53 protein-coding genes and 8 tRNA genes are annotated in these 55631 nt (G+C 71.8%); 44 read left to right on the top strand and 17 right to left on the bottom strand.

Features of this window, described 5'->3' with window-relative positions; translation table 11 throughout:
• The first annotated feature begins 109 nt into the window (after window positions 1–109).
• The 3 genes from ACFYX3_RS20960 (at window position 110) to ACFYX3_RS20950 (ending at window position 1792) form a co-directional block, all read left to right on the top strand.
• Complete coding sequence (locus ACFYX3_RS20960) at window positions 110–277, top strand: hypothetical protein (RefSeq protein WP_189804445.1); 168 nt, start codon at window positions 110–112, stop codon at window positions 275–277.
• Window positions 278–483: 206 nt separating this feature from the next.
• Window positions 484–1431: a phosphotransferase family protein gene (locus ACFYX3_RS20955; RefSeq protein ID WP_389015951.1), complete on the top strand. Its 948-nt coding sequence runs from the start codon at window positions 484–486 to the stop codon at window positions 1429–1431.
• A gap of 67 nt (window positions 1432–1498) precedes the next feature.
• The gene (locus ACFYX3_RS20950; RefSeq protein ID WP_116161966.1) at window positions 1499–1792 is read left to right on the top strand and encodes a zf-TFIIB domain-containing protein; all 294 of its coding nucleotides are present in this window, start codon (window positions 1499–1501) and stop codon (window positions 1790–1792) included.
• Between the two features lie 53 nt (window positions 1793–1845).
• On the opposite strand, the gene ACFYX3_RS20945 is transcribed toward ACFYX3_RS20950, so the two are convergent.
• The 6 genes from ACFYX3_RS20945 to ACFYX3_RS20920 all read right to left on the bottom strand — a co-directional run bounded on the left by ACFYX3_RS20945 (window position 1846) and on the right by ACFYX3_RS20920 (window position 2417).
• A tRNA-Val gene (locus ACFYX3_RS20945) sits at window positions 1846–1920 on the bottom strand.
• A gap of 29 nt (window positions 1921–1949) precedes the next feature.
• Window positions 1950–2021: transfer RNA gene (locus ACFYX3_RS20940), tRNA-Val, on the bottom strand.
• 27 nt (window positions 2022–2048) lie between these two features.
• Window positions 2049–2123, bottom strand: a tRNA-Val gene (locus ACFYX3_RS20935).
• A gap of 35 nt (window positions 2124–2158) precedes the next feature.
• Window positions 2159–2230, bottom strand: a tRNA-Val gene (locus tag ACFYX3_RS20930).
• A gap of 1 nt (window position 2231) precedes the next feature.
• Window positions 2232–2305 (bottom strand) — tRNA-Cys (locus tag ACFYX3_RS20925).
• 39 nt (window positions 2306–2344) lie between these two features.
• Window positions 2345–2417: transfer RNA gene (locus ACFYX3_RS20920), tRNA-Gly, on the bottom strand.
• A gap of 373 nt (window positions 2418–2790) precedes the next feature.
• Here ACFYX3_RS20920 and ACFYX3_RS20915 point away from each other — a divergent pair.
• The 3 genes from ACFYX3_RS20915 to ACFYX3_RS20905 are packed head-to-tail and all read left to right on the top strand — an operon-like array spanning window position 2791 to window position 5598.
• Window positions 2791–3873, top strand: a complete 1083-nt coding sequence (locus ACFYX3_RS20915; protein WP_389015398.1) for a chorismate-binding protein — start codon at window positions 2791–2793, stop codon at window positions 3871–3873.
• Window positions 3870–4700, top strand: coding sequence for an aminotransferase class IV (locus ACFYX3_RS20910; RefSeq protein WP_389015395.1), 831 nt, complete (start codon window positions 3870–3872; stop codon window positions 4698–4700). Before ACFYX3_RS20915 ends, ACFYX3_RS20910 begins: the two co-directional genes overlap by 4 nt.
• A gap of 58 nt (window positions 4701–4758) precedes the next feature.
• The gene (locus tag ACFYX3_RS20905) at window positions 4759–5598 is read left to right on the top strand and encodes a GNAT family N-acetyltransferase (protein ID WP_389015948.1); all 840 of its coding nucleotides are present in this window, start codon (window positions 4759–4761) and stop codon (window positions 5596–5598) included.
• Window positions 5599–5608: 10 nt separating this feature from the next.
• On the opposite strand, the gene ACFYX3_RS20900 is transcribed toward ACFYX3_RS20905, so the two are convergent.
• Window positions 5609–6124, bottom strand: coding sequence for a DsbA family protein (locus ACFYX3_RS20900; RefSeq protein WP_389015392.1), 516 nt, complete (start codon window positions 6122–6124; stop codon window positions 5609–5611).
• 149 nt (window positions 6125–6273) lie between these two features.
• Between ACFYX3_RS20900 and ACFYX3_RS20895 the strand changes: the two genes are divergently transcribed.
• Together ACFYX3_RS20895 and ACFYX3_RS20890 are read left to right on the top strand one after the other, a co-directional pair.
• Window positions 6274–6687 carry a hypothetical protein gene (locus tag ACFYX3_RS20895; RefSeq protein ID WP_389015389.1) on the top strand — a complete coding sequence of 138 codons (414 nt, stop codon included), beginning with the start codon at window positions 6274–6276 and terminating at the stop codon, window positions 6685–6687.
• Window positions 6688–6809: 122 nt separating this feature from the next.
• On the top strand, window positions 6810–6974 hold the full coding sequence (locus ACFYX3_RS20890) for a hypothetical protein (protein ID WP_177181792.1): 165 nt from the start codon (window positions 6810–6812) through the stop codon (window positions 6972–6974).
• A gap of 17 nt (window positions 6975–6991) precedes the next feature.
• Here ACFYX3_RS20890 and ACFYX3_RS20885 read toward each other — a convergent pair whose 3' ends face one another.
• A complete protein-coding gene (locus ACFYX3_RS20885; protein WP_376585990.1) occupies window positions 6992–7549 on the bottom strand; it encodes a CGNR zinc finger domain-containing protein in 558 nt (185 codons plus the stop codon).
• Window positions 7550–7740: 191 nt separating this feature from the next.
• Window positions 7741–8154: an SsgA family sporulation/cell division regulator gene (locus tag ACFYX3_RS20880; RefSeq protein ID WP_015032345.1), complete on the bottom strand. Its 414-nt coding sequence runs from the start codon at window positions 8152–8154 to the stop codon at window positions 7741–7743.
• Window positions 8155–8343: 189 nt separating this feature from the next.
• Here ACFYX3_RS20880 and ACFYX3_RS20875 point away from each other — a divergent pair, with 189 nt between their 5' ends.
• Both ACFYX3_RS20875 and ACFYX3_RS20870 read left to right on the top strand, forming a co-directional pair.
• Window positions 8344–8766, top strand: coding sequence for a TIGR02611 family protein (locus tag ACFYX3_RS20875; RefSeq protein WP_116161972.1), 423 nt, complete (start codon window positions 8344–8346; stop codon window positions 8764–8766).
• Window positions 8767–8820: 54 nt separating this feature from the next.
• Window positions 8821–8895, top strand: a tRNA-Val gene (locus tag ACFYX3_RS20870).
• A gap of 50 nt (window positions 8896–8945) precedes the next feature.
• Here ACFYX3_RS20870 and ACFYX3_RS20865 read toward each other — a convergent pair.
• On the bottom strand, window positions 8946–11564 hold the full coding sequence (locus ACFYX3_RS20865) for an SCO7613 C-terminal domain-containing membrane protein (protein WP_389015384.1): 2619 nt from the start codon (window positions 11562–11564) through the stop codon (window positions 8946–8948).
• A gap of 92 nt (window positions 11565–11656) precedes the next feature.
• Here ACFYX3_RS20865 and ACFYX3_RS20860 point away from each other — a divergent pair, with 92 nt between their 5' ends.
• Both ACFYX3_RS20860 and ACFYX3_RS20855 read left to right on the top strand, forming a co-directional pair.
• A complete protein-coding gene (locus ACFYX3_RS20860) occupies window positions 11657–12103 on the top strand; it encodes an SRPBCC family protein (RefSeq protein ID WP_389015381.1) in 447 nt (148 codons plus the stop codon).
• Between the two features lie 39 nt (window positions 12104–12142).
• Window positions 12143–12214, top strand: a tRNA-Val gene (locus ACFYX3_RS20855).
• Between the two features lie 56 nt (window positions 12215–12270).
• Here the strand turns inward: ACFYX3_RS20855 and ACFYX3_RS20850 are convergent.
• Window positions 12271–12999 (bottom strand): 3'-5' exonuclease, encoded by a 729-nt coding sequence (locus ACFYX3_RS20850; protein ID WP_359511725.1) that lies wholly within the window; start codon window positions 12997–12999, stop codon window positions 12271–12273.
• A 121-nt stretch (window positions 13000–13120) separates the two neighbouring features.
• Here ACFYX3_RS20850 and ACFYX3_RS20845 point away from each other — a divergent pair, with 121 nt between their 5' ends.
• From ACFYX3_RS20845 to thrS, 3 genes are all read left to right on the top strand, one after another.
• A complete protein-coding gene (locus ACFYX3_RS20845) occupies window positions 13121–13687 on the top strand; it encodes a DUF4365 domain-containing protein (protein WP_389015378.1) in 567 nt (188 codons plus the stop codon).
• A complete protein-coding gene (locus ACFYX3_RS20840; RefSeq protein ID WP_389015375.1) occupies window positions 13687–15003 on the top strand; it encodes a hypothetical protein in 1317 nt (438 codons plus the stop codon). Before ACFYX3_RS20845 ends, ACFYX3_RS20840 begins: the two co-directional genes overlap by 1 nt.
• Window positions 15004–15151: 148 nt before the next feature.
• Complete coding sequence (thrS, locus tag ACFYX3_RS20835) at window positions 15152–17128, top strand: threonine--tRNA ligase (protein ID WP_352024475.1); 1977 nt, start codon at window positions 15152–15154, stop codon at window positions 17126–17128.
• Window positions 17129–17194: 66 nt separating this feature from the next.
• On the opposite strand, the gene ACFYX3_RS20830 is transcribed toward thrS, so the two are convergent.
• Window positions 17195–17800 carry a potassium channel family protein gene (locus tag ACFYX3_RS20830; protein WP_376585976.1) on the bottom strand — a complete coding sequence of 202 codons (606 nt, stop codon included), beginning with the start codon at window positions 17798–17800 and terminating at the stop codon, window positions 17195–17197.
• Between the two features lie 116 nt (window positions 17801–17916).
• Here ACFYX3_RS20830 and ACFYX3_RS20825 point away from each other — a divergent pair, with 116 nt between their 5' ends.
• Window positions 17917–18480 (top strand): HIT domain-containing protein, encoded by a 564-nt coding sequence (locus ACFYX3_RS20825; RefSeq protein ID WP_030692008.1) that lies wholly within the window; start codon window positions 17917–17919, stop codon window positions 18478–18480.
• 29 nt (window positions 18481–18509) lie between these two features.
• Here ACFYX3_RS20825 and ACFYX3_RS20820 read toward each other — a convergent pair whose 3' ends face one another.
• Together ACFYX3_RS20820 and ACFYX3_RS20815 are read right to left on the bottom strand one after the other, a co-directional pair.
• Window positions 18510–20165 (bottom strand): hypothetical protein, encoded by a 1656-nt coding sequence (locus ACFYX3_RS20820; RefSeq protein ID WP_389015371.1) that lies wholly within the window; start codon window positions 20163–20165, stop codon window positions 18510–18512.
• A 176-nt stretch (window positions 20166–20341) separates the two neighbouring features.
• Window positions 20342–22555, bottom strand: a complete 2214-nt coding sequence (locus ACFYX3_RS20815; protein ID WP_382660173.1) for an elongation factor G-like protein EF-G2 — start codon at window positions 22553–22555, stop codon at window positions 20342–20344.
• A gap of 281 nt (window positions 22556–22836) precedes the next feature.
• Between ACFYX3_RS20815 and pgsA the strand changes: the two genes are divergently transcribed.
• From pgsA to ACFYX3_RS20735, 16 genes are all read left to right on the top strand, one after another.
• Complete coding sequence (gene pgsA, locus ACFYX3_RS20810) at window positions 22837–23499, top strand: phosphatidylinositol phosphate synthase (protein ID WP_116161981.1); 663 nt, start codon at window positions 22837–22839, stop codon at window positions 23497–23499.
• Complete coding sequence (locus tag ACFYX3_RS20805) at window positions 23496–24410, top strand: phosphatidylinositol mannoside acyltransferase (RefSeq protein ID WP_389015367.1); 915 nt, start codon at window positions 23496–23498, stop codon at window positions 24408–24410. Before pgsA ends, ACFYX3_RS20805 begins: the two co-directional genes overlap by 4 nt.
• Complete coding sequence (locus ACFYX3_RS20800) at window positions 24407–25561, top strand: glycosyltransferase family 4 protein (protein ID WP_389015364.1); 1155 nt, start codon at window positions 24407–24409, stop codon at window positions 25559–25561. Before ACFYX3_RS20805 ends, ACFYX3_RS20800 begins: the two co-directional genes overlap by 4 nt.
• Before the next feature lie 325 nt (window positions 25562–25886).
• Window positions 25887–26522 (top strand): MBL fold metallo-hydrolase, encoded by a 636-nt coding sequence (locus ACFYX3_RS20795; RefSeq protein WP_389015361.1) that lies wholly within the window; start codon window positions 25887–25889, stop codon window positions 26520–26522.
• A gap of 11 nt (window positions 26523–26533) precedes the next feature.
• Entirely contained in the window at window positions 26534–27076 is a 543-nt protein-coding gene (locus ACFYX3_RS20790) for a hypothetical protein (protein ID WP_116161985.1), read from the top strand.
• A gap of 114 nt (window positions 27077–27190) precedes the next feature.
• Window positions 27191–28105 (top strand): pyridoxal 5'-phosphate synthase lyase subunit PdxS, encoded by a 915-nt coding sequence (gene pdxS / locus ACFYX3_RS20785; RefSeq protein ID WP_184932491.1) that lies wholly within the window; start codon window positions 27191–27193, stop codon window positions 28103–28105.
• Between the two features lie 6 nt (window positions 28106–28111).
• Window positions 28112–28699 carry a pyridoxal 5'-phosphate synthase glutaminase subunit PdxT gene (pdxT, locus tag ACFYX3_RS20780; protein ID WP_376585956.1) on the top strand — a complete coding sequence of 196 codons (588 nt, stop codon included), beginning with the start codon at window positions 28112–28114 and terminating at the stop codon, window positions 28697–28699.
• A gap of 63 nt (window positions 28700–28762) precedes the next feature.
• Window positions 28763–29515, top strand: a complete 753-nt coding sequence (locus ACFYX3_RS20775) for a YebC/PmpR family DNA-binding transcriptional regulator (protein WP_055602342.1) — start codon at window positions 28763–28765, stop codon at window positions 29513–29515.
• Window positions 29516–29624: 109 nt separating this feature from the next.
• The gene (ruvC, locus tag ACFYX3_RS20770; RefSeq protein WP_382660167.1) at window positions 29625–30155 is read left to right on the top strand and encodes a crossover junction endodeoxyribonuclease RuvC; all 531 of its coding nucleotides are present in this window, start codon (window positions 29625–29627) and stop codon (window positions 30153–30155) included.
• On the top strand, window positions 30152–30784 hold the full coding sequence (gene ruvA / locus ACFYX3_RS20765) for a Holliday junction branch migration protein RuvA (protein WP_389015356.1): 633 nt from the start codon (window positions 30152–30154) through the stop codon (window positions 30782–30784). Before ruvC ends, ruvA begins: the two co-directional genes overlap by 4 nt.
• 52 nt (window positions 30785–30836) lie before the next feature.
• Window positions 30837–31925, top strand: coding sequence for a Holliday junction branch migration DNA helicase RuvB (gene ruvB / locus ACFYX3_RS20760; RefSeq protein WP_389015353.1), 1089 nt, complete (start codon window positions 30837–30839; stop codon window positions 31923–31925).
• Window positions 31926–32090: 165 nt separating this feature from the next.
• Window positions 32091–32570, top strand: a complete 480-nt coding sequence (yajC, locus tag ACFYX3_RS20755; protein ID WP_389015350.1) for a preprotein translocase subunit YajC — start codon at window positions 32091–32093, stop codon at window positions 32568–32570.
• A 144-nt stretch (window positions 32571–32714) separates the two neighbouring features.
• Window positions 32715–34466 (top strand): protein translocase subunit SecD, encoded by a 1752-nt coding sequence (secD, locus tag ACFYX3_RS20750; protein ID WP_389015347.1) that lies wholly within the window; start codon window positions 32715–32717, stop codon window positions 34464–34466.
• A 1-nt stretch (window position 34467) separates the two neighbouring features.
• Complete coding sequence (gene secF, locus ACFYX3_RS20745) at window positions 34468–35538, top strand: protein translocase subunit SecF (RefSeq protein ID WP_389015344.1); 1071 nt, start codon at window positions 34468–34470, stop codon at window positions 35536–35538.
• The gene (locus ACFYX3_RS20740; protein WP_376585936.1) at window positions 35535–36086 is read left to right on the top strand and encodes an adenine phosphoribosyltransferase; all 552 of its coding nucleotides are present in this window, start codon (window positions 35535–35537) and stop codon (window positions 36084–36086) included. Before secF ends, ACFYX3_RS20740 begins: the two co-directional genes overlap by 4 nt.
• A 227-nt stretch (window positions 36087–36313) precedes the next feature.
• Window positions 36314–38776, top strand: a complete 2463-nt coding sequence (locus ACFYX3_RS20735; RefSeq protein ID WP_359511753.1) for a bifunctional (p)ppGpp synthetase/guanosine-3',5'-bis(diphosphate) 3'-pyrophosphohydrolase — start codon at window positions 36314–36316, stop codon at window positions 38774–38776.
• A 69-nt stretch (window positions 38777–38845) separates the two neighbouring features.
• Here ACFYX3_RS20735 and ACFYX3_RS20730 read toward each other — a convergent pair whose 3' ends face one another.
• Window positions 38846–40075 carry a DUF349 domain-containing protein gene (locus tag ACFYX3_RS20730; protein WP_389015339.1) on the bottom strand — a complete coding sequence of 410 codons (1230 nt, stop codon included), beginning with the start codon at window positions 40073–40075 and terminating at the stop codon, window positions 38846–38848.
• Between the two features lie 225 nt (window positions 40076–40300).
• Window positions 40301–41098, bottom strand: a complete 798-nt coding sequence (locus tag ACFYX3_RS20725; RefSeq protein WP_389015336.1) for a peptidylprolyl isomerase — start codon at window positions 41096–41098, stop codon at window positions 40301–40303.
• Between the two features lie 153 nt (window positions 41099–41251).
• On the opposite strand from ACFYX3_RS20725, the gene ACFYX3_RS20720 reads away from it, so the two are divergent.
• The 5 genes from ACFYX3_RS20720 (at window position 41252) to rpsD (ending at window position 46346) form a co-directional block, all read left to right on the top strand.
• On the top strand, window positions 41252–41959 hold the full coding sequence (locus ACFYX3_RS20720) for an MBL fold metallo-hydrolase (protein ID WP_359511758.1): 708 nt from the start codon (window positions 41252–41254) through the stop codon (window positions 41957–41959).
• Window positions 41960–41969: 10 nt separating this feature from the next.
• Window positions 41970–43232, top strand: a complete 1263-nt coding sequence (hisS, locus tag ACFYX3_RS20715) for a histidine--tRNA ligase (protein ID WP_382660153.1) — start codon at window positions 41970–41972, stop codon at window positions 43230–43232.
• Between the two features lie 132 nt (window positions 43233–43364).
• Window positions 43365–43991 carry a vitamin K epoxide reductase family protein gene (locus ACFYX3_RS20710; protein ID WP_116162000.1) on the top strand — a complete coding sequence of 209 codons (627 nt, stop codon included), beginning with the start codon at window positions 43365–43367 and terminating at the stop codon, window positions 43989–43991.
• A 43-nt stretch (window positions 43992–44034) separates the two neighbouring features.
• Window positions 44035–45390 (top strand): replication-associated recombination protein A, encoded by a 1356-nt coding sequence (locus ACFYX3_RS20705; protein ID WP_116162001.1) that lies wholly within the window; start codon window positions 44035–44037, stop codon window positions 45388–45390.
• A gap of 341 nt (window positions 45391–45731) precedes the next feature.
• Complete coding sequence (gene rpsD / locus ACFYX3_RS20700; RefSeq protein ID WP_041128255.1) at window positions 45732–46346, top strand: 30S ribosomal protein S4; 615 nt, start codon at window positions 45732–45734, stop codon at window positions 46344–46346.
• Between the two features lie 34 nt (window positions 46347–46380).
• Here the strand turns inward: rpsD and ACFYX3_RS20695 are convergent, their stop codons facing one another.
• Window positions 46381–48591 (bottom strand): ATP-binding protein, encoded by a 2211-nt coding sequence (locus tag ACFYX3_RS20695; protein ID WP_389015330.1) that lies wholly within the window; start codon window positions 48589–48591, stop codon window positions 46381–46383.
• Window positions 48592–48749: 158 nt separating this feature from the next.
• Between ACFYX3_RS20695 and ACFYX3_RS20690 the strand changes: the two genes are divergently transcribed.
• The 7 genes from ACFYX3_RS20690 to ACFYX3_RS20660 form a co-directional block, all read left to right on the top strand.
• Entirely contained in the window at window positions 48750–49187 is a 438-nt protein-coding gene (locus ACFYX3_RS20690) for a DUF948 domain-containing protein (protein WP_116162003.1), read from the top strand.
• A gap of 6 nt (window positions 49188–49193) precedes the next feature.
• Window positions 49194–49547, top strand: coding sequence for a DUF6167 family protein (locus ACFYX3_RS20685; RefSeq protein ID WP_376585910.1), 354 nt, complete (start codon window positions 49194–49196; stop codon window positions 49545–49547).
• Window positions 49547–52216, top strand: coding sequence for an alanine--tRNA ligase (gene alaS, locus ACFYX3_RS20680; RefSeq protein ID WP_389015326.1), 2670 nt, complete (start codon window positions 49547–49549; stop codon window positions 52214–52216). The genes ACFYX3_RS20685 and alaS overlap by 1 nt, the downstream gene beginning before the upstream one ends.
• A 2-nt stretch (window positions 52217–52218) precedes the next feature.
• Window positions 52219–52683 (top strand): Holliday junction resolvase RuvX, encoded by a 465-nt coding sequence (gene ruvX, locus ACFYX3_RS20675; RefSeq protein WP_116162006.1) that lies wholly within the window; start codon window positions 52219–52221, stop codon window positions 52681–52683.
• A 101-nt stretch (window positions 52684–52784) separates the two neighbouring features.
• The gene (mltG, locus tag ACFYX3_RS20670; RefSeq protein ID WP_389015323.1) at window positions 52785–54572 is read left to right on the top strand and encodes an endolytic transglycosylase MltG; all 1788 of its coding nucleotides are present in this window, start codon (window positions 52785–52787) and stop codon (window positions 54570–54572) included.
• Window positions 54553–55395 carry a shikimate dehydrogenase gene (locus ACFYX3_RS20665; RefSeq protein ID WP_389015320.1) on the top strand — a complete coding sequence of 281 codons (843 nt, stop codon included), beginning with the start codon at window positions 54553–54555 and terminating at the stop codon, window positions 55393–55395. The genes mltG and ACFYX3_RS20665 overlap by 20 nt, the downstream gene beginning before the upstream one ends.
• Before the next feature lie 143 nt (window positions 55396–55538).
• On the top strand, window positions 55539–55631 hold a 93-nt coding region (locus ACFYX3_RS20660; protein WP_352102574.1), incomplete at its 3' end, for a chorismate synthase.

Below are 55631 nucleotides of genomic sequence, written 5' to 3'. Positions count from 1 at the left end.
TGACGTCCCGGACCTTCCGGCTCCCTAGTGTTGAGGTCAAGCGGTGGGTGCAGCACTCGTCCCCCGAGGTCAGGCACCCGCCGCTTGCAGACACGACAGGAGAGGAACCATGGCTTACACGGCACCGCGGACGACCACCCGGCCCTCCGGCCGCCGTCACCCCCTGGTGGCCACCGCCATGGTCCTCCCTCTCGCGGCCCTGCTCGTGGTCGTCTTCGGCGGCTGGGAAGCAGTGGTCACACAGGCGTCGTCCGTGGGCGTGATGCTGGGGCGCTGAGAGGCGCCCCGGACCCGGGAGAGCGGCCCGGGTCGGGACATCCGGCCATCAGCCCCGTGGGGACGGGGGTGCGGCGGACGGCAGCGTGGGGCCGGTCAGCTGGGGAGCTGACCGGCCCTCGCGCGTTCCCGGAAGGCGATCCGGCCGACGCGGCCGAGCACACCCCGTACGCTCCACGGGTGGCCCCAGCACCCCCGACACCCCCGATGCGTTCCCCCTCGCCCCTCCACCACCTCGCCGCCCTGGCCCGTACCGCCGCGCATCCGACGGACGAGCCCTGCGGCTGCGACGGCGGTGCCGTCGGCGTGCTGGCCGACCGGGACGACGGGACGGTCGTACGGCACGGGGATCTCGTCGCCAAGGCGCACGCGCCCGGGACCGACCCCGAGGCCCATCGCGTACGGCTCGCGCTGGCCGGCCACCAGGACGTCGCCGGCGTCTTCCTGCCGCCCCTGCGACTGCCCGCGCCGCGGACCGGCACCGAGGTGCTGGACGGCCGCCCGGTCACGGTCTGGCCGTACGGGCCGCCCGTCGACCCGGAGGACCCCGACGCCGCACCGTGGGAGGAGGCGGCACGGCTCCTCGCCCTGCTGCACCGCACCCCGCCCCCGCCCGGCTGCGCCGACCGGCTCCCGGACATGAGGGCCCCCGTGAAGGTGGCCCTCGCCGTGGAGCGGATGCGCCGCACGGCCGCGGACCATCCGGCGGCCGCCACCGTCCTGGACGCCTGGCGGACGGTCGCGGACGCCCCCGCGACGGCGCACCGGCTGCTGTGCCACGGCGACTTCCACCTGGGCCAGCTGGTCCGCGCCCCCCGCCGCGGCTCGGTGGAGGGGCCCTGGCGGCTCATCGACATCGACGACCTCGGCCTCGGCGACCCCGCCTGGGACCTGTCCCGGCCCGCCGCCTGGTTCGCCGCCGGCATCCTGCCGCCGGAGATCTGGACGCGGTTCCTCGGCGCGTACCAGGAGGCGGGCGGCCCGGCCGTGGACGGCGACCCGTGGGCCCGACTCGACGTCCCGGCACGGGCGCTGACGGTCCAGACCGCCGCGCTGGCCCTCGCGAAGTCCACGGCCGAGCGCCGGCCGCTCGACGAGGTCGAGGAAGTGATGATCGACACCTGCGCCCGCATCGCCGGACATCGAACCGGGTAGGCACTTTCGGCGTCCACGTAAGGTGAAGCCACCATTCGAACGGCAATGTCAGGGAGTTGAGCCGAGCATGCAGTGTCCCAAGTGCCATGCGGCCATGCACACGTACAACCGCAACGGTGTCCAGATCGAGCAGTGCAGCGGTTGCCGGGGCATATTCCTGGACTACGGCGAGCTGGAGGCCCTGACCCGCCTGGAGTCCCAGTGGGTCCAGCAGGCCCCGCCCGCCCCGCCGGCCTACCCGGCGCAGCCCGCCCCCGCCGCGCCCGCCTGGGGCGCCCCGCACCACGGCGGCCACCACGGTGGTCACCACGGCGGCCACTACCGCAAGGGCGGCTTCGGGCGGATGCTCTTCTCCTCCTGACCGGGGAACGAAGAAGCCCCCGGACGCGAGCTGCGGCCGGGGGCTTCTTCGTATGGTGCGCGATACTGGGATTGAACCAGTGACCTCTTCCGTGTCAGGGAAGCGCTCTCCCGCTGAGCTAATCGCGCGGGTACACCCGAGGGGTGCCTGTACTGCGTGCGCGATACTGGGATTGAACCAGTGACCTCTTCCGTGTCAGGGAAGCGCTCTCCCGCTGAGCTAATCGCGCGGGCGCACCCGAGGGGTGCGTGAAGTGTGGTGCGCGATACTGGGATTGAACCAGTGACCTCTTCCGTGTCAGGGAAGCGCTCTCCCGCTGAGCTAATCGCGCGGGGGATCCGGGGATCCGGGGATCCGAAGATCCAGTGGACGATACTGGGATTGAACCAGTGACCTCTTCCGTGTCAGGGAAGCGCTCTCCCGCTGAGCTAATCGTCCTTGGAGGTGGAGACGGGATTTGAACCCGTGTAGACGGCTTTGCAGGCCGTTGCCTCGCCTCTCGGCCACTCCACCAGGAGTGAATACGGGGGTTCGGGAAGATCCCCCACATCGAGCGGACGACGAGATTCGAACTCGCGACCCTCACCTTGGCAAGGTGATGCTCTACCAACTGAGCCACGTCCGCTTGTCGTTTCCGTTCCGCTTGCGCGTCCCGGCGACGTGTTGAACTCTAGCGGATTCCTGGGCCAGTACAAAAACGCGTTTCCGCAGCGTGCTGACCTGCGGGCCCTTCGCCGCGCCCGGCCGGGCCTCCCGGAGGGTTGGAACGCTGTTCACTCACCGTGCCCCCGGGACGACAGCAAGCCTTCCCCCAGGCACCACCCGTGCCCATCCCACGCTCCGCCCGCCCGCGCCCCTCCGCCCCACCAGGCGCGCCACCCCTGCGTGCCCAGCCGGACACGCGTCCCACGCCCCCCATGCGCCCCGCCTCGCACGTCTCCCGCGCCCCCATCCCGCGCGACCCCGTGCTCCCTCCCCACCCGACCTAGACTCGATGCGTGCACGACCTTGCTCCTCTGGCCCGCTTCGGCGGCCTCGTCGCGACCGACCTCCGGGACGTCACCCACGATCCCGAGGCACTGGACTCCGCAGGCTTCTGGGCCGTCTGCGCGGACTTCGAAGGGCGCCTCACCTGCGCGCGCTTCGGGGACGTCCGGCCCGACCCGGTCCCCGCGCCCGTCCCGGGCGCCTGGCGCGGACCTGCCGCCGGTGACTGGACGTCCTCGCTCGACCGCGCCGCGTACACCGCGGGCGTACGGCGCGTGCGCGAGCACATCGCGCGCGGCGAGGTCTACCAGGCGAACCTCTGCCGGGTGCTGACCGCGCCGCTGCCGGACCCGGCCGGCGCCGACGTCGACGCCCTCACCGCGCTGCTCGCCCGGGGCAACCCCGCCCCCTACGCCGGAACGATTCGCCTGCCCGCCCACGGCGTGGAGATCGCCACCGCGTCCCCCGAGCTGTACCTGCGCAGGGAAGGGGCCCTGATCTCCTCCGGCCCCATCAAGGGCACCGGCCGCACCGCCGCCGACCTCCTGCCCAAGGACCACGCGGAGAACGTGATGATCGTCGACCTGGTCCGCAACGACCTGGGCCGCGTCAGCGAGACCGGCAGCGTCGCCGTCCCCGAACTCTGCGCGATCGAGGAGCACCCCGGGCTGGTCCACCTGGTGTCCACGGTCACCGGACTGCTTCGCGAGGGCGCCGGCTGGCCCGAGCTGCTCGCCGCCACCTTCCCGCCCGGCTCCGTCACCGGCGCGCCCAAGTCGAGCGCGCTGCGGATCATCGAGTCCCTTGAGACCGCGCCCCGGGGGCCGTACTGCGGAGGCATCGGCTGGGTGGACGCCGACGCGGGCACCGGTGAGCTGGCCGTGGGTATCCGCACCTTCTGGATCGACCGCCCCGAGGGCGTGCTCCGCTTCGGCACGGGTGCCGGGATCACCTGGGGCTCCGACCCGGAGCGCGAGTGGGAGGAGACCGAGCTGAAGGCGGCCCGGCTCGTCGCGATAGCGTCGGGCGCCTATGAGTCAGGCGCCCCGGGCGCGGACGTCTCCGAGGCGAGCGGAAAGGCCACTTCTCGATGAAACTCTGGGTCAACGGCGGGCTGCACGACGCGGAGGCCGCCCGGGTCTCCGTACTGGACCACGGACTGACCGTCGGCGACGGCATCTTCGAGACGGTCAAGGCGGAGCGCGGCGAAACGTTTGCTCTCACCCTCCACCTGGAGCGCCTCACCCGCTCCGCCCGGGGCCTCGGCCTGCCCGACCCCGACCTCGACGAGGTCCGCCGCGCCTGTGCGGCCGTCCTGGAGGCGAACCCGATGGAGCTCGGCCGGCTCCGCATCACGTACACCGGCGGTCTCTCCCCGCTCGGCTCGGAGCGCGGCGACGCGGGTACGAGCCTGGTCGTCGCCCTCGGCGAGACCGGCCGCCGCCCCGACTCCACCGCCGTGATCACCGTCCCCTGGACGCGCAACGAGCGCGGCGCGCTCACCGGTCTCAAGACCACCTCGTACGCCGAGAACGTCGTCGCCCTCGCCAGGGCGCGCGAGGAGGGGGCCTCCGAGGCGCTCTTCGCCAACACCGTGGGGCAGCTCTGCGAGGGCACCGGCTCCAACGTCTTCGTCGTGGTCGACGGCCGGATCCTCACCCCGCCCGTCTCCTCCGGCTGCCTCGCGGGCATCACCCGGGCCCTGGCCGTGGAGTGGACCGGCGCCGAGGAGGCCGACCTGCCGTTCGAGGTCCTCGAGAGCGCCGACGAGATCTTCCTGACCTCGACCCTGCGCGACGTCCAGGCCGTGCACCGGGCCGACGGGCGTGAGCTCGCGGACGCGCCCGGCCCCGTCACCGCCAAGGCGATGCGGATCTTCGACGAGCGGGCGGCCGCGGACCGGGATCCGCGGCTCGCGTAGATCCGGACTCGCGTAAATCCGGATGACGGGCGGGGGCCGGATGGGTAGAACACCCATGATGACCACCACCCTGCGGCCGACCGAGCCGCTTCAGCAGTCCGCCGACGGCGGCCGTTCCCGCACCTTCGACATCTGCGTGAACAGCCGCCGGGTCGGCTCCGTCCACCTCGCCACCGATCAGGCCTTCGGCAAGGCCTCCGGCCTGATCGACCGCCTCCTGGTCGACGAGCCCGACCGGGGCCGGGGCCGGGGCACGGTGGCGGCGCTCGCCTCGGAGGAGGTGCTGCGCGGCTGGGGCTGCGGCGAGGTGCAGATCTCGGTGCCGGCGGAGGCGGGGGCCGCGCTGCGGATGGCCCGCTCGCTCGGGTACACCGAGCGCAGCCGGAACATGCTCAAGGAGCTTCCGGCCGAGCCGCCGCGGCTCCCGGAGGGCTTCGAGCACCGGCCGGCGACCCAGGAGGAGTTCGACGCGTGGTCGGCGAAGTCCCGGGCCGCCTTCGCGCAGAGCTGGATCGACCGGGGCGTCCCGGAGGAGCAGGCGCTCGCCAAGGCCGAGGACAGCAACCGCCGCTTCCTCCCGCAGGGCCTCGCGACCCCCGGCGTCACCATCAGCGTCGGCGTGCGCGACGGGCAGGTCGTCGGCTATCTGTGGGTGGGGCGTCTCGAGCGCGAGCCCGGGAAGGCGACGGGCTTCGTCTTCGAGGTCGAGGTCGTCGAGGGGGAGCGCGGCAAGGGCTACGGCCGGGCGCTGATGCTGCTCGCCGAGCAGAACGCCCTGGAGGCCGGGGAGCGCCTCATCGAACTGCACGTGTTCGCGGGCAACACCCCGGCGATCCGGCTCTACGAGTCGCTCGGCTACCGCACGGTCCTCGTCAACAGCGCCAAGCCGCTGCTCTGACCAGGCCTGACTAGGCGCCCAGGAGGCGGTCGGCGATCGTCTCGATCCGCTCCCGCAGGCCCTCCTGGCTCTGGCCGCCGTCGAGGCGCTCGCCGCCGATGACGTAGGTCGGGGTGCCGGTGACCTTGATCGCCTTGCCCTCGGCCTCGTCGGCGTCCACCGTCAGCAGGTGCCGGCCGTCGATGAGGGCGGTGTCGAACTCCTCGGCGTCCAGGCCGAGTTCGGTGGCCACCTCCAGGAGGACCGGCTCGCCGCGCTCGCCGAGCTCGGCGGTCCTGGCGAGCAGCGCCTCCGTGTACGGCCAGCCCTTGCCCTGCTCGAAGGCCTCCTCGGCGGCCTGGGCGGCGGCGTATGCGTGCTTGTGCTTGGCCAGCGGGAAGTGGCGCAGCTGTACGTCGAGCCGGTCGCCGTACTTGTCACGCAGCGCGCGGACGTCGTCGAGGGCCCGGAAGCAGTCGGGGCACTGGAGGTCGAACCACGCCTCCAGGACGACGGGGGAGGCGGGTGCGGTGGTGGACTCGTTCATGGCAGCAGTCTCCCTCACTGGTCCCTGGGGAGGAGATCCCGGCCGGGAGGACCCGGAGATCTCCCTGAGACCGGGCTCGGGACATGGCCCCGGGCGGGCCCTGCGGTGCAGGATGGAAGGGACGTATCGCCCGGCACCTGGAGGATCGCATGCTCGCCGAGACCATCTGTTCCGCGGTGTCCGCGGCGGGCCTGGGCATCGCCGCGATTACGGCGTACCGGAAGAAGTTCCTGTCCGCCGCCCGCATCGCGGCCTACTCCCTGGTGCCGCTCGGCCTGGTGATGACGGGCGCGGTCGAGTGGCTCGTCGACACGGCCTTCAGCCCGGTGGCCTGGGCCGGCTTCGGCGTGCTCGGCGTCGCCTGGCTGCTCTTCATGTCCACCCGGGCCGTGGAGCGACGCCGGGCCGGGCGTGAGGTGACCGCCGGGGGAGCCGAGCAGAGAGCGGTGGCCCCGGCCGCGTCGGCGCCCTCGCGGGCCGTGACGTCGAAGCCGAAGGCCGCCCAGCCCGCCGGCGAGGACTTCAGCGACATCGAGGCGATTCTGAAGAAGCACGGAATCTGATCACTTCTGGCGATTCCGGTGTCCGTCCCCGTTCCGTGATCCACGGGAAGGGGTGAACGGCCCCCGCGGTGGGGCGTGTTGCGGGATTCGCCGGGCGCGGGGTGCGCCATCATCCCCCCGAGATGCTGGATACCTCGCGGGAGCCCGTACCCGCCGCCACCGACGCCCCTGCCGAAGAGCCGCGCGGCTGCCTGTTCGCGCTCTCCCAGCCACCGCTGATGATCTTCCTCGGGGTGATCGGCTGTCTGCTCCTCATGGCCGCGGTGCACGACCTCTTCGTGCTCTGACCCCCGGGGCGGGCCCGTCAGCCCGCGGCCTCCTTGCGGCGCGCGCGGTACGCGGCCACGTGCAGACGGTTGCCGCAGGTGCGGCTGTCGCAGTACCGGCGTGAGCGGTTGCGCGAGAGGTCCACGAAGGCCCGGCCGCAGTCCGGCGCCTCGCAGCGCCGCAGCCGCTCCTGCTCGCCCGCCACGACGATGAAGGCGAGAGCCATGCCGCAGTCGGCCGCGAGGTGGTCCGCCACCGAGGCGCCCGGCGCGAAGTAGTGCACGTGCCAGTCGTAGCCGTCGTGGTCGGTGAGCTGCGGTGTGGTGCCCGCACCCGCCACCAGCTGGTTGATCAGGGGGGCCGCGATCCGGGCCTCGGGGGCGGAGAAGACCGCCGCGAACTTCTCGCGCACCTCGCGCACGGCGCGCAGGTCGTCGGGGCCGAGATCGCCCACGCCGCTGACCTTGTGCGCGCGCAGGAAGTCGTGGAGCTCCGGGAGGTCCGCGAGCTCGTCGGGGCGCTCGCCCTGGGGCGCGGTGTTCATCAGATCGACGACGGTGTCGAGGGCGATCCGGGTGTCGTGGGGGATCAGCACGATTCGCTCCCTTGCCGGCCGCGTGCGGGTGCCCGCGGAATGGCGGGTACTTTAGCGCGCCCCGGAAAACGACACCGGCGCCCTCCACCGCGCCGGCTGCGCGGTGGGAGCGCCGGATCTCGTGCCTATGTGACTGTCCGCGCGGCGCCGTCTCCCCGAGTCGGACGGCGCCGTGCGGCTCTCGGCCTGGCTCAGCTGTCGGCCAGGATGTGGGAGAGCTCCGTGTCGAGATCGAAGTGCCGGTGCTCGGTGCCCGGTGGCACGGCGGCGTCGGTCCTCTTCAGGAACGACTCCAGGGCCCTCGCCGGGGCCTCGAGCAGGGCTTCTCCCTCGGGGGAGCTCAACGCGATGCAGACGACTCCCTGGCCGTGGCTACGGGACGGCCAGACGCGGACGTCGCCCGTGCCGGTGGGCCGGTGCAGCCCCTCGGCGAGAAGGTCGCGGGCGAAAACCCACTCGACCGTCTCCTCGGCTCCGGTGTGGAAGGTGGCGTGCACGGCATACGGATCGGCCGTGTCATACCGCAGGCCCGCGGGTACAGGCAGTGAGGACTCGCTCGATACAACGAGGCGCAGGTGCAGCTCGCAGCTGACCGTGGTGTTCATAAGCGCCAGGGCCTTTCGCTCAGTGTGCGCTCGGGGATTCGCACGTCGGCGAAATCGACATGCCACCTCCGGTGCCGTTGTAAACCCCTCTGTCGGTTTTGTGATCGTTCAGGTAGCTCGAACGGGTGCGTGTGACCTGCGGTAATACCGCCATTCCGGTGGGGGCTCCCGGTCCGGTAGGTTGGGGGCATGAATGCGGAGAGTGACGAGCGCACCGGGGAATCCGCGGACGGCCAGGAAGCCGGACTGGGATCCCGCGCACCGGAGTTCATCAAGTCCCGGCGAGGCCTGCACCTGAGCTGGCAGGTCGGGGTCTTCATCGTGGGACTCGCCGTGGTCGGCGCCGGAGTGGTGATGCTGCCGCTCCCGGGGCCCGGCTGGCTGGTCATCTTCGGAGGCATGGCGATCTGGGCGACCGAGTTCGTCTGGGCGCAGCTCGTGCTCCGCTGGACCAAGCGCAAGGTCACGGAGGCCGCCCAGCGCGCCCTCGACCCCAAGGTCCGCCGCCGGAACATCATCCTCACCACCATCGGTCTGGTGATCGTCGCCGCGCTGCTCGCCGTCTACTTCTGGAAGTTCGGCTTCGTCATGCCGTGGAAGATCGACGAGTGACCTTCCGGTGGTTCGGAAGCACCGCTGACATGCGGTAATGTTTGCGGTGCGCCGGGGCGATTAGCTCAGCGGGAGAGCACTTCGTTCACACCGAAGGGGTCACTGGTTCGATCCCAGTATCGCCCACCACCCGGCCCGAAGGCCCGGAGACGGAACACCGTCTCCGGGCCTTCGGCGTCTCACCGCATCCGGGCGAGCCGCTCCCGCAGCCTCCGGGCGTCCCGCAGCCGCTGCTCGTACGTGGCACCCACCGCCAGCAGCACCAGCCCCGCCAGGGCCGGCGGCAGCCAGCGCGGCAGCGCGCCCACCACCTGCACCACGTACGGCGCCAGCTCGTGCAGCCCGTCCAGCGCGAGCACCGCACCGCCGAGCACCAGGAGCGCCTGGAGCCGGAAGCGGGCGCCGAGCAGCGTCACCGCGAGCGCCGCGACCCCCAGGGCCAGCGGGCGCGCCCACTCCGGGTCCGTCCAGGCCGCCGCCAGGCTCGGCAGCAGCGTCACCGCGAGCCCGGGGCCGTACGCCGTCCAGGAGGAGGCCTCCGGGTCCCGGCGCCGCCGCAGGAACCCGACGGCCAGCGCGGGCACGGTCACCGGGAGCGTGTACGCCTCCGGGGTCGTCACGTCCCAGACCGCGAGCCGCACCCACGTGGCGAGCAGGAACAGCACCGCCGCCGTCCACGAGGCGAACCGCCGCCGCTCGGGCCGGACGGCCGTCGCCGCCGCGATCACGCCGCCGAGGGCCAGCGCGAGCGCGAGGTACGCGGGGCGGGACGCGGCGATCCCCAGGGCGAGCAGCCCCACGGCCCCGCCCGTGACCTCGACCGCCAGGGCCACCGGGCGCGGCGCCCTGGCCCCGATCGCGGCGGTCGCCGCCGGGACGAGCAGCAGCGCGAGCGCCGTCCACCGGTCCTCGAACCCGCCGGCGGCCGCCACCGCGAACACGAGCCCCGTCGCCGCGAGCACCGCACCGGTGGCCGAGACCACCCGGCGCGCGTCCGTGCCGAGCACCGCGACGCCGGCGAGGAGCGCGAGGACCACGCCGAGCGCGGCGAAGGTGGCCGCCCGCACGTCCAGCGCGAGGGCGACCGCACTCGCGGCGGACGCGAGCCCACCGACGTACGCCGTCCACCCGAGAACGGTCCCGGGCTCCGCCGGCTGCACCCGGGGCGAGGGCGCCCACGCGGGCCAGGGGGTGGCGGGCCCGAAGCCCTGGGGTGCGGCGGCTCCCTCCGGGCCGGCTTCCCGGGGGCCCTCGGCCTTCGCCGTGGCCCGGGCGCCGGGGTGGCCGGGCGAAGCGTCGACGGCGCGAAGGCCGCGCGCCAGCGGGCCCGGGCGGACCGCGATCCACAGGGCGGCCGCCGTCGTCAGCAGCTGAAGGGCGAGCGTCGCCGCGTACGGAAGGCCGAGGGAGACGGGGAGCGCGGTGAGCAGCGCCCAGGCGAGGGCGAGCGCCCCGAACCGGGCCCAGAGGCGGGGGACGACCGCGAGTGCGGCGCCGGCCGCCACCAGGACCAGGGCCGCCGTCGCCGGGTAGGAGCCCAGCGCGTTCACGGCGTGCTCGCCGGACCAGACCTCCGTCGTCCGGGCCACCGGCCCGAGAAGCCCCACCACCGCGGGCGGCAGCGCCCACACGACCCCGAGCGCAGCGACCCCGGCACCCGCACCGGCAAGCCCGAGCCGGATCCCACGTGGCGGCCACCCACGGCCACCGGCCGACGCGACGGCGCCGGCCCCCGTGCCGGCCGCGCCGGACCGGGTGTCGGCCGTGGCCGCAGGCCCGGATCCCGTCCCCGACTCCCCGCCCGCCGATACCGGCGCCGCCGCGCCGCCCAGGCGCCACACCGACGTCAGGGCCAGGGCGCACAGGACGTAGCCCGGGACCGACCAGTCCGTGGGCAGAGCCGTGCGGAGGAGGCCGCCGGTCGCTGCCAGGAGGGCCAGGCCCGATATCGCCGAGGCCGCCGTCGCCACGGCGGGCGCGCGCCAGGACGCGTACAGGGTGATCGCCGCACCCGTGAGGAGGAGGGCGGCGCCGCTCCACGGGGAGACGAGGGAGAGCCAGCCGCCCGTCAGGAGGGACCAGCCGCCCAGGACCGTCGCCGCCACGCCCGCCGTGATCCGGATCCCCGCGGGACGGGTCCACAGCACGAGCGCCGCGTCCGCCGTCGCCGTCACGAGCGCCGCCCACGCGAGGGCCGTCGGACCGCCGCCGGCCGCAAGGACACCCAGCGGCAGCGGCAGCTGCGCCGCGACCACGGCCACCGGCCGCGGGATCCGCAGCCGGGACAGCACCGATCCGTACGCCGTCCACGCGCCCGCGAGGACCGCCGACGCCGCGGCCGTGTACCCCAGGCCGTCCGTCTCCGGCAGTGCCACCCGGTGCAGCGCGTACGCGTCGAGAACCGTCAGGACCAGCCCGAGCGCCGCCACCGACTCGGCCGTCGACAGCAGGCCCTTGCGCAGCAGCGCCACCGGCGCCGCGAGCGCCGCACCGGTCACCACGGCCAGCACCGCCGCACGGCCGCCGATCCCCATCGAGCCCCAGCTCACCAGGGTGAAGGCGACCGCCGCGATCGTCAGCAGCGTCCCGCCGAGCGTGAGCAGCACGTTCTGCGCGCTCCGCGGCGTCGAGTCCGCGAGCGGCGTGCGCGGGTGCAGCGGGGCCGCCGCCACCGGCGGGTACAGCACCTGGATCAGCCAGGCGCGGCGGGCCAGCAACTGGGAGCGGCGCGCGTCGAGTTGCGCCAGCTCGCGGTCGACGAGCACCAGCTCGTCCGCGGGCGGCAGGGAGTTGTCCATACCCGGAGTGTGGCTCCGGCCGCAGCCGGCGGGAATGCGTCCCGGTACTCAGATTCCCGCGGTTCCCGCCTGAGTACGTCCACACTGGGGGCATGGACTGGTGCCGGTACCGCTTCCGCTGTGTCTGGCGGCTCGCCGCCCCGCCCGACGCCGTCTACGCCGTCCTCGGACGCGCCGAGGAGTACCCGCGCTGGTGGCCCCAGGTCCGTGAGGTCGTCCCCCTCGACGAGACCACCGGGAGCGCCCGCTTCCGCTCCTTCCTCCCGTACGACCTCGTCGTCACCGTCCGGGCCGTGCGCCACGACCCGGCCGCCCGCGTCCTGGAGATCGGCCTCGGCGGGGACCTGGAGGGATGGGCCCGCTGGACCCTCACCGGCGAAGGGACCGGCACCCGCGTCCTGTACGAGCAGGAGGTCGAGGTCCGCGCCCGGCTCCTGAGGGCCCTGGCCGTCCCCGGGCGGCCCGTCTTCCGCGCCAATCACGCCCTGATGATGCGGGGCGGACGACGGGGACTGGCGGCTCACCTGCGCGCGGTTTGAATCAGCGGCACGAAGGGCTGTATGGTTCAACCCGTTCCCGGGCGATTAGCTCAGCGGGAGAGCACTTCGTTCACACCGAAGGGGTCACTGGTTCGATCCCAGTATCGCCCACCGGGAGAGGCCGGTCCGTCGAAAGACGGACCGGCCTCAGCCGTTTCCGGGGCCGGTCACGCCGCCGTCCCCAGCTCCGGCCGCAGCGGCCACGCCGGGTCCACCGTCTCCGGCGTCCCCTGCCGGGTGAACCAGGCCTGGAGCCCCCGCGCCTGCGCCGCGTGCCACACCGCCTGGAGCGTGTGGAGCTCGCCCGGTGTCAGCCGCTCGAGACGGGACGAGAAGCGCCGCGCCACCGCCCGTACGACATCCATCGCCGCCGTCGCGTCCGCCGCGGCGTCGTGCGCGCCCGTCAGCTCGACCTCGTAGTGGGCGCACAGGTCCGTCAGCGTCCTGCGGCCCTTCCGGTAGCGGTCCAGGTGCTTGTCCAGGACCCGCGGGTCCAGGACCGTCAGGGGGCTGCCCGCCGTGTAGTTCCCCAGCGACGAAGCCCGGTGCCGGCGCAGCTCGCGGTCCAGGATCGTCAGGTCGAACGGCGCGTTCATCACCACCAGCGGCCGCCCCGCCGCCGACTGCTCGGCCAGCGCCCGCGCCAGCTCCTCCATCACCGGCGCCGGCCAGCGGCCGTTCCGCTGGAGGTGATCGTCCGTCAGACCGTGGACGGCCGTCGCCCCCTCCGGCACCGGTATGCCGGGGTTGACCAGCCAACGCGTCACCCGCGGACGCGCCCCCATCGTGTCCTGGACGACGAGGGCGGCCGAGACGATCCGGTCCTCCTCGACGTCAACTCCTGTGGTCTCCGTGTCGAAAGCGGCCAGGGGCCCTTCGTACCAGTGCATCGACATCCCCGAACTCCCTGCACACGTGCGGCAGATGGCCAACCCCCTGCCCCGAAACGGTGATACCCGGACTGTTTGCGTCGTACGCGGACCGGTCACAACACAAGGGACGGGGAAGGAAGACGACATGGCGCTCGCCCAGCCCGAGTCGGGAGGGCTGCCGCCCCAGCGGGTGGCACCGACGCGCGGCTCACTCGCCACCACCGCCTGCATGGAGACCCTTCAGGTGGGATACCTGCACGCCGTCGCCGCCGCGGCCGGCTGCTCGCTGTCCCAGCCCTTTCCGGACAACGGCATCGACTGGCACGTGAGCCACAGTGCTCCCGGGCACACCGTCGACGACGAAGTGACCATCAAGGTGCAGCTCAAGTGCACCTACCAGATTCCGCCGCGCCCGCCGGGCGGCACGTTCTCGTTCACCCTCGACAACGACCACCTGGTGAAACTCGCCCGGACGCCGGTGTCCGTGCACAAGATCCTGGTCGTGATGCTCGTCCCGAGGTCGCCCGAGGACTGGCTGAGAGCGAGCCACGACCGGCTCGACCTGCGGCACTGCTGCTACTGGACCAACCTGGCCGGACACCCGGTCACGGGACGGCGCCGGACCACCGTGCGCATCCCGACGACGCGGATCTTCGACGACCGGGCGCTCTGCGAGATCATGACCCGGGTCGGCGTGGGAGGGAGACCTTGATGCACCGACCGATCGACGAACGCGGGTTCGGGGACGAGGGGGACGGGGCCGGGCGCGGCCCCGTCCCCCCGCCCTACCGGCCCCATCCGGCGCCCGGCGAGACCCCCGGACCCTGGACCGGCATCCCCGCCCCGCCCATCGGGCCCTGGGCCGACACCCAGGGCGCACCCGACCCGGGCAGGGTCGACCCGCGGGTCCTCGGCGCGCTCCTCGCCCGGCACGGCTGGCGGCGGCGCGGCGGTGCCGTCGGCCGCTACAGCCGCTGGACCCCGCCCGGCAGCGGCACCGGCACGAGCCTCCTCGTCCCGGAGAGCCGCGCCTTCCCGGACTGCGAGGACCTGCTCGGCGAGGCGCTCACCGCCCTCGCCCGCAGCGCCACGCCCTCCGCCCGCGAGGTCCTCACCGGCCTCTCCGTGCCCAGCGACGAGATCCGCTGGTGGCGCGACGTGCCCCCGGGCCCGGCCGGCACCGTCCCCTGGACCGTGCAGGAGCAGCTCAGATCCGCCGCCCGCCAGCTCCTCCTCGCCGGCGCCCTCGCCGTGCGCGGCCGGGCCGGCTACCACGGAGCCCGGCACCGCAGGGCCGCCCAGGCCTCCCTGGAGACCGTCGTCGTCGGCGCGGCGCCCGGCGGGCGCGGCCTGACCGCGTTCCTGCCGGTCGACCCCGGCCGCCCGATCGCCGTCCGGCTCTACCACGCGCTGTACGCGGCCCGCGAGGCCGTCGACTACCAGCGGGCCACCGGCGGCATGGAGGCCTTCGACGCCGCCGTCGAGGCGGGCGTCAGCCGCGAGCTCACGGAGGCGCTCGTCGCCCTCGTCCGCGGCACCGAGGGCGCCCGCGTCGCCCTGGAGTGGGCGCCGGCCGCCGGCGCGCCCGAGGGATGCGCGGCCCGGCCCGAACCGGTCGAGTTCTCGCCCGGGGACCTGCCCGCGCTGCGGGAGGCGAGTGCCCGCTACCTCACCGACGAGCCCTCCGTGCCGGTCCGGCTCACCGGCGCCGTCGTCCGCATGCGCCGCTCCGGGCCGCGCGGCGAGGGGATCGTACGGCTCCGGGTGCTCGGCGGCGCGGAGGTGCCGCACGTCCGGGTCGCCCTCGACGAGGAGGCGTACCGCACGGCAGGCCACGCCCACCTCGTCGGCCTCCCGATCCGGGTCGTGGGCCGCCTGGAGAGCCGCGGCGGCTTCCGGCGGCTCACCGACGCCTCCGGGGTCGTCCCCGTCCAGGTCGACGAGACGGAACGGGACCGGCTCCTCAAGGCGCTGCACGAGAACCTCGACTTCTTCGAGGAGGCGTGCGGGCCGGACGACGAGGAGTGAGGACGGGGCACCCGCGTGCCGGGGAAACCCTTTCGCGGGCGGCGCCGACCGCTCGGTAAGATCGGTGACGACGCGGCACCTCGTCTCTGCCGCGCGTCGCCGGCGCCGGCACCTCGTGTCTGCCTGCGCCCTTATGTATGGAGTACCCGTGTCTGATGTCCGTGTGACCGTCCAGTCCGCCTCGGAGGCAGAGGAGAGGGCGGTGAGCGCGGGCACCACCGCCGGCGCCCTGTTCGCCGACGACCGCACCGTCATCGCCGCCCGCGTGGGCGGCGAGCTGAAGGACCTGTCGTACGAGCTCCGCGACGGCGATGTCGTCGAGGGCGTCGAGATCTCCTCCCCGGACGGTCTCGACATCCTCCGCCACTCGACCGCGCACGTCATGGCCCAGGCCGTGCAGGAGCTCTTCCCCGAGGCCAAGCTGGGCATCGGCCCGCCGGTCCGGGACGGCTTCTACTACGACTTCGACGTCGAGAAGCCCTTCACTCCCGAGGACCTCAAGGTCATCGAGAAGAAGATGCAGGAGATCCAGAAGCGCGGCCAGCGCTTCGCCCGCCGCGTGGTGACCGACGAGGCCGCCCGCGAGGAGCTGGCGGACGAGCCGTACAAGCTGGAGCTCATCGGCATCAAGGGTTCCGCGTCGACCGACGACGGCGCGAACGTCGAGGTGGGCGGCGGCGAGCTGACCATCTACGACAACCTCGACGCCAAGACCGGCGAGCTGTGCTGGAAGGACCTCTGCCGTGGTCCGCACCTGCCCACCACCCGGAACATCCCGGCGTTCAAGCTGATGCGCAACGCGGCCGCCTACTGGCGCGGCAGCGAGAAGAACCCGATGCTCCAGCGCATCTACGGCACCGCCTGGCCGTCGAAGGACGAGCTGAAGGCGCACCTCGACTTCCTCGCCGAGGCCGAGAAGCGCGACCACCGCAAGCTGGGCAACGAGCTCGACCTCTTCTCCATCCCGGACGAGATCGGCTCCGGCCTCGCGGTCTTCCACCCCAAGGGCGGCATCATCCGCCGGGTCATGGAGGACTACTCGCGCAAGCGCCACGAGGAGGAGGGCTACGAGTTCGTCTACTCGCCGCACGCCACCAAGGGCAAGCTGTTCGAGAAGTCCGGCCACCTGGACTGGTACGCCGAGGGCATGTACCCCCCCATGCAGCTCGACGAGGGCGTGGACTACTACCTCAAGCCCATGAACTGCCCGATGCACAACCTGATCTTCGACGCGCGCGGGCGCTCCTACCGTGAGCTGCCGCTGCGCCTGTTCGAGTTCGGCACCGTGTACCGGTACGAGAAGTCGGGCGTCGTCCACGGCCTGACCCGCGCCCGTGGCTTCACCCAGGACGACGCGCACATCTACTGCACCCGCGAGCAGATGGCGGAGGAGCTCGACAAGACCCTCACCTTCGTCCTGAACCTGCTCCGCGACTACGGTCTGAACGACTTCTACCTGGAGCTGTCGACCAAGGACCCGGAGAAGTTCGTCGGCTCCGACGAGGTGTGGGAGGAGGCCACCGCGGTCCTCCAGCAGGTCGCCGAGAAGCAGGGTCTCCCGCTGACCCCCGACCCGGGCGGCGCCGCGTTCTACGGCCCGAAGATCTCGGTGCAGGCGCGGGACGCCATCGGCCGCACCTGGCAGATGTCGACCGTCCAGCTCGACTTCAACCTGCCGGAGCGCTTCGACCTGGAGTACACCGCGCCGGACGGCACCAAGCAGCGCCCGGTCATGATCCACCGCGCGCTGTTCGGCTCGATCGAGCGGTTCTTCGCCGTGCTCCTCGAGCACTACGCGGGCGCGATGCCGCCGTGGCTGGCCCCGGTCCAGGCGACCGGCATCCCGATCGGTGACGCGCACGTCGACTACCTGCACGAGTTCGCCGCGAAGGCGAAGAAGCAGGGCCTGCGGGTGGAGGTCGACTCCTCCTCGGACCGGATGCAGAAGAAGATCCGGAACGCGCAGAAGCAGAAGGTCCCGTTCATGATCATCGCGGGTGACGAGGACATGGCCGCCGGTGCCGTCTCCTTCCGCTACCGCGACGGTTCGCAGGAGAACGGCATCCCCGTCGACGAGGCGATCGCCAAGCTCGCCAAGGTCGTCGAGGACCGCGTCCAGGTCTGACGCACGCATCTCGCGGTCAGGAGGCCCCCGGGGATCCCCCGGGGGCCTCTCCGTACGTCGGTCCTGTCAGCCCTCGCCCTCCCGGCGGAAGACCTGGATCAGCCAGGACGAGAACGAGCCCGTCACCGCGCCGAGCAGGGCCAGGCCGCAGGCCATCATGCCCACCGCGACCAGTCGGCCCACCGGCGTCACGGGCACCACGTCCCCGTAGCCCACGGTCGCCAGCGTCGCGCAGGCCCACCACACCGCGTCGCCGAAGGTGACGATGGACGCGCCCGGGGCGCCGTACTCGACGTCGTAGACGGTGAGCGCGCCGGCGAAGCCGAGCAGCGTCGCGGAGAGCCCCGCGTACGCCATGACGCGGGCGTAGAGCGTGAGCCGGGGCTCCTGATGCCGACGCTGGGCCCGGTCGTACGCGGTCACCACCCGCAGCGGCCGCAGCAGCGGCAGGATCAGCACCACCGTGTCCAGGAAGTGGTGGCGCACGAAGCGCAGCGGGCCGAGACCGCTGAGCTTGAGGCGCACCGCGTAGTCGACGACGAAAACGGCCCAGGAGGAGAACAGGAGGGCGAGACAGAAGTCGCGCCAGCCGGGAGGCAGGTCGCGGCCGAGGATCCGCATCGCGTAGCTGCCGAGGAAGACGAGGGAGGCCACCGTCAGCGGGATCTCCATCCGACGGTCCCAGCGCTCCTGCCTCGGAGGAATGGGCGGCCTGTCTCTCATCGGATCAGCATGGCCCGTGCATGGATCTTCCGCCCCGGCGACACGTTCCGAACGGGCGACGCAATATGCTGCTGAGCATGACGACTGAGCCGGAGCAGCAGATCGGAGTGGGGACGCAGGACGCGTTCCAGCGCCTGTGGACGCCTCACCGGATGGCGTACATCCAGGGCGAGAACAAGCCGACCGGGCCGGGGTCCGAGGACGGTTGTCCGTTCTGCGTGATTCCGTCGAAGTCGGACGAGGACGGTCTGGTGATCGCACGCGGCCAGGGTGTGTACGCGGTGCTCAACCTCTACCCGTACAACGGCGGTCACCTGATGGTCGTCCCGTACCGGCACGTCGCCGACTACACCGACCTCGACGAGGCGGAGACGGTCGAGCTCGCCGCCTTCACCAAGCGGGCGATGGTCGCGCTGCGGGCGGCGTCCGGGGCGCACGGCTTCAACATCGGCATGAACCAGGGCGCCGTCGCGGGCGCCGGCATCGCCGCGCACCTGCACCAGCACGTGGTGCCCCGCTGGGGCGGGGACACCAACTTCATGCCGGTCGTCGGGCACACCAAGGTGCTGCCGCAGCTGCTGGCCGACACCCGGAAGATGCTGGCCGACGCCTGGCCGGCCACCCTCTGACCGGCTGACGCGTCCGTGGGAGACCCGGGTCAGGCGTCGTAGACGTCGGCCTTCTTCGGGCCCGGGTCCTGGATGCCGCCGCTGAGGACGAGCGAGCGGTTGGTGAAGCGCTCCGTGTCCACGTTGTGCTCGTCGAGCACCCTTATGGTCGCGGCATGGACGGCGCGGAGCACCGGCGTCGCCATGCGGATGGCGTCGTCGGCCATGAAGCGGTTCTTCCAGGGCGGCCCGGCCCAGACGTGCCGCAGACCGAACGGCTCGGGCAGCGTCATCTTGCCGCCGAGGAAGTCCAGGACCGGCGGGTACCAGGTGAGCGGGGCGCGCACCGCGAGCCGGACGATGTCGTTGGTCCCGAGGAGGGGCTGCTGGATCTCCTTCGTCTCCCAGAAGCGGACGGTCTTGGCGACCTCCTTGGTCTTCGCCTTCGGCTTCGTGGTGAAGAGGCCGTGGATGGGGCCGAGCGCGTGGCCGGTGACCTCGATCCGGAGCGTGTCGTGCAGCGAGGTGACGGTGACCATCATCGTGAGGACCAGGTTGCCGTCGTAGAGGGTGAACTGGACGCCGAGGTAGTAGCGGTTGCCCGAGTCGAACTGCTGCTCGTTGCAGATGCGCTGTATCTCGTGCGGCTTGACCTGGTAGTGGACGATGTTGTCGCTCTCGGGGCGGGTGACCTCGTCCGCGCCCTCGCCGACCGAGGAGACGATCCAGTGCTTGACGGTCGGCTTGGGGAAGCCGGTCTTGAGCGCGCCGCGATCGAGCAGCGCCAGCTCGTCGTGGATCTTGCGGGCGATGTCCCAGGCGCGGAACGCGTGCATCTCCCGGCCGGGCAGGGGGACGAGGTTCTCGGCGAGCGACCAGCTGCCCCAGCGGGGGCCCAGGCCGAGGACGCCCTTGCCTCCGGCGTAGAAGACGATGTTGGACTGCTGCTCCGCCGAGAGCTTCTCCAGGTTGAGCCGGAGCGCCTCCGCCGACTTCTCGCCCGGGTCCTGGGGGACGGACTTGGGGACGTGGGGGCCGACGCCGCCGCCGCCGAGCAGGCCCGACCAGCGCTCGCGCAGGTCGATGGCGGTGTTCAGGCAGATCCGGCCCGCGAGGTACCAGCCGACGACCGGGGCGACGACCATCGCGCGCAGGTAGTTCGGCAGGATCCCGTCGAAGGGCAGCTTGATCAGGACGAGCACCGCGAAGATGCCGGCGACCCACAGCAGGCCGGTGCCGATGGCGCTGTGGCGCTTGTTGTCGGCGCCGGCGACGAGACGGCGGAGCTGGATGACGCCGAGCCAGAGCAGCAGGCCGGGCAGGAAGAGGACGCCGCAGAAGAAGGTGACCAGGGTCAGCTTGATGTCGCGCTGCCTGCGCAGATGGGTGGCGGCCAGGCAGTGCTCGACGACCGGCTGCGGCTCGGCCCCGAAGGACTGGATCAGGGCCTTGCGGGCGCCGCCGAGCATCCGGGCCTGGACCGCGCGGGAGAAGGCCTCGCCGAGGTCGGGGCTGAACAGCCCCCACTTCCCCTCCTTGACCGTGGTCTTGTAGAGGTCGTTGTCGGCTTCCTGGATCGTCTTCAGGGGACTGTCCCGGTACGCGGCGGACGCGAGCGCGTTCGTCGCGCCCGTACCGCCTCCCGAGAACTGGAGGGGGATCTGAGCCCCCGGTCCGAAACCGTCGATCGCCACTGCCGCCCCCATCGCGCGCGAGTACCTGTGCGGGCTGTTCCCAACTGCCGTGCCCCGCACACCTTCTGAGCTGGGCACCACAGCGTAACCGGGTACGGCCGGATGCGTCACGGCCTGTGGATGTCGTCGGCCGAATGACGTCCGCCCGGCAGCCGCCGGGCGGACGTGGTCCCTTGTCGCTCCGTCGACTAGGAGCCTTTTTCGGCCTGTTCGCGGACCTTCTCCGCCAGGTGCGGCGGCATCGGCTCGTGCCGGGCGTACGTGCGGTCGAACCGGCCGGTGCCGTGCGAGATCGCCCGCAGGTCGATCGCGTACCGCCCGATCTCGATCTCCGGAACCTCGGCCCTGACCACGGTCCGGCCCGGACCGGCCTGGTCGGTGCCGACGACCCGGCCGCGCCGCCCCGACAGGTCGCTCATGACCGGGCCGACGTACTCGTCGGGGACGAGGACCTCGACCTGGGCGACCGGTTCGAGGAGGTGGACGGGCACCTCGGCGGCCGCCTCGCGCAGCGCGAGCGCCCCGGCGGTCTGGAAGGCGGCGTCGGAGGAGTCCACCGAGTGGGCCTTGCCGTCCCGCAGCGTGACCCGGATGTCGACCAGCGGATGGCCGGTGGACAGCCCCCGCGCAGCCTGCGCCCGTACGCCCTTCTCGACGGACGGGACGAACTGGCGCGGGACGGCCCCGCCGACCACCTTGTCGACGAACTCGATGCCGCTGCCCGGCGGCAGCGGCTCCACATCGATCTCGCAGATGGCGTACTGGCCGTGCCCGCCGGACTGCTTGACGTGCCGGCCCCGGCCCGAGGAGGCGCCTCCGAAGGTCTCGCGCAGCGCCACCTTGTACGGCACGGCGTCGACCTGCACGCCGTACCGGCCGCGCAGCCGGTCCAGGGCGACCTCCTGATGGGCCTCGCCCAGGCACCACAGCACCACCTGCCGGGTGTCCTGGTTCTGTTCGAGCCGCAGCGTCGGGTCCTCGGCGACGAGCCGGGCGAGGCCCTGCGAGAGCCGGTCCTCGTCGGCCTTGCCGTGGGCCTGGACGGCCAGCGGCAGCAGCGGCTCCGGCATCGTCCACGGCTCCATCAGGAGCGGATCGTCCTTGGCGGAGACGGTGTCCCCGGTCTCCGCGTGGCCGAGCCGGGCGACACAGGCCAGGTCCCCGGCGATGCACTCCGCGAGCGGGCGCTGCTGCCTGCCGAACGGGGAGGTGAGCCCACCGACCCGCTCGTCCGCCTCGTGCAGCTCATGGCCGTCGCGGGACCCGTCCAGGCCGTGACCGGAGACGTGCACGGTCTCGTCGGGGCGCAGGGTGCCGGAGAAGACCCGGACCAGGGAGATCCGGCCCACATAGGGGTCGGCGGCCGTCTTGACGACCTCGGCGACCAGCGGCCCCTCCGGGTCGCAGGTGAGCGGGGGCCGGGAGCGCCCGTCGGGGGTGGTCACGGTGGGCGCCTCGTGCTCCAGGGGGGAGGGGAAGCCGCCGGTGATCAGCTCCAGGAGTTCGAGGGTGCCGAGCCCCTGCGTCCCGCCGTCGGCGGCGGGGGCGGCCGCGAGCACCGGATGGAAGGTGCCCCGGGCGACGGCCTTCTCCAGGTCGTCGACGAGGGTCTTCACGTCGATCTCCTCGCCGCCGAGGTACCGGTCCATCAGGGTCTCGTCCTCGCTCTCGGCGATGATCCCCTCGATGAGCCGGGCGCGGGCCTCCGCGATGAGCGCCCGCTGACCCTCGTCCGGCTCGTTCTCCCGGCGCACCCCGGACGAGTAGTCGAAGATCCGCTCCGAGAGCAGGCCGACCAGGCCGGTCGCGGGTGCGTGCCCGTCGGCGCCCTCGGAGCCGCGCACCGGCAGGTAGAGGGGGAGGACGGCGTCGGGGTCGTCCCGGCCGAAGAGCCCGGCGCAGACGGCGGTGAGCTCGGTGAAGTCGGTGCGGGCCGTGTCGAGGTGGGTGACGACGATGGCGCGGGGCATGCCTACGGCGGCGCACTCCTCCCAGATCATGCGGGTGGAGCCCGCGACGGCGTCGGCCTCCTGGGCGGCCGAGACGACGAAGAGGGCCGCGTCCGCCGCGCGCAGACCGGCCCGCAGCTCCCCGACGAAGTCGGCGTACCCGGGGGTGTCGAGGAGATTGATCTTGAATCCGTCCCAGCCGACCGGGACGAGGGAGAGCTGTACGGAACGCTGCTGGCGGTGCTCGATCTCGTCGTAGTCGGAGACGGTGCCGCCGTCCTCGACCCGCCCGGCCCGGTTCACCGCTCCCGCGGTCTGCGCCAGGGCCTCGACGAGGGTCGTCTTGCCCGATCCGCTGTGGCCGACCAGCACCACGTTCCGTACGGCCGAGGGCCGGTCGGCCGTAGGTGCCCTGCCGGCGGCTCCGGCGGGGGTCTTCGCCTTGTCACCCATGATGTGTTCCTCCCGACTGCTCGCACGGTGCGGCGGGACGCGGGCGCGGGGGAGTGGTGTGTCGCGGTACGGCTCCTGCGGTGCCCGCGGTGGTCCTTCGAGCTTTGCACCGACGCCAGGAAGCGTCCATACGTCGTACATGCGGGAGCCCCCCGGAGGGACGCCGGAGGGACGCCGACGCGACGGGGCGGGTGCCCGCCGGTGCGCCGGGACGCGCGTGGATACGATGGGCGAGCCGGTGGTCGTAGGGGCCGCGCGGCCCACCGAACCTCGGGAAGGCCATGCTGAACAAGTACGCGCGTGCCTTTTTCACGCGTGTCCTCACACCGTTCGCCGCGTTTCTGCTCCGCCGGGGCGTCAGCCCCGACGCGGTCACGCTCATCGGCACGGCGGGGGTGATGGCCGGTGCGCTGGTCTTCTTCCCCCGCGGAGAATTCTTCTGGGGCACGATCGTCATCACCCTGTTCGTCTTCTCCGACCTCGTCGACGGCAACATGGCCCGGCAGGCGGGGATCTCCAGCCGCTGGGGAGCCTTCCTCGACTCGACGCTCGACCGGGTCGCCGACGGTGCGATCTTCGGCGGCTTCGCGCTCTGGTACGCAGGCACGGGCGACGACAACATCCTGTGCGCCGTGGCGATCTTCTGCCTGGCCAGCGGCCAGGTCGTCTCGTACACCAAGGCCCGGGGCGAATCGATCGGCCTGCCCGTCGCCGTGAACGGCCTCGTCGAGCGCGCCGAGCGCCTGGTGATCTCCCTGGTCGCCGCGGGCCTCGCGGGCCTCCACAAGTTCGGCGTGCCCGGCGTCGAGGTGCTCCTGCCGATCGCCCTGTGGATCGTGGCCGTCGGCAGCGCCGTCACCCTGGGCCAGCGGGTCGTGACCGTGCGCCGGGAGTCGGCCGAGGCGGACGCCGCCACGGCCGGGGGCGGCGGGGCGGCCTCGTGAGCACCTTCAAGGAACGACTGAGCGACGGTCTGTACGGCGCCGGGTGGGCGACCGTGAAGAAGCTGCCGGAGCCGGTGGCGACGGGCCTCGGCCGGCGGATCGCGGACATCGCCTGGAAGCGGCGCGGCAAGAGCGTCCTGCGGCTCGAGTCCAACCTCGCGCGCGTGGTGCCGGACGCCACGCCCGAGCGGCTCGCCGAGCTGTCGCAGGCCGGCATGCGCTCGTACATGCGGTACTGGATGGAGTCCTTCCGGCTGCCGACCTGGACCAGGGAACGGGTCGAGCGGTCCATCGACATCAAGGACCGCCACTATCTGGAGGACGGCCTCGCCTCCGGGCGCGGTGTCATCCTCGCGCTGCCGCACCTGGCCAACTGGGACCTCGCGGGCGTGTGGGTGACCCGCTCGGTCGGCGTGCCCTTCACGACGGTCGCCGAACGGCTCAAGCCCGAGTCGCTGTACGACCGGTTCGTCGCCTACCGCGAGTCCCTCGGCATGGAGGTCCTGCCCCACACCGGCGGCTCCGCCTTCGGCACCCTCGCCCGGCGGCTGCGGGCCGGCGGCCTGGTCTGCCTGGTCGCCGACCGCGACCTGTCGGCCTCCGGCACCGAGGTCACCTTCTTCGGGGACACCGCGCGGATGCCGGCCGGACCGGCGATCCTCGCCCAGCAGACCGGCGCGCTGCTGCTGCCGGTGACCCTCTGGTACGACGACTCGGCGGTCATGAAGGGCCGGATCCACCCACCCGTCGACGTGCCCGAGTCAGGTACGCGGGCCGAGAAGACGTCCGTCATGACACAGGCGCTCGCCGACGCGTTCGCCGCGGGCATCGCGGACCACCCGGAGGACTGGCACATGCTGCAACGACTGTGGCTCTCGGACCTGGAGGAGCGGGAGGAGTCGACCGCGTGAAGATCGGGATCGTCTGCCCGTACTCCTGGGACGTGCCGGGCGGCGTCCAGTTCCACATCCGCGACCTCGCCGAGCACCTCATCCGGCTCGGCCACGAGGTCTCCGTCCTCGCCCCCGCCGACGACGAGACCCCGCTGCCGCCTTACGTCGTCTCCGCGGGCCGCGCCGTGCCCGTGTCGTACAACGGCTCGGTGGCCCGGCTCAGCTTCGGCTTCCTCTCCGCCGCGCGGGTCCGCCGCTGGCTGCACGACGGCACCTTCGACGTCGTCCACATCCACGAGCCGGCCTCGCCCTCCCTGGGGCTGCTCACCTGCTGGGCGGCGCAGGGGCCGATCGTGGCCACCTTCCACACCTCGAACCCCCGCTCGCGGGCCATGATCGCCGCGTACCCGATCCTCCAGCCCGCCCTGGAGAAGATCAGCGCCCGCATCGCGGTGAGCGAGTACGCGCGCCGGACGCTGGTGGAGCACCTCGGCGGCGACGCCGTCGTCATCCCGAACGGCGTCGACGTCGGCTTCTTCGCCCGCGCCGAACCGAAGAAGGAGTGGCAGGGCGAGACCCTCGGCTTCATCGGCCGCATCGACGAGCCGCGCAAGGGCCTGCCCGTCCTCATGCGGGCCCTCCCGAAGATCCTCACCGAGCGGCCCGGCGCCCGGCTCCTCGTCGCCGGGCGCGGCGACGAGGAGGAGGCCGTGGCCTCGCTGCCGGCCGCGATGCGCTCCCGGGTGGAGTTCCTCGGCATGGTCAGCGACGAGGACAAGGCGCGGCTGCTGCGCAGCGTCGACGTGTACGTGGCGCCCAACACCGGCGGCGAGAGCTTCGGCATCATCCTCGTCGAGGCGCTGTCGGCCGGCGCGCCGGTCCTCGCCTCCGACCTGGACGCCTTCGTACAGGTCCTCGACCAGGGCGCGGCGGGCGAGCTCTTCGCCAACGAGGACGCGGACGCGCTCGCGGACGCGGCGATCGCGCTCCTCGGCGACGAGACGCGCCGCGCGGAACTGAGCACCAGGGGCTCGGCGCACGTACGCCGTTTCGACTGGTCGACGGTCGGCGCGGACATCCTGGCGGTGTACGAGACGGTGACGGACGGGGCGGCGTCGGTGGACACGGACGAACGCCCACCGGGCTTGCGGGCGCGGCTGGGCTTGTAGGACCGCCGCAGTCCGCGGGGCGGCGCCCCCGCCCCCCGCCGTGTGGGCAATCGTCCCGCTGGGGCGAGGGGGGTCCCCTGCTCGAGCGAAGCCGAGAGCTTGGGGAGGGTGGGCACACGGGACGGCGCCCCTAGCGGCGCCTCCGCATTCCGAGCCTGGACCCGCACCACGAGTGCGGCGCACGTCAGGTGCGGGTCCGGGCTCGGGAGCCTCTGGCGCCGGCAAGGGCGCCGTTCCGTTGTGCCCACCCGTTTCGCCCCGGCGGAACGCATGCCCACAACGGGGCGGAACGCATGCCCGCAGCGGGGCGGGGCAGGGTGTTCGGATGGAAACGATCACGCGGCTCGACCTCGGGCACATCATTCGCCCCGCACACGAATGGCACGGCCCCCACGCCCGCGTGGAGCCCGTTCTCGGGTACCTCGTGCGGCACGCGGGCGTGAGGGTGCTGTTCGACACCGGCCTGGGGACGGGGTCCCCGGAGACCGACGCCCATTACCGGCCCGTCCGGCACCCCCTGGACGTCGGCCCCGACGACGTCGACCTCGTCGTCAACTGCCACCTGCACTTCGACCACATCGGCGGCAACCAGCGCTTCCCCGACACCCCCGTCCTCGTCCAGGGCAAGGAGCTCGCCGTCGCCCGCGCCGGCGGGTACACCATCGACTCGCTCCTGCCGGGCGTCCGCTACGAGGAGCTCGACGGCGAGCACGAGATCGCGCCGGGCCTGCTGGTCGTGCCGACGCCCGGCCACACCGAGGGCCACCAGTCGCTCGTCGTCGACCACGGCGACCGGATCACGGTCCTCGCGGGTCAGGCGTACGACTTCGCCCACGAGTTCGGCAGCCCGTACCTCCCCTGGCTCGACCGGCTCGGCGAGCTCGCCGCAGGCTGTCCCGCACGTGTCCTGTTCGCCCATGACCACGACCTTTGGGAAGGTGTGCTGCCGCCGCCCCGGTAGCCTGTGCGCCCGTGACCGAAACCCTGATCTGGACCGTCGTCGCGCTGATCCTCATCGGCGTCTATCTGAGCTGGACCGCCGGACGGCTCGACCGTCTGCACACGCGCATCGACGCCGCCCGCGCCGCCCTGGACGCGCAGCTGCTGCGCCGGGCCTCGGTCACCCAGGAGCTCGCCACCTCCGGCGTCCTCGACCCGGCCGCCTCGATCGTGCTGTACGAGGCCGCGCACGCCGCCCGGCAGGCGGAGGAGGACCACCGGGAGGTCGCCGAGAGCGAGCTGAGCCAGGCGCTGCGGGCCGTCTTCGGCGAGCCCGAGCAGGTGGAGCTCGTACGGCAGGCGCCGGGCGGCGAGGAGGCCGCCGGGGAGCTGGCCGCGGCCGTCCGCCGGGTGCCGATGGCCCGCCGTTTCCACAACGACGCCGTCCGGGCCGCCCGCGCCCTGCGCCGCCACCGCAAGGTCCGCTGGTTCCGGCTCGCGGGCCACGCGCCGTTCCCGTTGGCCTTCGAAATGGACGACGAGCCGCCGGTGGCCCTTGCCGATCGTCCGGCCTGACCCTCGTAGCCTGGGAAAACGATCCACCGGGTCCACATTGGCCCTTGCTGTGGACCGAGGGTGGCCTGTTTCCTCTTCTTGTCGTCAACCCCTGTTGTCACGAGTGAGGTATCCGTGTCCACCACGCCTTCCACCACCTTCCAGTCCCCCGAGACCGGCACCGCGCGCGTCAAGCGCGGCATGGCCGAGCAGCTCAAGGGCGGCGTGATCATGGACGTGGTCAACGCCGAGCAGGCGAAGATCGCCGAGGACGCCGGCGCCGTGGCCGTCATGGCCCTGGAGCGGGTCCCCGCGGACATCCGCAAGGACGGCGGCGTGGCCCGCATGTCCGACCCGAACATGATCGAGGAGATCATCGGCGCGGTCTCCATCCCGGTCATGGCCAAGTCCCGCATCGGCCACTTCGTCGAGGCCCAGGTCCTCCAGTCCCTCGGCGTCGACTACATCGACGAGTCCGAGGTCCTGACCCCGGCCGACGAGATCAACCACTCCGACAAGTGGGCCTTCACGACCCCCTTCGTCTGTGGCGCCACCAACCTGGGCGAGGCCCTGCGCCGCATCGCCGAGGGCGCGGCCATGATCCGCTCCAAGGGTGAGGCCGGCACCGGCAACGTCGTCGAGGCCGTCCGCCACCTGCGCCAGATCAAGAACGAGATCGCCAAGCTGCGCGGCTTCGACAACAACGAGCTGTTCGCCGCCGCCAAGGAGCTGCGCGCCCCGTACGAGCTCGTCAAGGAGGTCGCCGAGCTCGGCAAGCTGCCGGTCGTGCTGTTCTCCGCCGGTGGCGTCGCCACCCCCGCCGACGCCGCGCTCATGCGCCAGCTCGGCGCCGAGGGCGTCTTCGTCGGCTCCGGCATCTTCAAGTCGGGCGACCCGGCCAAGCGCGCCGCCGCCATCGTGAAGGCCACCACCTTCTACGACGACCCGAAGGTCATCGCGGACGCCTCCCGCAACCTGGGCGAGGCCATGGTCGGCATCAACTGCGACACCCTCCCCGAGTCCGAGCGCTACGCGAACCGGGGCTGGTAAGCACCCATGAGCACGCCCGTAATCGGTGTCCTGGCCCTCCAGGGCGACGTACGGGAGCACCTGATCGCCCTGGCCGCGGCTGACGCCGTGGCCAGGCCGGTCCGGCGTCCCGAGGAGCTCGCCGAGGTCGACGGCCTGGTCATCCCCGGCGGTGAGTCCACCACCATCTCCAAGCTGGCCGTCCTCTTCGGCCTGATGGAGCCGCTGCGCGAGCGGATCGCCGGTGGCATGCCCGTGTACGGCACCTGCGCCGGCCTGATCATGCTCGCCGACAAGATCCTGGACCCGCGCTCGGGCCAGGAGACCTTCGGCGGCATCGACATGATCGTCCGCCGCAACGCCTTCGGGCGGCAGAACGAATCCTTCGAGGCCGGTGTCACGGTCGCGGGAATAGACACCCCCGTCGAGGGCGTCTTCATCCGTGCCCCGTGGGTCGAGTCCGTCGGCGCCCAGGTCGAGGTGCTCGCCGAGCACGAGGGCCACATCGTCGCCGTCCGGCAGGGCCGGGCCCTCGCGACCTCCTTCCACCCCGAGCTCACCGGCGATCACCGGATCCACGAGCTGTTCGTGGACATGGTGCGCGCGGAACGGTGACACGATCCCGGTAGGATCTCTGGGGTTCGTTCAAGAAGTTGGTTACGCGAAGGAGACAGGCAGATGTCCGGCCACTCTAAATGGGCTACGACGAAGCACAAGAAGGCCGTGATCGACGCCAAGCGCGGCAAGCTCTTCGCGAAGCTGATCAAGAACATCGAGGTCGCGGCGCGCACGGGCGGCGCCGACCTGGACGGCAACCCGACGCTGTTCGACGCCGTCCAGAAGGCCAAGAAGCAGTCGGTCCCGAACAAGAACATCGACTCCGCGCTCAAGCGCGGTGCGGGTCTCGAGGCCGGCGGCGCCGACTACGAGACGATCATGTACGAGGGCTACGGCCCGAACGGTGTCGCGGTGCTCATCGAGTGCCTCACCGACAACCGCAACCGTGCCGCCTCCGACGTCCGCGTCGCCATGACCCGCAACGGCGGCTCCATGGCCGACCCGGGCTCGGTCTCGTACCTGTTCAACCGCAAGGGCGTCATCGTGCTCCCCAAGGGCGAGCTGTCCGAGGACGACGTCCTGGAGTCGGTGCTCGAGGCCGGCGCCGAGGAGGTCAACGACCTCGGTGAGTCCTTCGAGATCATCAGCGAGGCCACCGACCTGGTCGCGGTCCGTACCGCCCTCCAGGAGGCCGGCATCGACTACGACTCGGCCGAGTCCAGCTTCGTCCCGACCATGCAGGTCGAGCTCGACGAGGAGGGCGCGCGCAAGATCTTCAAGCTGATCGACGCCCTGGAGGACAGCGACGACGTGCAGAACGTCTTCGCCAACTTCGACGTCAGCGACGAGGTCATGGAGAAGGTCGACGCCTGATCGCGGTCTTCACGAGCAGCGGGCCGACGGGACACACCCCGTCGGCCCGCTGCGTTGTCAGTGCCTGCCGATAGCCTGCAGGAACAGACTTGCGATCAGGGAGGACGGAGTGCGCGTACTCGGGGTGGACCCCGGACTGACCCGGTGCGGCGTCGGTGTGGTCGAGGGCGTCGCCGGACGGCCCCTGACCATGCTCGGGGTCGGCGTCGTGCGCACGGCGGCCGACGCCGACATCGGTGTGCGCCTGGTCGGCATCGAGCGCGGCATAGAGGAGTGGCTCGACCGCTTCTCGCCCGAACTCGTCGCCGTGGAGCGGGTGTTCAGCCAGCACAACGTGCGTACGGTGATGGGCACGGCCCAGGCCAGCGCCGTCGCCATGCTCTGCGCGTCCCGGCGCGGGATCCCCGTCGCCCTGCACACCCCCAGCGAGGTCAAGGCCGCCGTCACCGGCAGCGGCCGGGCCGACAAGGCGCAGGTCGGGGCCATGGTGACCCGGCTGCTGCGGCTCTCCGCCCCGCCCAAGCCGGCCGACGCGGCCGACGCCCTCGCCCTCGCCATCTGCCACATCTGGCGGGCCCCCGCCCAGAACCGTCTGCAGCAGGCCGTCGCCCTGCACGCCACGAAAGGCCGCACGTCATGATCGCCTTCGTCAGCGGCCCCGTCGCCGCCCTCGCCCCCACGACCGCCGTCGTCGAGGTCGGGGGAGTGGGCATGGCCGTCCAGTGCACCCCGAACACCATCGCCGGCCTGCGCGTCGGAGAGCACGCCCGGCTCGCCACCTCCCTCGTCGTCCGTGAGGACTCCCTCACCCTGTACGGCTTCGCCGACGACGACGAGCGGCAGGTCTTCGAGCTCCTCCAGACCGCCAGCGGCGTCGGCCCCCGCCTCGCCCAGGCCATGCTCGGGGTGCACAGCCCCGACGCGCTGCGCCTCGCCGTCTCCACCGGCGACGAGAAGGCCCTCACCGCCGTCCCCGGCATCGGCAAGAAGGGCGCCCAGAAGCTCCTCCTCGAACTGAAGGACAAGCTCGGCGCCCCGCTGGGCAGCAGCGGCCTCGTCGGCGCCCAGCGCGCCGCCGCCACCGGCCCCGCCCCCTGGACCGAGCAGCTCTCCGCCGCCCTCATCGGCCTCGGCTACGCGAGCCGCGAGGCCGAGGAGGCCGTCAGCGCCGTCACCCCGCAGGCCGAGGCCGCGATCGCCGCGGGCGGCTCGGCGCCGGTGCCGCAGCTGCTGCGGGCGGCGCTGCAGACCCTGAACCGCGCACGCTGACGGCGAACCGCCGCGCCCCGCACCACACACCACCACCGAGAAGGCAGACCACGTGAACTGGGACGACGAGACGGACACCGCCGCGGAGCGCATCGTCGGGGCCTCCGCCGAGGGTGACGACCAGGCCGTCGAGGCGGCCCTGCGCCCCAAGGACCTCAACGAGTTCGTCGGCCAGGAGAAGGTCCGCCAGCAGCTCGACCTGGTCCTCAAGGCCGCCCGCCAGCGCGGTGCCACCGCCGACCACGTGCTGCTCTCCGGTGCCCCCGGCCTCGGCAAGACCACCCTCTCGATGATCATCGCCGCCGAGATGAACGCGCCGATCCGCATCACCTCGGGCCCCGCCATCCAGCACGCCGGCGACCTCGCCGCGATCCTCTCCTCCCTCCAGGAGGGCGAGATCCTCTTCCTCGACGAGATCCACCGCATGTCCCGGCCCGCCGAGGAGATGCTCTACATGGCGATGGAGGACTTCCGCGTCGACGTCATCGTCGGCAAGGGCCCCGGCGCCACCGCCATCCCGCTCGAACTCCCGCCCTTCACCCTGGTCGGCGCCACCACCCGGGCCGGACTCCTGCCGCCCCCGCTGCGCGACCGCTTCGGCTTCACCGCCCACATGGAGTTCTACGACCCGAGCGAGCTCCAGCGCGTCATCCACCGTTCCGCCGGACTCCTCGACGTCGAGATCGACCCCGACGGCGCCGCCGAGATCGCCGGCCGCTCCCGCGGCACGCCCCGCATCGCCAACCGCCTGCTGCGCCGGGTCCGCGACTACGCCCAGGTCAGGGCCGACGGAGTGGTCACCCGGGAGGTCTCCGAGGCGGCCCTCAGCGTGTACGAGGTGGACAGCCGCGGCCTCGACCGGCTCGACCGCGCGGTCCTGGAGGCCCTGCTCAAGCTCTTCGGCGGCGGACCCGTCGGACTGTCGACCCTCGCGGTCGCCGTCGGGGAGGAGCGCGAGACCGTCGAGGAGGTCGCCGAGCCCTTCCTCGTACGCGAGGGACTGCTGGCCCGTACGCCCCGTGGCCGGGTCGCCACTCCGGCGGCATGGACGCACCTCGGACTGGTTCCACCGCAGGCAGCGGGCCCGGGCGCCGCAGGGTACGGCACGGGAACGGGACAACAGGGGCTCTTCGGGGCGTGACGGTGCGGACACTCGCCCGGACCGGAACCAGGGTGCGATGCTGGACGTTGTTCCATCGATGCGGACTCGCCTAGACTCCGCCGTTGCCGCCCTTTCTGGTCGGCGCGCCCACCCCCGAAGATCAGGCCGCGGGTTCTCCGCGACCGTGCGAAGGAAACCCGTCCCGTGAGCATCGTGACCCTCCTCCCCTTCATCGTCCTCATCGGGGCCATGTTCCTGATGACCCGCTCTGCCAAGAAGAAGCAGCAGGCGGCGGCGCAGATGCGCAACGAGATGCAGCCCGGCACCGGCGTACGGACGATCGGGGGGATGTACGCCACCGTCAAGGAGATCGGCGACGAGACCGTTCTCCTCGAGGTCGCCCCGGGCGTGCACGCGGTCTACGCGAAGAACGCGATCGGCGCGGTCCTCGAGGACTCCGAGTACAACCGGATCGTCCACGGTGACGACGAGGGGTCGGACACCGACACCGTCGTCCCGGACGACGCCTCCTCGCTGACCGAGGCCGCCGAGGCCGAGGGCAAGGACGCGGAGACCGTCGAGGACGCGCCGAAGGCCGACCTGACGAAGAAGTCGGACGCGGCCGAGGCCGCCGCCGAGGGTCAGCAGGACGGCAAGGCCGACGGCGAGGCCGACGCGAAGTAGTCGCGGCCGGGGACCGCGCGCACGCCCACCGGCGAGCGCGGTCCCCGGAACGGTTCCACGTCTGCGGGGGCAGGTCCCCACACACACTTCGTGGCCGTCTCACGCATACCCGGCGTGAGGCGGTTGGACAGGGAGATACGACAGGTGGCAGCACCGAAGAAGGGCCGAGGGCCGGCGGGGGGACAGAGCCGTCCGGGCCGCGCCCTGGCACTCATTCTGATCGCCATGGTCGCGCTCACCGGCGGGATGTTCTGGTCGGGGCACACCACCCCGCGCCTCGGCATCGACCTCGCCGGCGGTACGTCGATCACGCTCAAGGCGAAGGCCGAACCCGGCCAGGAGTCGGCGGTCAACGAGACCAACATGAACACGGCGGTCGGCATCATCGAGCGCCGTGTCAACGGTCTGGGTGTCTCCGAGGCCGAGGTCCAGACGCAGGGCGCCGAGAACATCGTCGTCAACATCCCTCGCGGGACGAACGAGAAGCAGGCCCGCGAGCAGGTCGGCACCACCGCCCAGCTCTACTTCCGGCCCGTTCTCGCCGTGACGAACGGCGCCCCGGCGGCGACGCCGAGCGCCGGCACCTCCGGCTCGCCCACGCCGAAGCCGTCGTCCTCCGCCTCCGGCGCGACCGCGGGTGAGAAGTCGGCCACCCCGACGGCCACCGCCTCCACGCAGGGCCGTGCGCTCACCGAGGCCCTCAAGGCCCCGAGCCCGACGCCCACCGCGAGCTCCTCGGCGAAGCCGAAGGCCACCGGGACCCCGCAGGCGACCCCGAAGCCCGACCCCGCCACCGCTGCGCTGCAGCAGAAGTTCACCGCCCTGAACTGCCTCGACCCCAAGCAGCGCGCCGCCGCCGGCCAGGGCGTCAAGGCGACCGAGCCCACCGTGGCCTGCGGCGAGGACAGCCCGGGCGTCTGGTCGAAGTACCTGCTCGGCCCGGCCGAGGTCAACGGCAAGGACGTCGACGACGCCAAGGGCGTCCTCGACCCGCAGCGCGGCATGTGGATCGTCACCATGAACTTCACGGACGCCGGTTCGAAGAAGTTCCAGTCGATCACCAGCAAGCTGTCGCAGCAGGCCGACCCGCAGAACCGGTTCGCGATCGTCCTGGACGGCGACGTCGTCTCGGCGCCCTCCGTCCGTCAGACGCTCAGCGCCAGCGCGGAGATCTCCGGCAACTTCAACCAGCAGTCCGCGCAGGACCTCGGCAACATCCTGTCGTACGGCGCCCTGCCGCTGACGTTCCAGACCCAGAGCGTCGACACCGTCACCGCCGCGCTCGGCGGTGACCAGCTGCAGGCCGGTCTCATCGCCGGTGCCATCGGTCTCGGCCTGGTCATCATCTACCTGGTCGTCTACTACCGCGGCCTGTCGCTCATCGCCATCCTGAGCCTCGCGGTCTCGGCCCTGCTCACCTACGTGCTCATGGCCCTGCTCGGCCCGGCCATCGGCTTCGCGCTGAACCTGCCGGCCGTCTGCGGCGCCATCGTCGCCATCGGCATCACCGCGGACTCGTTCATCGTGTACTTCGAGCGCATCCGCGACGAGCTGCGCGAGGGCCGCACGCTCCGCCCGGCCGTCGAGCGCGCCTGGCCGCGCGCCCGCCGCACCATCCTGGTCTCCGACTTCGTGTCGTTCCTGGCCGCGGCCGTGCTGTTCATCGTCACCGTCGGCAAGGTCCAGGGCTTCGCGTTCACGCTCGGCCTGACCACCCTGCTCGACATCGTCGTGGTGTTCCTCTTCACCAAGCCGGTCATGACGCTGCTCGCCCGGACCAAGTTCTTCGGCAACGGCCACAAGTGGTCCGGTCTGGACCCGAAGCGGCTCGGCGCGAAGCCGCCGCTGCGCCGCACCCGCCGTGCCCACGCCCCCGTCGACGCGAAGGAGGCGTGAGATGTCGAAGCTCGGCGATCTCGGCGCCCGGCTCCACCGCGGTGAGGTCGGTTACGACTTCATCGGCAACCGCAAGATCTGGTATGGCCTGTCCATCCTGATCACCATCACCGCCATCGTCGCCCTGGCCGTCCGCGGCCTCAACATGGGCATCGAGTTCCAGGGCGGCGCCGTCTTCACCACCCCGAAGACGGACGTCTCCGTCAGTCAGGCCCAGGACTACGCGGAAGAGGCCTCCGGTCACGACGCGATCGTCCAGAAGCTCGGCAACGGCTCCCTGCGCATCCAGGTCGGCGGCCTCGACACCGCGAAGTCCGACCAGGTCCGCGCGGAGCTCTCGAAGGACCTGAACGTCCCCGAGGCCAAGATCGCGGCCGAGCTCGTCGGCCCGAGCTGGGGCGAGCAGATCGCCACCAAGGCCTGGACCGGCCTCGGGGTCTTCATGATCCTCGTGGTGATCTACCTGGCCATCGCCTTCGAGTGGAGAATGGCGGTCGCGGCACTCGTCGCCCTCATCCACGACCTCACGATCACGGTGGGCATCTACTCCCTGGTCGGCTTCGAGGTCACCGTCGGTACGGTCATCGGTCTGCTGACGATCCTCGGCTACTCGCTGTACGACACCGTCGTCGTCTTCGACTCCCTCAAGGAGCAGACGAAGGACATCACCAAGCAGACCCGCTACACCTACAGCGAGCTGGCCAACCGCTCGATCAACGGCACCCTGGTCCGTTCGATCAACACCACCGTCGTCGCGCTGCTGCCGGTCGCCGGCCTGCTCTTCATCGGTGGCGGCGTCCTCGGCGCCGGCATGCTCAACGACATCTCGCTGTCGCTGTTCGTGGGTCTCGCCGCCGGTGCGTACTCCTCGATCTTCATCGCCACCCCGCTCGTGGCGGACCTCAAGGAGCGCGAGCCGTCGATCAAGGCGCTCAGGAAGCGCATCCTGGCCAAGCGCGCCAGCGCCGCCGCCAAGGGCGAGCCGCTGGACGCGGCGGACGACCTGTCAGCCGAGGCCGCCGTCGTGGGTCCCCGCGCGGGCCGTCGCGGCTCCCAGGAGCGCCGAGGATGACCGCCGAGGCCCAGGACGTCACCGCACTCCTGCTCAGCCGCATCCGTGACGTCCCCGACTACCCGAAGCCGGGCGTGCTGTTCAAGGACATCACGCCGCTGCTCGCGGACCCGGACGCGTTCACGGCGCTGACCGACTCCCTCGCCGCACTGTGCTCCGCGCACGGCGCGACGAAGATCGTCGGTCTGGAGGCCCGCGGCTTCATCCTGGCCGCCCCGGTGGCCGTCCGCGCGGGCCTGGGCTTCATCCCGGTCCGCAAGGCCGGCAAGCTCCCCGGCGCCACGCTCCGCCAGGCGTACGAGCTGGAGTACGGCACCGCCGAGATCGAGGTGCACGCCGAGGACCTGGCCGCGGGCGACCGCGTCATGGTCATCGACGACGTCCTCGCCACCGGCGGCACGGCCGAGGCCTCCATCGAGCTGATCCGCCGCGCGGGCGCCGAGGTCGCGGGCGTCGCCGTCCTCATGGAGCTCGGCTTCCTCCCGGGCCGCGCCCGGCTCGAGCCGGCCCTGGGCGGAGCTCCGCTCACGGCGCTGATCACGGTCTGACATCGGGGTTCCCCCCCGATCGGGGCGCTCCGGGGAATCCCCGGGGCGCCCCTCCGCGTTCTCCTGTACGTCCCCGGAGCCCGGGGCGATGCCCCTCCGGAAGCCGCCCGAAACACGGGCGCGTGAGCACAGCCACTCTTGGCTCGATACCATGGCCTTTCCGGGCCTGACCGGGGGACCCGGAACCTCCCCCAGACTCCGTCCGGGGGGACCCCAGAGGAGCGCTCTTGCCCGACGAGGCCCAGTCACTCTCCGCCGCGCAGCCCGACCCGAAGGCCGAGAAGGCCGCGCCGGGGACCGGCACGCCCCAGAACAAGCCAGCGGAGACCAGGCCTTCGCCTGCTGCGCCCGCCCCCGCGCCCGCCGCCCCCGAGCGGCCCGCGCCCGCCCGCTCCGGCGGCTCGTCCAACCGCGTCCGCGCCCGCCTCGCCCGCCTCGGCGTCCAGCGCTCCTCCCCGTACAACCCGGTCCTCGAACCGCTGCTGCGGATCGTCCGCTCCAACGACCCCAAGATCGAGACGGCGACGCTCCGCCAGGTCGAGCGGGCCTACCAGGTCGCCGAGCGCTGGCACCGCGGCCAGAAGCGCAAGAGCGGCGACCCGTACATCACGCACCCGCTCGCCGTCACCACCATCCTCGCCGAGCTCGGCATGGACCCGGCGACCCTGATGGCCGGGCTGCTCCACGACACCGTCGAGGACACCGAGTACGGCCTGGAGGACCTGCGCCGTGACTTCGGCGACCAGGTCACGCTCCTCGTCGACGGCGTCACCAAGCTCGACAAGGTCAGGTTCGGCGAGGCCGCGCAGGCCGAGACCGTCCGCAAGATGGTCGTCGCCATGGCCAAGGACCCGCGCGTCCTGGTCATCAAGCTCGCCGACCGCCTGCACAACATGCGCACCATGCGCTACCTCAAGCGGGAGAAGCAGGAGAAGAAGGCCCGCGAGACCCTCGAGATCTACGCGCCCCTGGCCCACCGCCTGGGCATGAACACCATCAAGTGGGAGCTGGAGGACCTCGCCTTCGCGATCCTCTACCCCAAGATGTACGACGAGATCGTCCGGCTCGTCGCCGAGCGCGCCCCCAAGCGCGACGAGTACCTGGCGATAGTGACCGACGAGGTCCAGGCCGACCTGCGGGCCGCCCGCATCAAGGCCACCGTCACCGGGCGCCCCAAGCACTACTACAGCGTCTACCAGAAGATGATCGTCCGCGGCCGTGACTTCGCGGAGATCTACGACCTGGTCGGCATCCGCGTCCTCGTGGACACCGTCCGCGACTGCTACGCGGCCCTCGGCACCGTCCACGCGCGATGGAACCCGGTCCCCGGCCGGTTCAAGGACTACATCGCGATGCCGAAGTTCAACATGTACCAGTCGCTGCACACGACGGTCATCGGACCCAACGGCAAGCCCGTCGAGCTGCAGATCCGCACCTTCGACATGCACCGGCGCGCCGAGTACGGCATCGCCGCGCACTGGAAGTACAAGCAGGAGGCCGTCGCCGGCGCCTCCAAGGTGCGCACCGACGTGCCGAAGAAGACCGGCAAGGACGACCACCTCAACGACATGGCGTGGCTGCGCCAGCTCCTCGACTGGCAGAAGGAGACCGAGGACCCGGGCGAGTTCCTGGAGTCGCTGCGCTTCGACCTGTCCCGCAACGAGGTCTTCGTCTTCACGCCGAAGGGCGACGTCATCGCGCTGCCCGCCGGCGCCACCCCCGTCGACTTCTCGTACGCGGTCCACACCGAGGTCGGCCACCGCACGATAGGGGCGCGGGTCAACGGGCGGCTCGTACCGCTCGAATCGACCCTCGACAACGGCGACCTGGTCGAGGTCTTCACCTCCAAGGCCGCCGGCGCCGGGCCCTCCCGCGACTGGCTGGGCTTCGTCAAGTCCCCGCGCGCCCGGAACAAGATCCGCGCCTGGTTCTCCAAGGAGCGCCGCGACGAGGCCATCGAGCAGGGCAAGGACGCCATCGCGCGGGCCATGCGCAAGCAGAACCTGCCGATCCAGCGGATCCTGACCGGCGACTCCCTCGTCACCCTCGCCCACGAGATGCGCTACAGCGACATCTCCTCGCTGTACGCGGCGATCGGCGAGGGCCATGTCACGGCCCAGTCCATCGTGCAGAAGCTGGTCCAGGCCCTCGGCGGCGAGGAGGCCGCCACCGAGGACATCGAGGAGGCCGCGCCGCCGACCCGGGGCCGTTCCAAGCGCCGCTCCAGCGCCGACCCCGGCGTCATCGTCAAGGGCGTCGAGGACGTCTGGGTGAAGCTGGCCCGCTGCTGCACGCCCGTGCCCGGCGACCCGATCATCGGCTTCGTCACCCGGGGCAGCGGCGTCTCGGTCCACCGCAGCGACTGCGTCAACGTGGAGTCGCTCTCCCGGGAGCCGGAGCGGATCCTGGAGGTCGAGTGGGCCCCGACCCAGTCCTCGGTCTTCCTCGTCGCCATCCAGGTCGAGGCCCTGGACCGCTCCCGGCTCCTCTCCGACGTCACCCGGGTCCTCTCGGACCAGCACGTCAACATCCTCTCGGCGGCCGTCCAGACCTCCCGCGACCGGGTGGCCACCTCCCGCTTCACCTTCGAGATGGGCGACCCGAAACACCTGGGCCACGTCCTGAAGGCCGTACGGGGCGTGGAGGGCGTCTACGACGTCTACCGCGTGACCTCGGCCCGCAGGCCGTGACCGCTGCCACGAGGAAGGCCCCCCGGCGCGATGCCGGGGGGCCTTCCTCGTACAGCCGGGTTCAGGGCGTCAGCCGCCGAACTCCTCCAGGCCCTTCAGGGCCTGGTCGAGCAGGGCCTGGCGGCCCTCCAGCTCGCGCGCCAGCTTGTCGGCCTTGGCGTCGTTGCCGGCGGCACGGGCCGCGTCGATCTGCTTGCGCAGCTTCTCCACGGCGTCCTGGAGCTGACCGGTCAGGCCCGCGGCACGCGCGCGTGCCTCCGGGTTCGTCCGGCGCCACTCGGCCTCCTCGGCCTCCTGGATCGCCCGCTCCACCGTGTGCATCCGGCCCTCGACCTTGGGACGGGCGTCACGCGGGACGTGGCCGATGGCCTCCCAGCGCTCGTTGAGGGAACGGAAGGCCGCACGCGCCGCCTTCAGGTCCGTCACCGGCACCAGCTTCTCGGCCTCGGTCGCGAGCTCCTCCTTCAGCTTGAGGTTCTCGCCCTGCTCCGCGTCCCGCTCGGCGAAGACCTCGCCGCGCGCCGCGAAGAAGACGTCCTGGGCGCCGCGGAAGCGGTTCCACAGGTCGTCCTCGTGCTCGCGCTGGGCACGGCCGGCCGCCTTCCACTCCGCCATCAGCTCGCGGTAGCGGGCCGCCGTGTTGCCCCAGTCCGTGGAGTTCGACAGCGACTCCGCCTCGGCGACCAGACGCTCCTTCGCCTTGCGGGCGTCCTCGCGCTGGGCGTCGAGCGACGCGAAGTGGGCCTTGCGGCGCTTCGAGAACGCCGAGCGGGCGTGCGAGAAGCGGTGCCACAGCTCGTCGTCGGACTTGCGGTCGAGCCGGGGGAGGCCCTTCCAGGTGTCCACGAGAGCCCGCAGCCGCTCGCCCGCGGAGCGCCACTGCTCGCTCTGGGCCAGCTCCTCGGCCTCGGTGACGAGCTTCTCCTTGGCGGTGCGCGCCTCGTCGGTCTGCTTGGCCTTCTGGGCCTTGCGCTCCTCACGGCGCGAGTCCACCGTCTCGACGAGCTTGTCCAGACGGGTCGCGAGCGCGGCCAGGTCGCCGACGGCGTGGTGCTCGTCGACCTGCTGGCGGATGTGCTCGATCGCCGCGGTGGCGTCCTTCGCCGAGAGGTCGGTGGTCCTCACCCGCTTCTCGAGGAGGCCGATCTCGACAACCAGGCCCTCGTACTTGCGCTCGAAGTAGGCCAGGGCCTCCTCAGGGGTGCCGGCCTGCCACGATCCGACGACCTTCTCACCCTCGGCCGTCCGCACGTACACGGTGCCCGTCTCGTCGACACGGCCCCACGGGTCGCTGCTCACAGCGCCTCCTCACCATGATGCCGTCGCGGGGTCGTACCCCCCGGGCATCGTCCACAGTTTCCCGGCGGGCCTCGCCCGCCTTCCGCAGCGCGGCCGACGGCCCACGCTGCACAACGCCAATCTAGGCGAACGGCGGCCCGGCTGTCCGCACTCAGCGCGACCGAGATTCGACGGTCACGCGCGCGTGCGGAAGGAAAGGTCACGCGCGCGTGCGGACGAGCGGGCTCACTTCTTCGTGACGGTCGCCTTCTCGACGGTGACGGGCTTCTTCGGGGCGCCGTCGCCGGCGCCGCCCTCGACGCCCGCCTTCGCCACGTCCTGGACCGCCTTGAGGCCGGCCGCGTCGATCTTCCCGAAGGGGGTGTAGGTCGGCGGCAGCTTGGTGTCCTTGTAGACGAGGAAGAACTGCGAGCCGCCCGAGCCCGGCTGCCCGGTGTTGGCCATGGCGACCGTGCCGGCCGGGAAGGTCACCGTGCCGTCCGCGCCCGCCTTGCCGAGGGCGCCCAGGTTCTCGTCGGGGATCGTGTAGCCGGGGCCGCCGGTGCCGTCGCCCTTGGGGTCGCCGCACTGGAGCACGTAGATGCCCTGGGTCGTGAGGCGGTGGCACTTGGTCCCGTCGAAGTACTTCTTGTCGGCGAGGTGCTTGAAGGAGTTCACCGTGTGCGGGGTCTTCGCCGCGTCCATGGTGATCGTGATCGCGCCCTCGTTCGTCTTCAGAGCCATGGCGTAGGTGGCCGTCTTGTCGACGGTCAGCTTCGGCTCGGGGCTCTTCGACTCGCTCTGCGTGGGCGTCGGGGTGCCGGTCGGGTTCTCGACCGCCGCGCTGTCCGAGGCCTTCGAGGAGTCGTCCGTCAGCGCCACGGAGGCGTAGACGGCACCGGCCGCGGCCAGTACCACCGCGAGGGAGGCCGCGATGACGGTGTTGCGGCGCTTCGCCTTGCGCCGGTGCTCCTCCCGCCGCTGCTGCTGCCGCGCGTACTTCTCCCTGGCAAGCTGCCGCCGTCGCTGATCGCTGCTGACCACCGGGTCCGCTCCTGTCGCTCGTCTGTTCCTGTCCTGGCCGGATGTGCCCGTACCGTATACGGGTTGGCTGTGGAACCGGCACCGCCGGTAGGCTCTGATCTGCCGCATTCCGTGATTTCCGCGCCACCGGGCCGGACGACCCTAAGGACGAACGTGCTGATTGCCGGGTTCCCCGCCGGGGCCTGGGGGACCAACTGCTATCTGGTCGCCCCCGCCGCAGGCGAGGAGTGCGTGATCATCGACCCGGGCCACCAGGCCGCCCAGGGTGTCGAGGAGACGCTGAAGAAGCATCGGCTCAAGCCCGTCGCCGTCGTCCTCACCCATGGACACATCGACCACGTCGCCTCCGTCGTTCCGGTGTGCGGCGCCCATGACGTCCCCGCGTGGATCCACCCGTCCGACCGCTACATGATGAGCGACCCGGAGAAGGCCCTCGGCCGCTCCATCGGGATGCCCCTCATGGGCGAGCTGACCGTGGGAGAGCCCGACGACGTGCGCGAGCTCACCGACGGCGCTCGGCTGAAGCTCGCCGGTCTCGACTTCTCCGTCGCCCACGCGCCCGGTCATACCAAGGGGTCGGTGACCTTCCGGATGCCCGAGACCACGGAGATCCCCTCCGTGTTCTTCTCCGGGGATCTGCTGTTCGCCGGCTCCATCGGACGCACCGACCTTCCCGGCGGTGACATGGACGAGATGCTCGCGTCGCTGGCCCGCGTGTGCCTGCCGCTCGACAACTCGACCGTGGTCCTGTCGGGACACGGTCCCCAGACGACCATCGGCCAGGAGCGCGCCACGAACCCCTATCTGCGGGACGTGGCCGCCGGCCTCGGGAGCACGGACGCTCCCCGACGAGGAATGTGACGAGATTTCCGTGAGCACCTTCAAGGCCCCCAAGGGCACGTACGACCTGATCCCGCCCTTCTCCGCCAAGTACCTGGCGGTCCGCGAGGCGATCTCCGCGCCGCTGCGGAAGTCCGGCTACGGCTACGTCGAGACCCCCGGCTTCGAGGACGTGAACCTCTTCGCCCGCGGCGTCGGCGAGTCCACCGACATCGTCAGCAAGGAGATGTACGCCTTCGAGACCAAGGGCGGCGACAAGCTCGCGCTGCGTCCCGAGGGCACCGCCTCCGTCCTGCGCGCGGCCCTGGAGGCCAGCCTCCACAAGCAGGGCAACCTGCCGGTCAAGCTCTGGTACTCCGGCTCGTACTACCGCTACGAGCGCCCGCAGAAGGGCCGCTACAGGCACTTCTCCCAGGTCGGCGCCGAGGCGATCGGCGCCGAGGACCCGGCGCTGGACGCCGAGCTGATCATCCTGGCCGACGAGGCGTACCGCTCGCTGGGCCTGCGCAACTTCCGCATCCTGCTGAACTCGCTCGGCGACAAGGAGTGCCGCCCCGTCTACCGCGAGGCCCTGCAGACCTTCCTGCGCGGTCTCGACCTCGACGAGGAGACCCTGCGCCGCGCCGAGATCAACCCGCTGCGCGTCCTCGACGACAAGCGGTCCGACGTCCAGAAGCAGCTGGTCGACGCGCCGCTCCTGCGCGACTACCTGTGCGACGCGTGCAAGGCGTACCACGAGGAGGTGCGCGCCCTGATCACCGCGGCGGGCGTCGTCTTCGAGGACGACCCGAAGCTGGTCCGCGGCCTGGACTACTACACGCGGACCACGTTCGAGTTCGTCCACGACGGTCTCGGCTCGCAGTCCGCGGTCGGCGGCGGCGGCCGCTACGACGGCCTCTCCGAGATGATCGGCGGCCCCGCACTGCCGTCGGTGGGCTGGGCGCTCGGCGTGGACCGCACGGTCCTCGCCCTGGAGGCGGAGGGCGTCGAGCTCGACATCCCGGCCACCACCAGCGTCTTCGCCGTCGCCATCGGCGAGGAGGCCCGCCGGGTGCTGTTCGGCAAGGTCACCGAGCTGCGCAGGGCCGGCATCGCCGCCGACTTCTCCTTCGGCGGCAAGGGCCTCAAGGGCTCGATGAAGGACGCCAACCGCTCCGGCGCCCGCCTCACCGTCGTCGCCGGTGAGCGCGACCTCGCCGAGGGCGTCGTCCAGCTCAAGGACATGGAGTCCGGCGAGCAGCAGGCGGTCGCCGTGGACGCTCTCGTCGAGGCGGTCCGGGCCAAGCTGGCCTGACCCGTCGTACGGAAGGGCCCGGACCACACCCTGGTCCGGGCCCGTCCTTATCTCCGGCGAACGGCCGGACGACAGGTCGGTGTTGCAGAATGACCGTGCCCACAAGGCCGGTCGAGCGAGGGAACAGGTGACATGGCGAAGGCAGCGGTGGACGAGATCGGGTCCGGCCGGGACGGCGGCGGCACGATCGGGGCGAGCCGTGCCTTCTCCTGGCTCCTCGTGATCACCGGAGCGGCCGGACTGCTCGCCGCCTGGGTCATCACGATCGACAAGTTCAAGCTGCTCGAGGACCCCAACTTCACCCCGGGGTGCAGCCTCAACCCGATCGTCTCCTGCGGGAACATCATGAAGAGCGAGCAGGCCTCGGTCTTCGGCTTCCCGAACCCGATGCTCGGCCTCGTCACGTACGCCATGGTGATCGCGATCGGCGTGGGCCTGCTCGCCGGCGCCCGCTACCGCCGCTGGTACTGGCTCGGCCTCAACGCCGGAACGCTGTTCGGCGTCGGCTTCTGCACCTGGCTGATGTACCAGTCGCTGTACGAGATCAACTCGCTCTGCCTGTGGTGCTGCCTCGCCTGGGTCGCCACCATCGTCATGTTCTGGTACGTGACCTCGCACAACGTGCGCCTCGGCGTGATCCCCGCCCCCGGCGGCCTCAAGACCTTCTTCGACGAGTTCACCTGGATCCTGCCCGTCCTGCACATCGGGATCATCGGCATGCTGATCCTGACCCGCTGGTGGGACTTCTGGACCAGCTGAGCCGGGGCGGCTCTGTCAGCGCCCTGACTTAGGCTTCATCACTGTGGAGCCCGACCTCTTTACCGCAGCAGCCGAAGACCGCCAGGAGAAGGACCCGGCCAGCAGCCCGCTGGCCGTCCGGATGCGCCCCCGCACCCTCGACGAGGTGGTGGGCCAGCAGCACCTGCTCAAGCCCGGATCCCCGCTGCGCCGACTCGTCGGCGACGGGGACGGCGGCCCCGCCGGCGCCTCCTCGGTGATCCTCTGGGGGCCGCCCGGAATCGGGAAGACCACCCTGGCGTACGTCGTCTCGAAGGCCACGAACAAGCGCTTCGTCGAGCTCTCCGCGATCACCGCCGGCGTCAAGGAGGTCCGGGCCGTCATCGACGGCGCCCGGCGCGCGGTCGGCGGCTACGGCAAGGAGACCGTCCTCTTCCTCGACGAGATCCACCGCTTCTCCAAGGCCCAGCAGGACTCGCTCCTGCCTGCCGTCGAGAACCGCTGGGTGACGCTGATCGCCGCCACCACCGAGAACCCCTACTTCTCCGTGATCTCCCCGCTCCTCTCCCGCTCCCTGCTGCTCACCCTGGAGCCGCTGACCGACGAGGACCTCAAGGGCCTGATGGCCCGGGCGCTCACCGGTGAGCGAGGGCTCGGCGGGGCCGTGACCCTGCCGGAGGACGCCGAGGCGCACCTGCTGCGCGTCGCCGGCGGCGACGCCCGGCGGGCCCTGACCGCTCTCGAGGCGGCGGCGGGCGCGGCGATCGCCAAGGGCGAGGCGGAGATCACCCTCCAGACCGTGGAGGAGACCGTCGACCGCGCGGCCGTGAAGTACGACCGGGACGGCGACCAGCACTACGACGTGGCGAGCGCGCTCATCAAGTCGATCCGCGGCTCGGACGTGGACGCGGCCCTGCACTACCTGGCGCGGATGATCGAGGCGGGGGAGGACCCGCGCTTCATCGCCCGCCGCCTGATGATCTCCGCGAGCGAGGACATCGGGCTCGCCGACCCGAACGCCCTGCCGATCGCCGTCGCCGCCGCCCAGGCCGTCGCCATGATCGGCTTCCCCGAGGCCGCTCTCACCCTGAGCCACGCCACCATCGCCCTGGCACTGGCCCCCAAGTCGAACTCCGCGACGACCGCGATCGGCGCCGCCCTCGCCGACGTGCGGAACGGGCTCGCGGGCTCGGTCCCGCCGCATCTGCGCGACGGCCACTACAAGGGCGCGGCCAAGCTCGGCCACGCCCAGGGCTATGTGTACCCGCACGACGTGCCGGGCGGTATCGCGGCCCAGCAGTACGCCCCGGACACGATCCACGGCCGCCAGTACTACGAGCCCACCCGCTACGGCGCGGAGGCGCGGTACGCGGACGTGGTGGAGCGGGTGCGCGAGCGGCTGAAGGGCGAGGGGGGCTGACACTCCGCACCTCCCGGACCCGGTACACTGGTCCGGATCGCTGCGTCCCGTGCCCGACTCCGGTCGGCACCACCAGAACGGGACAGTCAGCCGGAGACCCGGCCCCCGGGCGGGGTTTCCAGGAGCGTCGCGCACCTTCGAAGGTGTCGCGGGCCACCCATCACCACCCGGATTCCCGGGAGCGGCGGTGGGTCGTTCGCGTGCTGCACGTATGTGCCCAGACCTGGGAGCGGCTGCCCGCCACGTCCGTCCCGTACGGACAGGACGGGTTTCCCGGGCTGCGGATGCGACCTCCCCTAACCCTGGTGAAGCCGTATTCGTACAGATAGAGAGGTTGGTTCATGGCGAACCAGTCCCGTCCCAAGGTCAAGAAGTCGCGTGCCCTCGGCATCGCGCTGACCCCGAAGGCCGTCAAGTACTTCGAGGCCCGCCCCTACCCGCCGGGCGAGCACGGCCGTGGCCGCAAGCAGAACTCGGACTACAAGGTCCGTCTGCTCGAGAAGCAGCGTCTGCGCGCCCAGTACGACATCAGCGAGCGCCAGATGGCGCGCGCCTACGACCGCGCCAAGAAGGCCGAGGGCAAGACGGGCGAGGCGCTGGTCGTCGAGCTCGAGCGTCGCCTCGACGCCCTGGTCCTGCGTTCGGGCATCGCCCGCACCATCTACCAGGCCCGCCAGATGGTCGTGCACGGTCACATCCAGGTCAACGGTGGCAAGGTCGACAAGCCGTCGTTCCGTGTCCGTCCGGACGACGTCGTCATGGTCCGCGAGCGCAGCCGCAACAAGCCGCTGTTCGAGATGGCCCGTGAGGGTGGCTTCGCCGCCGACGGCGAGACCCCGCGCTACCTGCAGGTCAACCTGAAGGCCCTGGCCTTCCGCCTCGACCGCGACCCGAACCGCAAGGAAATCCCGGTCATCTGCGACGAGCAGCTGGTCGTCGAGTACTACGCCCGCTGATCTCAGCGCTGGAGTAGTACCACCCTCGCGGTGTTCAGCCCGCCGCTTCCCCGCCCTTTCCGGTGGGGGAGCCGGCGGGCTTCCGCGTTCCCGGGACCGCCGCCGACCTGCCCGTACGGAACGGACGCGGGGCCGTCGCGTCCCTCGGGGCGCCGAGGGACGGATCCCGGCGCCCGGCGAGCGCGCGCTCCACGACCGCGTCGAGCGACAGACGGCGGCCCTCCTGGACCGCGGCACCGAAGGCCTCCGCGCCCAGGACCTCAACCGCCCGCCGCTCGCACAGGGCCCTCGGCCCGTCGAAGGCCTCCGAGCCGAACAGCCGGATGCCCACCGTGTCCCACACCGGCACCGCGGCCCCCTGGAGGACCGCGGCCTCCGCCGGATCCCCCTCGCTGACCGTCACGAGCGCGAGCAGCTCGATCGCCAGGACGAGACCGACCAGGTCACGGAAGGTGTGGTTGATCGAGACGCACTCGGTGAGCAGCTCCCGCGCCTCCCCGAACGCGTCCCGGGTCCACGCCGAGAACGCCAGGACGTAGAGGGCGTAGGCCCGGGTCCACAGCTCCCCGCGCTCCTCGCAGACCTCCCGTACCTCCCGGCAGATCGCGACCGCTCCCTCCAGGTCGCCCCGGAAGGCCAGCGCCATCGCCACCTCGACCCGCCCCATCAGGACGTTGCTGTTCAGCTCGCCGAGCTCCCGGTAGGAGTCGAGGGCCCGCCCGATCAGCGACTCGGCCCGCGGCAGATCGTCCGAGAGCAGCGCGAGACAGCCCATCCGGTGCGTCGCGTACGCCTCCGCCAGCGCGTTCCGCGAGGAACGGGCCCGCTCCCCGCACTCGTGGAGAGCCGCCACCGCCGCCGTGCCGTCCCCCTGCAGGACCGTCACGTAGCCGAGCACCCACAGCGCCTTGAGCCGTGCCTCCTCGTGCCCCGACTCCAGCGCGACCGCCCGCTCCAGCCAGTGCCGTCCCTCCGACAGGCGCCCGCAGCCCACCCAGGCGAACCAGAGCGTGCCCGCCAGGTGCTGGGCGAGGTGCGCGTCGTCCGGGAGTTCGAGGCACAGGTCGAGCGCCGCCCGCAGATTGGGCAGCGCCGCGTCCGTACGGGCCGCCACCTCCGGCTGGCGCGGGCTGAACCACTCCAGTTCGCACCAGGTGGCCAGACCCATGTACCAGTCGCGGTGCCGGCGCCGCATCCGCTCCGTGTCGCCGAGCGCCGCCAGCCACTCCGCCCCGTACGCGGCGACCGTGTCCAGAAGGCGGTAGGCGGGGCCCGCCGGTGTGTCCTCCCGCGACACGAGCGACTGCGCGAGCAGGCCCCCGAGGTGGTCGAGGATCCGCTCCGGCGGCAGCTCCCGGCTCCCGCACACGTACTCCACCGCCTCCAGGTCGAAGGGACCGGCGAAGACCGAGAGCCGTGCCCAGAGCAGCCGCTCCTCCGGGGTGCACAGCTCATGGCTCCAGCCGATCGCGGTGCGCAGCGTCTGATGGCGGGGGAGCACCCCGCGCTCGCCGTCCGCCAGGAGCCGGAAGCGGTCGTCGAGGCGGAGCAGCATCTGCTCGACCGTGAGGAGGGGGAGGCGGCCCGCGGCCAGTTCGAGGGCGAGCGGGATCCCGTCGAGCCGCCGGCACAGCTCCCGCACGGCCTCGGGACCGGTCGGCGGGACGGCCGGGAGGTCCGGTTCACCAGGGCCCGCGGGGAGACTCCCGGTCACCGGCGCCCCCGCCTCCGCCGCCCGCTCGGCGAGCAGCGCCATCGCGTCCGCCTCGTCCATGGGGGCCAGCGGGAACACCGACTCGCCCGCCACCCGCAGCGGCCGCCGGCCGGCCGCGAGCACCGTGAGGCCCGGCGCGTGCGCCAGGAGCTCCCGCAGCAGCGGCGCGCAGGCCTCCACCAGGTGCTCGAACCCGTCCACCACCAGCAGCATCCGCCGCTCCGCGAGATGCTCGACGAGGACCTCGCGCGGGGCCCTCGGTGTGTGGTCGGTCAGCCCGAGCGCCTCCACCAGGGCGTACGCCACCAGGTCCGGGTCGCGCAGCGGCGCGAGCTCGGCCAGCCGGACCCCTTCGCCGTAGCGTTTCTGCGCCCCCGCGGCAGCCCGCAGCGCGAGCCGTGTCTTGCCGACACCACCCACGCCCACGACCGTGACCAGGCGGGACGTCTGGAGGAGCGCCGTCAGCGCGGCCTCCTCGGCGGCCCGTCCGACGAACCGGTTCAGCTCCGCCGGGAGATTGCTCCGTCGCATGGGACACGGAGCGTACTCACCCGCGCGCGCTCCGTACAATCGAGATCGCGTAACCGCCGTCCCACGGGCGGTAATGCGGTACGGCAGGACAGCCCGGGCGCGATAGGGTCGGGGGACGACTTTTCACAAGGCCCATCGACAGCAGAGAGCGGTGCACAGTGACCGGTGGAGAGGTTGCCGGGATCCTGGTGGCCGTGTTCTGGGCGATCCTCGTCTCCTTCCTCGCCGTGGCACTGGTGAGGCTGGCGCAGACGCTCAGGGCGACCACCAAGCTGGTGGCGGACGTGACCGAGCAGGCCGTTCCCCTGCTGGCCGAGGCGTCCGCGACCGTGCGCTCGGCGCAGACCCAGCTCGACCGGGTCGACGCCATCGCCTCGGACGTCCAGGAGGTCACCTCCAACGCCTCCGCGCTGTCCACGACCGTCGCCTCCACCTTCGGCGGCCCGCTCGTCAAGGTGGCCGCCTTCGGCTACGGCGTCCGCAGGGCGCTCGGCCGGGGCCGTGAGGCGGAGGGGGCGCCGATGGCGTCCGACCGCCGTACTGTGATCGTCGGCCGTACCGTGCCGTCCTCGCGACGCCGGAAGCAGAAGGGCTGAGCCGCGATGTTCCGCCGCACGTTCTGGTTCACGGCCGGCGCAGCCGCCGGCGTGTGGGCCACCACCAAGGTCAACCAGAAGCTGAAGCAGCTGACCCCCGAGAGCCTCGCGGCCCAGGCGGCGAACAAGGCCGTCGAGACCGGGCACCGGCTCAAGGACTTCGCCCTCGACGTGAGGGCGGGCATGCTCCAGCGCGAGGCCGAGCTGGGCGACGCGCTCGGCCTGGCAGCACCGGCGGAGCACGGCCGGGAGCTCCCGGAGCCGCGCCGCAGGGCCGCGCTCGGCCCGGTCACGTACCCGACCACCGCTTCGTTTTCCAAGATCCCCACGAGTTCGTACAACCGGAATGAGGACCACTGATGGAGTCGGCTGAAATCCGCCGCCGCTGGCTGAGCTTCTTCGAGGAGCGCGGGCACACCGTCGTCCCTTCGGCGTCGCTCATCGCGGACGACCCGACTCTGCTGCTCGTCCCGGCCGGCATGGTGCCGTTCAAGCCCTACTTCCTGGGCGAGGTCAAGCCGCCCTTCACGCGCGCCTCCAGCGTGCAGAAGTGCGTGCGCACGCCGGACATCGAGGAGGTCGGCAAGACCACCCGGCACGGCACGTTCTTCCAGATGTGCGGCAACTTCTCCTTCGGCGACTACTTCAAGGAAGGCGCCATCAAGCTCGCCTGGGAGCTGCTGACCACCCCGGTGGAGCACGGCGGCTACGGGCTCGAGCCGGAGAAGCTCTGGATCACCGTCTACCAGGAGGACGACGAGGCCGAGCAGATCTGGCGTGACGTCGTCGGCGTCCCGGCCGAGCGCATCCAGCGCCTCGGCAAGAAGGACAACTACTGGTCCATGGGCGTCCCCGGCCCCTGCGGCCCCTGCTCCGAGATCAACTACGACCGCGGCCCCGACTTCGGCGTCGAGGGCGGCCCGGCCGTCAACGACGAGCGGTACGTGGAGATCTGGAACCTGGTCTTCATGCAGTACGAGCGCGGTGAGGGCTCGGGCAAGGACGACTTCCCGATCCTCGGCGAGCTCCCGTCGAAGAACATCGACACGGGCCTTGGCCTGGAGCGCCTGGCGATGATCCTCCAGGGCGTCCAGAACATGTACGAGACGGACACCCTCAAGGTCGTCATCGACAAGGCCACCGAGCTCACCGGCGTCCAGTACGGCAAGGCCCACGACAGCGACGTCTCGCTCCGCGTGGTCGCCGACCACATGCGCACGTCCGTCATGCTCATCGGCGACGGCGTCACTCCCGGCAACGAGGGCCGCGGCTACGTGCTGCGCCGCATCATGCGCCGCGCCGTCCGCAACATGCGCCTGCTCGGCGCCACCGGCCCGGTCGTCCAGGACCTCGTCGACACCGTGATCGACACGATGGGCGAGCAGTACCCGGAGCTGGTCACGGACCGCAAGCGCATCGAGACCGTCGCCCTCGCCGAAGAGGCCGCCTTCCTGAAGGCCCTCAAGGGCGGCACGAACATCCTCGACACCGCCGTCACCGAGACCAAGGCCGCCGGCGGCACGGTCCTCGCCGGCGAGAAGGCCTTCCTGCTCCACGACACCTGGGGCTTCCCGATCGACCTCACCCTGGAGATGGCCGCCGAGCAGGGCCTCTCCGTGGACGAGGACGGCTTCCGCCGCCTGATGAAGGAGCAGCGGGACCGGGCCAAGGCCGACGCCAAGGCCAAGAAGACCGGCCACGCCGACATGACCGCGTACCGGGAGATCGCCGACTCCAACGGCGCCACCCAGTTCACGGGCTACACCAACACCGAGGGCGAGACCACGGTCGTCGGCCTCCTCGTGAACGGCGTCCCCTCGCCGGCCGCCTCCGAGGGCGACGAGGTCGAGGTCGTCCTCGACCGCACCCCGTTCTACGCCGAGGGCGGCGGTCAGATCGCCGACCAGGGCCGCATCAAGCTGCACAGCGGTGCCGTCATCGAGGTCCGCGACGTCCAGCAGCCGGTCCCGGGCGTCTCGGTCCACAAGGGCTCCGTGCAGGTCGGCGAGGTGACCGTGGGCTCCACCGCCTACGCCACCATCGACGTCAAGCGCCGCCGGGCCATCGCCCGCGCCCACTCCGCCACGCACCTGACGCACCAGGCCCTGCGTGACGCCCTCGGCCCGACGGCCGCCCAGGCCGGTTCCGAGAACCAGCCCGGCCGCTTCCGCTTCGACTTCGGCTCGCCGAACGCCGTTCCCGGCGCCGTCCTCACCGACGTCGAGCAGAAGATCAACGAGGTCCTCTCGCGCGAGCTGGAGGTCCACGCCGAGGTCATGCCGATCAACGAGGCCAAGCGCCAGGGCGCCATCGCCGAGTTCGGCGAGAAGTACGGCGAGCAGGTCCGCGTCGTCACCATCGGCGACTTCTCCAAGGAGCTGTGCGGCGGCACGCACGTCGGCAACACCGCCCAGCTGGGCCTGGTGAAGCTGCTCGGCGAGTCGTCCATCGGTTCCGGCGTGCGCCGCATCGAGGCCCTCGTCGGTGTCGACGCGTACAACTTCCTCGCCCGTGAGCACACGGTCGTCGCCCAGCTCCAGGAGCTCGTCAAGGGCCGCCCGGAGGAGCTGCCGGAGAAGATCTCCACCATGCTCGGCAAGCTGAAGGACGCCGAGAAGGAGATCGAGAAGTTCCGCGCGGAGAAGGTCCTCCAGGCCGCCGCCGGTCTCGTCGACTCCGCCCGCGACATCCGCGGCGTCGCCCTCGTCACCGGGCAGGTCCCGGACGGCACCGGCGCCGACGACCTGCGCAAGCTGGTCCTCGACGTCCGCGGCCGCATCCCGTCCGACCGCCCGGCGGTCGTGGCCCTGTTCACCACGGTCGGCGGCAAGCCGCTGACGGTCATCGCCACCAACGAGGCCGCCCGCGAGCGCGGTCTCAAGGCCGGCGAGCTCGTCCGTACGGCCGCCAAGACCCTCGGCGGCGGTGGCGGCGGCAAGCCGGACGTCGCCCAGGGCGGCGGCCAGAACCCGGAGGCCGTCGGCGAGGCCATCGCCGCCGTCGAACGTCTCGTGGTGGAGACGGCGTGACGATGCGCCGCGGCCGCCGTCTCGCGGTCGACGTCGGGGACGCCCGGATCGGGGTCGCCTCGTGCGACCCCGACGGGGTCCTCGCGACGCCGGTGGAGACCGTGCCGGGACGTGACGTCCCGGCCGCCCACCGGCGGCTCCGCCAGATCGTCGAGGAGTACGAGCCGATCGAGGTCGTCGTGGGCCTGCCCCGCTCGCTCAGCGGGCGGGAGGGCCCGGCCGCGACCAAGGTCCGCGCCTTCGCCGGCGAGATGGCCAAGGGCATCGCCCCGATCCCGGTCCGTCTCGTCGACGAGCGGATGACCACCGTCACCGCGACCCAGGGTCTGCGGGCCTCGGGCGTGAAGGCGAAGAAGGGGCGGTCCGTCATCGACCAGGCCGCCGCTGTGATCATCCTTCAGAACGCTCTTGAGTCCGAACGGGTATCAGGTAATCCGCCCGGTGAGGGCGTCGAAGTGGTCATCTGATCGCGATACGGTAACGTTCCGCGCGATGCGGCGGTGTTCGAACAGCTGCCGCACTACGTAGAGGCGGATCGTCCGGAAGCCTCGCGGCTGTTTGGGGATCGATGACTGAGTATGGCCGGGGCCCTGGCTCCGAACCGTGGCACCCGGGGGACCCGCTCTACGGGGACCAGGGGTGGGAGGGCCAGCAGCAGTACCCGCAGTCGCAGCAGGCGAGCCAGTACGGCCACGGCGGCCAGGGCTACGTGGACCCGTACGGCCAGGGGTACGGGGGTGACCCGTACCAGCAGCAGGGGCAGCAGTACCAGCAGCAGCCTCAGCAGCAGTACGAGCAGCAGCCTCAGCAGCAGTACGTCGATCCTCAGTACCAGCAGCAAGAGCAGTACCAGCAGCAACAGCAGCAGTACCAGCAGCAGTACGGGACGGGGTACCCGGGCGGCGGTTACGACACGCCCGGGAGCCTCGGACAGCAGTACGACGGCAACTGGGAGAGCGGCCAGGCGGCGATGGCCTACGGCGCGCCCCCGGCCGATCCGTACGGCGGTCAGAACCCCGACCTCTACGGCACGCCCGAGGCCTATCCGCCGCCCCAGCCGCCCGGCCGCCGACAGAACCCGCCGGAGCCGGTCGTCGACTGGGCGCCGGAGGAAGAGACGCACCCGGAGCCGGAGCCGGAGGAGGAGAAGCATCCCTTCTTCACCGGTGAGGACGACGAGGGCGACGAGGACGACGACTACGACGAGGAGCCGGGCCGCGGGCGCGGCCGCGGCTCCCGTGACGACGACCGCGAGCGCCGGAGCAAAGCGAAGAAACGCAAAGGCAAGAACGGCGTGGCCTGCCTGGTCGTCGCCGCTGTCCTGATCGGCGGTGTGGGCGGCATCGGCTACTTCGGCTACAAGTTCTGGCAGGGCCAGTTCGGTGCGGCGCCCGACTACGCGGGCGGCGGCAGCGGGGTCGTCCAGGTCGAGATCCCGAAGGACGCCGGCGGCTACGAGATCGGCAACATCCTCAAGAAGGCCGGCGTCGTCAAGAGCGTCGACGCCTTCGTCTCCGCCCAGCAGAAGAACCCCCGGGGCCTCTCGATCCAGGCGGGCGCGTACACGCTGAAGAAGGAGATGTCGGCGGACAGCGCGGTCACGCTGATGCTGGACCCGGCGAGCCAGGCCAACCTCATCATCCCCGAGGGCAAGCGGAACGCCTGGGTGTACGAGAAGCTGGACGAGCGTCTCGACCTTGCGCCCGGCACCACGAAGAAGATCGCTTTCGCGAAGGCGGACTCGCTCGGCCTGCCCGAATGGGCCAAGAACCACGAGGAGCTCAAGGACCCGCTGGAAGGGTTCCTCTTCCCCGCGAGCTACCCGGTCGCCAAGGGCACCAAGCCCGAGGACGCCCTGCGCAAGATGGTGTCCCGCGCGAACCAGGAGTACCTCAAGCTGGACCTCGACGCGAAGGCGAAGGCGCTCGGCGTCAAGGGTCCTTGGGAGCTCGTCACGGTCGCGAGCCTGGTCCAGGCGGAGGGCAAGACCCACGAGGACTTCCGCAAGATGGCGGAGGTCGTCTACAACCGCCTGAAGCCGAGCAACATGGAGACCGTCCAGCTGCTGCAGTTCGACTCGACCCTCAACTACCTGAAGGGTCAGAGCAACATCAAGATCTCCGAGCAAGAGGCGAACACCAACACCGACCCGTACAACACGTACAAGCACAAGGGACTGCCGCCGGGACCGATCGGCAACCCTGGCAACGAGGCGCTGGCTGCCATGCTCAACCCGACGAGCGACGGCTGGCTCTACTTCGTCGCCACCGACGGCATGAACAAGACCGAATTCGCGAAGACCCTGGCCGAGCACAACAGGTTGAAGGAAAAGTTCAATGCCAACACGGGCCAGTGAGACGCGCCGCCGGGCGGCCGTCCTCGGATCGCCCATCGCCCACTCGCTCTCCCCGGTCCTGCACCGGGCCGCGTACGCCGAGCTCGGGCTCGACGACTGGGCGTACGACCGCTTCGAGGTCGACGAGGCCGGGCTGCCCGGCTTCGTCGGCGAACTGGACGGCAGCTGGGCCGGGCTCTCGCTGACCATGCCGCTCAAGCGGGCGATCATCCCGCTGCTCGACGAGATCAGCGACACGGCCGCCTCCGTGGAAGCCGTCAACACCGTCGTCTTCCGTGAGGACGGGCGCCGGGTCGGCGACAACACCGACATCCCCGGCATGATCGCCGCCCTGCGCGAGCGGGGCGTCGAGAAGGTGGAGGCGGCGGCCGTCCTCGGTGCCGGCGCCACCGCCTCCTCCGCGCTCGCCGCCCTCGCCCGGATCTGCGCGGGCCCCGTCACCGCGTACGTACGGAGCGAGGCGCGCGCCGAGGAGATGCGCGGCTGGGGCGAGCGGCTCGGCGTGGACGTCCGTACGGCCGACTGGGAGCGGGCGGCGGAGGCCTTCGAGGCGCCGCTGGTCATCGCGACCACCCCGGCCGGCACCACCAACGCCCTGGCGACCGCCGTCCCCGACCGCGTCGGCACGCTCTTCGACGTCCTGTACGACCCCTGGCCGACGGCACTCGCCGCCGCCTGGTCCGACCACGGCGGCAAGGTCGTCGGCGGCCTCGACCTCCTCGTCCACCAGGCCGTCCTCCAGGTCGAGCAGATGACGGGCGCCCCGAAGGCCCCGCTCGCGGCCATGCGGGCGGCGGGGGAGCAGGCGCTGGCGGCTCGGTAGGTCCGAATCTGATCAAGTCGCGTCCGATAGCTGGACCGGAGGGCGGGTTCGTCCCCCGGACGTGGGAGGATCGGGGTTGGCGGGCCCGGGCCGCGCACCCGGCCGCTCGTCGCAGTGCCCAGGCGCGAGCATGAGGAGCATCGTTGAGCAGGTTGCGTTGGCTGACCGCTGGGGAATCCCACGGACCCGCGCTGGTCGCGACGCTGGAGGGTCTTCCCGCCGGTGTCCCGGTCACC

Source organism: Streptomyces sp. NPDC002463 (genome assembly GCF_042889835.1).
GTDB lineage: Bacteria > Actinomycetota > Actinomycetes > Streptomycetales > Streptomycetaceae > Streptomyces > Streptomyces nymphaeiformis.
The sequence above is the reverse complement of the archived record's forward strand: the minus strand, read 5'-3'. Positions and strand labels throughout refer to the sequence as shown.

Excerpts from the sequence above, each read along its gene's own strand:
- secF (WP_389015344.1), top strand. The coding sequence starts at position 34,468 with ATGTCGAAGCTCGGCGATCTCGGCGCCCGGCTCCACCGCGGTGAGGTC.
- ruvA (WP_389015356.1), top strand. The coding sequence starts at position 30,152 with ATGATCGCCTTCGTCAGCGGCCCCGTCGCCGCCCTCGCCCCCACGACC.
- alaS (WP_389015326.1), top strand. The coding sequence starts at position 49,547 with ATGGAGTCGGCTGAAATCCGCCGCCGCTGGCTGAGCTTCTTCGAGGAG.
- ACFYX3_RS20880 (WP_015032345.1), bottom strand. The coding sequence starts at position 8,154 with ATGAACACCACGGTCAGCTGCGAGCTGCACCTGCGCCTCGTTGTATCG.
- ACFYX3_RS20695 (WP_389015330.1), bottom strand. The coding sequence starts at position 48,591 with ATGCGACGGAGCAATCTCCCGGCGGAGCTGAACCGGTTCGTCGGACGG.
- ruvX (WP_116162006.1), top strand. The coding sequence starts at position 52,219 with ATGCGCCGCGGCCGCCGTCTCGCGGTCGACGTCGGGGACGCCCGGATC.
- ACFYX3_RS20875 (WP_116161972.1), top strand. The coding sequence starts at position 8,344 with ATGAATGCGGAGAGTGACGAGCGCACCGGGGAATCCGCGGACGGCCAG.
- pdxT (WP_376585956.1), top strand. The coding sequence starts at position 28,112 with ATGAGCACGCCCGTAATCGGTGTCCTGGCCCTCCAGGGCGACGTACGG.
- ACFYX3_RS20850 (WP_359511725.1), bottom strand. The coding sequence starts at position 12,999 with ATGTCGATGCACTGGTACGAAGGGCCCCTGGCCGCTTTCGACACGGAG.
- ACFYX3_RS20740 (WP_376585936.1), top strand. The coding sequence starts at position 35,535 with ATGACCGCCGAGGCCCAGGACGTCACCGCACTCCTGCTCAGCCGCATC.
- ACFYX3_RS20895 (WP_389015389.1), top strand. The coding sequence starts at position 6,274 with ATGCTCGCCGAGACCATCTGTTCCGCGGTGTCCGCGGCGGGCCTGGGC.
- ACFYX3_RS20845 (WP_389015378.1), top strand. The coding sequence starts at position 13,121 with ATGGCGCTCGCCCAGCCCGAGTCGGGAGGGCTGCCGCCCCAGCGGGTG.
- ACFYX3_RS20820 (WP_389015371.1), bottom strand. The coding sequence starts at position 20,165 with ATGGGGGCGGCAGTGGCGATCGACGGTTTCGGACCGGGGGCTCAGATC.
- ACFYX3_RS20830 (WP_376585976.1), bottom strand. The coding sequence starts at position 17,800 with ATGGAGATCCCGCTGACGGTGGCCTCCCTCGTCTTCCTCGGCAGCTAC.
- ACFYX3_RS20665 (WP_389015320.1), top strand. The coding sequence starts at position 54,553 with ATGCCAACACGGGCCAGTGAGACGCGCCGCCGGGCGGCCGTCCTCGGA.
- ACFYX3_RS20860 (WP_389015381.1), top strand. The coding sequence starts at position 11,657 with ATGGACTGGTGCCGGTACCGCTTCCGCTGTGTCTGGCGGCTCGCCGCC.
- ACFYX3_RS20795 (WP_389015361.1), top strand. The coding sequence starts at position 25,887 with ATGGAAACGATCACGCGGCTCGACCTCGGGCACATCATTCGCCCCGCA.
- ACFYX3_RS20960 (WP_189804445.1), top strand. The coding sequence starts at position 110 with ATGGCTTACACGGCACCGCGGACGACCACCCGGCCCTCCGGCCGCCGT.
- ACFYX3_RS20825 (WP_030692008.1), top strand. The coding sequence starts at position 17,917 with ATGCTGCTGAGCATGACGACTGAGCCGGAGCAGCAGATCGGAGTGGGG.
- ACFYX3_RS20815 (WP_382660173.1), bottom strand. The coding sequence starts at position 22,555 with ATGGGTGACAAGGCGAAGACCCCCGCCGGAGCCGCCGGCAGGGCACCT.
- ACFYX3_RS20910 (WP_389015395.1), top strand. The coding sequence starts at position 3,870 with ATGAAACTCTGGGTCAACGGCGGGCTGCACGACGCGGAGGCCGCCCGG.
- ACFYX3_RS20865 (WP_389015384.1), bottom strand. The coding sequence starts at position 11,564 with ATGGACAACTCCCTGCCGCCCGCGGACGAGCTGGTGCTCGTCGACCGC.
- ACFYX3_RS20955 (WP_389015951.1), top strand. The coding sequence starts at position 484 with ATGCGTTCCCCCTCGCCCCTCCACCACCTCGCCGCCCTGGCCCGTACC.
- ACFYX3_RS20905 (WP_389015948.1), top strand. The coding sequence starts at position 4,759 with ATGACCACCACCCTGCGGCCGACCGAGCCGCTTCAGCAGTCCGCCGAC.
- mltG (WP_389015323.1), top strand. The coding sequence starts at position 52,785 with ATGACTGAGTATGGCCGGGGCCCTGGCTCCGAACCGTGGCACCCGGGG.
- ACFYX3_RS20950 (WP_116161966.1), top strand. The coding sequence starts at position 1,499 with ATGCAGTGTCCCAAGTGCCATGCGGCCATGCACACGTACAACCGCAAC.
- rpsD (WP_041128255.1), top strand. The coding sequence starts at position 45,732 with ATGGCGAACCAGTCCCGTCCCAAGGTCAAGAAGTCGCGTGCCCTCGGC.
- pgsA (WP_116161981.1), top strand. The coding sequence starts at position 22,837 with ATGCTGAACAAGTACGCGCGTGCCTTTTTCACGCGTGTCCTCACACCG.
- ACFYX3_RS20900 (WP_389015392.1), bottom strand. The coding sequence starts at position 6,124 with ATGAACGAGTCCACCACCGCACCCGCCTCCCCCGTCGTCCTGGAGGCG.
- ACFYX3_RS20775 (WP_055602342.1), top strand. The coding sequence starts at position 28,763 with ATGTCCGGCCACTCTAAATGGGCTACGACGAAGCACAAGAAGGCCGTG.
- ACFYX3_RS20685 (WP_376585910.1), top strand. The coding sequence starts at position 49,194 with ATGTTCCGCCGCACGTTCTGGTTCACGGCCGGCGCAGCCGCCGGCGTG.
- ACFYX3_RS20840 (WP_389015375.1), top strand. The coding sequence starts at position 13,687 with ATGCACCGACCGATCGACGAACGCGGGTTCGGGGACGAGGGGGACGGG.
- ACFYX3_RS20710 (WP_116162000.1), top strand. The coding sequence starts at position 43,365 with ATGGCGAAGGCAGCGGTGGACGAGATCGGGTCCGGCCGGGACGGCGGC.
- ACFYX3_RS20890 (WP_177181792.1), top strand. The coding sequence starts at position 6,810 with ATGCTGGATACCTCGCGGGAGCCCGTACCCGCCGCCACCGACGCCCCT.